This is a genomic window from Frankia tisae (assembly GCF_025403405.1).
GTDB lineage: Bacteria > Actinomycetota > Actinomycetes > Frankiales > Frankiaceae > Frankia > Frankia tisai.
On sequence record NZ_JANEZT010000008.1, the window covers coordinates 1 to 43,729 of the forward strand.

General features: G+C 73.2%; 32 protein-coding genes and 1 riboswitch. Of the genes, 7 read left to right on the forward strand and 25 right to left on the reverse strand.

Annotation, left to right across the window (positions count from 1 at the left end; translation table 11 throughout):
* A partial coding sequence (locus NBZ85_RS01610) for a TCP-1/cpn60 chaperonin family protein (RefSeq protein WP_308205156.1) occupies positions 1-439 on the reverse strand: 439 nt, incomplete at its 3' end.
* A 413-nt stretch (positions 440-852) separates the two neighbouring features.
* Positions 853-2,130 (reverse strand): threonine synthase, encoded by a 1,278-nt coding sequence (thrC, locus tag NBZ85_RS01615; protein WP_261559531.1) that lies wholly within the window; start codon positions 2,128-2,130, stop codon positions 853-855.
* A gap of 8 nt (positions 2,131-2,138) precedes the next feature.
* Positions 2,139-2,253, reverse strand: a riboswitch (SAM riboswitch).
* Between the two features lie 229 nt (positions 2,254-2,482).
* On the opposite strand from thrC, the gene NBZ85_RS01620 reads away from it, so the two are divergent.
* The gene (locus NBZ85_RS01620) at positions 2,483-3,277 is read left to right on the forward strand and encodes an HAD family hydrolase (RefSeq protein WP_261561403.1); all 795 of its coding nucleotides are present in this window, start codon (positions 2,483-2,485) and stop codon (positions 3,275-3,277) included.
* A 201-nt stretch (positions 3,278-3,478) separates the two neighbouring features.
* On the forward strand, positions 3,479-5,035 hold the full coding sequence (locus NBZ85_RS01625; RefSeq protein WP_261559529.1) for an alpha,alpha-trehalose-phosphate synthase (UDP-forming): 1,557 nt from the start codon (positions 3,479-3,481) through the stop codon (positions 5,033-5,035).
* On the opposite strand, the gene otsB is transcribed toward NBZ85_RS01625, so the two are convergent.
* The 3 genes from otsB to NBZ85_RS01640 all read right to left on the reverse strand — a co-directional run bounded on the left by otsB (position 5,013) and on the right by NBZ85_RS01640 (position 6,912).
* Positions 5,013-5,861 carry a trehalose-phosphatase gene (otsB, locus tag NBZ85_RS01630; protein WP_261561404.1) on the reverse strand — a complete coding sequence of 283 codons (849 nt, stop codon included), beginning with the start codon at positions 5,859-5,861 and terminating at the stop codon, positions 5,013-5,015. The two genes, NBZ85_RS01625 and otsB, sit on opposite strands and share 23 nt — an antisense overlap.
* A gap of 86 nt (positions 5,862-5,947) precedes the next feature.
* A complete protein-coding gene (locus NBZ85_RS01635) occupies positions 5,948-6,595 on the reverse strand; it encodes a LytR C-terminal domain-containing protein (protein WP_261559528.1) in 648 nt (215 codons plus the stop codon).
* Between the two features lie 8 nt (positions 6,596-6,603).
* Positions 6,604-6,912 (reverse strand): DUF3263 domain-containing protein, encoded by a 309-nt coding sequence (locus NBZ85_RS01640; RefSeq protein WP_261559527.1) that lies wholly within the window; start codon positions 6,910-6,912, stop codon positions 6,604-6,606.
* Between the two features lie 202 nt (positions 6,913-7,114).
* On the opposite strand from NBZ85_RS01640, the gene NBZ85_RS01645 reads away from it, so the two are divergent.
* Positions 7,115-7,480, forward strand: a complete 366-nt coding sequence (locus NBZ85_RS01645) for an RNHCP domain-containing protein (RefSeq protein WP_261561405.1) — start codon at positions 7,115-7,117, stop codon at positions 7,478-7,480.
* Between the two features lie 325 nt (positions 7,481-7,805).
* Here NBZ85_RS01645 and NBZ85_RS01650 read toward each other — a convergent pair whose 3' ends face one another.
* Positions 7,806-9,062 carry a Glu/Leu/Phe/Val family dehydrogenase gene (locus NBZ85_RS01650; protein WP_261554274.1) on the reverse strand — a complete coding sequence of 419 codons (1,257 nt, stop codon included), beginning with the start codon at positions 9,060-9,062 and terminating at the stop codon, positions 7,806-7,808.
* Between the two features lie 196 nt (positions 9,063-9,258).
* Here NBZ85_RS01650 and NBZ85_RS01655 point away from each other — a divergent pair, with 196 nt between their 5' ends.
* On the forward strand, positions 9,259-10,686 hold the full coding sequence (locus NBZ85_RS01655; protein ID WP_261561406.1) for a glycosyltransferase 87 family protein: 1,428 nt from the start codon (positions 9,259-9,261) through the stop codon (positions 10,684-10,686).
* On the opposite strand, the gene mptB is transcribed toward NBZ85_RS01655, so the two are convergent.
* The gene (mptB, locus tag NBZ85_RS01660) at positions 10,595-12,394 is read right to left on the reverse strand and encodes a polyprenol phosphomannose-dependent alpha 1,6 mannosyltransferase MptB (protein ID WP_261561407.1); all 1,800 of its coding nucleotides are present in this window, start codon (positions 12,392-12,394) and stop codon (positions 10,595-10,597) included. The two genes, NBZ85_RS01655 and mptB, sit on opposite strands and share 92 nt — an antisense overlap.
* A gap of 164 nt (positions 12,395-12,558) precedes the next feature.
* On the opposite strand from mptB, the gene NBZ85_RS01665 reads away from it, so the two are divergent.
* On the forward strand, positions 12,559-14,244 hold the full coding sequence (locus tag NBZ85_RS01665; protein WP_264761103.1) for a hypothetical protein: 1,686 nt from the start codon (positions 12,559-12,561) through the stop codon (positions 14,242-14,244).
* A 30-nt stretch (positions 14,245-14,274) separates the two neighbouring features.
* Here the strand turns inward: NBZ85_RS01665 and NBZ85_RS01670 are convergent, their stop codons facing one another.
* The 5 genes from NBZ85_RS01670 to NBZ85_RS01690 form a co-directional block, all read right to left on the reverse strand.
* Complete coding sequence (locus tag NBZ85_RS01670) at positions 14,275-16,176, reverse strand: NAD-binding protein (protein ID WP_261554269.1); 1,902 nt, start codon at positions 16,174-16,176, stop codon at positions 14,275-14,277.
* 81 nt (positions 16,177-16,257) lie between these two features.
* The gene (locus tag NBZ85_RS01675; protein WP_261554268.1) at positions 16,258-17,601 is read right to left on the reverse strand and encodes a PP2C family protein-serine/threonine phosphatase; all 1,344 of its coding nucleotides are present in this window, start codon (positions 17,599-17,601) and stop codon (positions 16,258-16,260) included.
* Between the two features lie 382 nt (positions 17,602-17,983).
* Positions 17,984-21,481 carry a hypothetical protein gene (locus tag NBZ85_RS01680; protein WP_261561408.1) on the reverse strand — a complete coding sequence of 1,166 codons (3,498 nt, stop codon included), beginning with the start codon at positions 21,479-21,481 and terminating at the stop codon, positions 17,984-17,986.
* The gene (locus NBZ85_RS01685; protein ID WP_261554266.1) at positions 21,478-21,987 is read right to left on the reverse strand and encodes a hypothetical protein; all 510 of its coding nucleotides are present in this window, start codon (positions 21,985-21,987) and stop codon (positions 21,478-21,480) included. Before NBZ85_RS01685 ends, NBZ85_RS01680 begins: the two co-directional genes overlap by 4 nt.
* Before the next feature lie 665 nt (positions 21,988-22,652).
* On the reverse strand, positions 22,653-24,200 hold the full coding sequence (locus NBZ85_RS01690; RefSeq protein WP_264761096.1) for a purple acid phosphatase family protein: 1,548 nt from the start codon (positions 24,198-24,200) through the stop codon (positions 22,653-22,655).
* Between the two features lie 155 nt (positions 24,201-24,355).
* Between NBZ85_RS01690 and NBZ85_RS01695 the strand changes: the two genes are divergently transcribed.
* Positions 24,356-25,108, forward strand: coding sequence for a sulfite exporter TauE/SafE family protein (locus tag NBZ85_RS01695; protein WP_261554264.1), 753 nt, complete (start codon positions 24,356-24,358; stop codon positions 25,106-25,108).
* Between the two features lie 97 nt (positions 25,109-25,205).
* On the opposite strand, the gene NBZ85_RS01700 is transcribed toward NBZ85_RS01695, so the two are convergent.
* The 10 genes from NBZ85_RS01700 to NBZ85_RS01745 form a co-directional block, all read right to left on the reverse strand.
* The gene (locus tag NBZ85_RS01700; protein WP_261554263.1) at positions 25,206-27,710 is read right to left on the reverse strand and encodes an ATP-dependent Clp protease ATP-binding subunit; all 2,505 of its coding nucleotides are present in this window, start codon (positions 27,708-27,710) and stop codon (positions 25,206-25,208) included.
* A 502-nt stretch (positions 27,711-28,212) separates the two neighbouring features.
* Positions 28,213-29,172, reverse strand: coding sequence for a (2Fe-2S)-binding protein (locus NBZ85_RS01705; protein WP_261554262.1), 960 nt, complete (start codon positions 29,170-29,172; stop codon positions 28,213-28,215).
* Positions 29,173-29,476: 304 nt separating this feature from the next.
* Positions 29,477-30,391 carry an SGNH/GDSL hydrolase family protein gene (locus NBZ85_RS01710; protein ID WP_261554261.1) on the reverse strand — a complete coding sequence of 305 codons (915 nt, stop codon included), beginning with the start codon at positions 30,389-30,391 and terminating at the stop codon, positions 29,477-29,479.
* Positions 30,392-30,515: 124 nt separating this feature from the next.
* Positions 30,516-31,268: a type III pantothenate kinase gene (locus NBZ85_RS01715; RefSeq protein WP_261554260.1), complete on the reverse strand. Its 753-nt coding sequence runs from the start codon at positions 31,266-31,268 to the stop codon at positions 30,516-30,518.
* Positions 31,268-32,251, reverse strand: a complete 984-nt coding sequence (gene nadC, locus NBZ85_RS01720) for a carboxylating nicotinate-nucleotide diphosphorylase (RefSeq protein WP_261561414.1) — start codon at positions 32,249-32,251, stop codon at positions 31,268-31,270. The genes NBZ85_RS01715 and nadC overlap by 1 nt, the downstream gene beginning before the upstream one ends.
* A 116-nt stretch (positions 32,252-32,367) precedes the next feature.
* Positions 32,368-34,068 (reverse strand): L-aspartate oxidase, encoded by a 1,701-nt coding sequence (locus NBZ85_RS01725; RefSeq protein ID WP_261561410.1) that lies wholly within the window; start codon positions 34,066-34,068, stop codon positions 32,368-32,370.
* Entirely contained in the window at positions 34,065-34,499 is a 435-nt protein-coding gene (panD, locus tag NBZ85_RS01730) for an aspartate 1-decarboxylase (protein WP_261561411.1), read from the reverse strand. Before panD ends, NBZ85_RS01725 begins: the two co-directional genes overlap by 4 nt.
* 2 nt (positions 34,500-34,501) lie before the next feature.
* Positions 34,502-35,635 (reverse strand): pantoate--beta-alanine ligase, encoded by a 1,134-nt coding sequence (panC, locus tag NBZ85_RS01735; RefSeq protein ID WP_261561412.1) that lies wholly within the window; start codon positions 35,633-35,635, stop codon positions 34,502-34,504.
* Between the two features lie 267 nt (positions 35,636-35,902).
* Positions 35,903-38,605, reverse strand: a complete 2,703-nt coding sequence (locus NBZ85_RS01740; RefSeq protein WP_261561413.1) for an MMPL family transporter — start codon at positions 38,603-38,605, stop codon at positions 35,903-35,905.
* A 167-nt stretch (positions 38,606-38,772) separates the two neighbouring features.
* Complete coding sequence (locus NBZ85_RS01745; protein ID WP_261554255.1) at positions 38,773-39,684, reverse strand: phosphoribosylaminoimidazolesuccinocarboxamide synthase; 912 nt, start codon at positions 39,682-39,684, stop codon at positions 38,773-38,775.
* A gap of 201 nt (positions 39,685-39,885) precedes the next feature.
* Between NBZ85_RS01745 and NBZ85_RS01750 the strand changes: the two genes are divergently transcribed.
* Positions 39,886-40,413 carry a hypothetical protein gene (locus NBZ85_RS01750; RefSeq protein WP_261554254.1) on the forward strand — a complete coding sequence of 176 codons (528 nt, stop codon included), beginning with the start codon at positions 39,886-39,888 and terminating at the stop codon, positions 40,411-40,413.
* 172 nt (positions 40,414-40,585) lie between these two features.
* Here the strand turns inward: NBZ85_RS01750 and purB are convergent, their stop codons facing one another.
* From purB to purD, 3 genes are read right to left on the reverse strand one after another with little or no spacing between them, the layout of a single operon-like run.
* Positions 40,586-41,893 (reverse strand): adenylosuccinate lyase, encoded by a 1,308-nt coding sequence (gene purB, locus NBZ85_RS01755; protein ID WP_261554253.1) that lies wholly within the window; start codon positions 41,891-41,893, stop codon positions 40,586-40,588.
* Entirely contained in the window at positions 41,890-42,414 is a 525-nt protein-coding gene (gene purE, locus NBZ85_RS01760) for a 5-(carboxyamino)imidazole ribonucleotide mutase (protein ID WP_261554252.1), read from the reverse strand. Before purE ends, purB begins: the two co-directional genes overlap by 4 nt.
* A gap of 3 nt (positions 42,415-42,417) precedes the next feature.
* On the reverse strand, positions 42,418-43,728 hold the full coding sequence (gene purD, locus NBZ85_RS01765) for a phosphoribosylamine--glycine ligase (RefSeq protein WP_261554275.1): 1,311 nt from the start codon (positions 43,726-43,728) through the stop codon (positions 42,418-42,420).
* Between the last annotated feature and the right edge of the window lies 1 nt (position 43,729).

A 43,729-nucleotide genomic window follows, 5' to 3' on the forward strand; every position in this document is an offset into this window, starting at 1 on the left:
CGGTGGAGGCGATCTGCTCCTTGGTCTCGACTTCCTTGGCCTGCTTGGAGAGCTCCTCGGAGACGCGTTCGACCGCGACCTCGATGCCCTTCTTCAGGCCCAGCGGGTTCGCGCCGGCGGCCACGTTCCGCAGGCCCTCCCGCACCAGGGCCTGAGCCAGGATCGTCGCGGTCGTGGTGCCGTCACCCGCGACGTCGTTGGTCTTCTTCGCGACTTCCTTGACGAGCTCCGCACCGATCTTCTCGAACGGGTCCTCGAGCTCGATCTCCTTCGCGATGCTCACACCGTCGTTGGTGATCGTGGGAACGCCCCACTTCTTCTCCAGAACGACGTTGCGACCCTTCGGGCCGAGCGTGACCTTGACCGCATCGGCCAGCTGGTTCATGCCGCGCTCCAGGCCGCGCCGTGCCTCCTCGTCGAAGGCAATGATCTTCGGCATGGTTTCTGGGTCCTCCCAGTGGGATGGCAGGTTCGATGGCCTGGCCACAACGACGCCCGCGACGGACGGCTCCCGCCGGCTCCGGCCCCGGTGCAACCACCGTGGATGCCGGGCGGATCGGGCAGCCTCGCCGTTTCAGCCTTTGGCACTCCCTAGGCGAGAGTGCTAAGTCTTGTTTAGCACTCGGCATGGGTGAGTGCAAGCTCGCCGCCGCTTCTCCGCGTCGCGCACCGCCGCCTCCCCGGCCCGTTGCCGGGTAGGTGACACAGGCCGCCGTCCGGTATCGGCCTGCCCTGGCCTGCCTCGTAGGCGCCACCTCGCGCCGCCGGGCGCACGGGGCCGTCCGGGGTCCCCCCTCCGAAGCGCGGGGCGGTGCTGCGGGTCCCAGGGACCGAGGGACGACCGCTGGTCGGTCAGTCGTCGCCGAGGCCGGCGGCCTCGAAGGCGCGCAGCGACGGCTTGATGGTGGCCGTCGGCCCGCCGGTCTCGACCAGCGGGTCGAGGGTCTTCAGCCCATCGCCGGTGTTGTAGATGACGGTCTCGGCGGCCGGGTCGAGCAGGCCCTCGCGCAGCAGGCGGCGCAGGTTCGCGACCGTGACGCCGCCGGCGGTCTCGCCGAAGATGCCCTCGGTGCGGGCGAGCAGCCGCATGCCCTCGAGGATCTCGTCGTCGCTGACGTCCGTGATCGCGCCTCCGGTGCGGCGGGCGACGTCGAGGGCGTACGGTCCGTCGGCCGGGTTACCGATGGACAGCGACTTCGCGATCGTCGACGGCCGCACCGGGGCGACGGTGTCGACCCCGCGGGCGAACGCCGCGGCCACCGGATTGCAACCGGCTGCCTGCGCGCCGAAGACCCGGTAGGGCGTCGGCTCCACCAGGCCCAGCTTGCCGAGCTCGCCGAACGCCTTGTCGACCTTGGTGAGTAGCGAGCCGGACGCGATCGGCACGACGACCTGCTCGGGCAGCCGCCAGCCGAGCTGCTCGGCGACCTCGTAGCCCAGCGTCTTGGAGCCCTCGGCGTAGAACGGCCGGACGTTGACGTTGACGAACGCCCACTCGTACTCGCCGGCCAGCTCGCTACACAGCCGGTTGACGTCGTCGTAGTTGCCCTGGATCGCGACGAGGGTCCCGCCGTACACGCCGGTGGAGACGGTCTTGCCGGCCTCCAAATCATGCGGCACCAGCACCACCGAGCGCAGGCCGGCCCCGGCGGCGTGCGCGGCCACGGACTGGGCGAGATTGCCGGTCGAGGCGCAGGCCACCGTGGTGAACCCGAGCTCGCGGGCGGCACTGAGGGCCACCGAGACGACGCGGTCCTTGAACGAATGCGTCGGGTTGGCGCTGTCGTCCTTGACGTAGAGCGTCTTCATCCCCAGCTCGGCGGCCAGGCGCGGGGCCGGGCGCAGCGGCGTCCAGCCGGCGCCGAGGGACACCCGGCGCGCCGGGTCGTGCCCCGCGGGCAGCAGGCCCACATAACGCCACAGGTTGGCCGGCCCGCGTTCGATGGATTCCCGGGTGACCCGACCCAGCAGGTCGGGGTCGTAGGAGATCTCCAGCGGGGCGAAGCACTCCACGCAGACGTGGGCCGGGGAGAGCGGGTAGGTGGCGCCGCAGTGGCGACAAGATAGCCCGACTGCGGGGTTCGCGACGTCGAGGGTGGGAGTGTCGGCACGCTCGGGCGCGAGAGTCATGAAGAAGCTCCTCATCTTTCCCGGGCAACCTGCCACGGGTCGGAATTAGCACCTGCCGCGCATCGGATGCGGGAGGTTGCCGGGGCTTCACAGGGCCGTTCCCTCTGCCCCTCTGGATGAGCCAGATGAAGTTGTCTGTCCGTACTGTAGACCGTGGGCCGGAGATCGTGCACCGGTGTTTCGTGGTTCACGGTCATGAGATCGTGTTTCGCCGGGTGCGGTCCGTCCTGGCCCCCACAATGTTCACCGGCGCGGGGCAGGCCGGGCCCGCGCCGGGCGACCGCCGTCCCCGCCCGGTGCCCGGGCAGCGGCGGCGGGCCGACCCACCTCGCAGATCAGGGAGTCCGTGACAGTGAGTATTCGCGTCGTCTACACCGATCTCGACGGCACGATGGTCGGCCCGAAGGGCTGCTTCTTCCGCGCCGAGGGTGGGGCGATCACCCTGGACCCGGCGCAGGCGCTCACCGAGCTGCACGCGGCCGGCATCGCGCTGGTGCTGGTCAGCGGTCGCACCCGGCCGCAGCTGCTCGAGGCGGCGCAGATCTTCGGCGCGGACGGCTTCATCGGGGAGCTCGGGGCGATCGTCGGCTGGAACGACGGGCGAGACAGCGAGATCCTGCGCGGCGCCATGCCACCCGATTTCGACCAGGTCCCCGAGTCGCTGCTCGACCAGTTGATCGAGCGCTATCCCGGCCGCCTGGAGCTGCACACCCCGTGGCACACCGGCCGCGAGGTCGACGTCATGCTCCGCGGCCGCATCGACGTCGGCGAGGTCGACGGCTGGCTCGCCGAGACCGGCTTCGCCTGGCTGAGCATGCGTGACAACGGCCTGATCTCGCCGGCCCACATGCCCGAGCTGGGGGTGGCGCCGCACGTGTACCACCTCGTTCCCGGTGGGGTGGGCAAGGGCGACGCGGTGGCCTACGACCTCAAGCGCCGCGGCGTGTACCCGGCCGAGGCGATCGCGATCGGCGACTCCGCCAGCGACCTGGCGATGGCCCCGCACGTCGGCCGGATGCACCTGGTCGCGAACGCGATGCGCCATCCCGACATCACCGCCCTGCTCGCCCGTTACGACAACGTGACGGTCGAGGCGGGCACGGTCGGCGCCGGCTGGGCGAGCGCGGTGCGGTCAGCCACCGTCTGATCCGCTGGGGCTCGGTTCACTGGCGGTTCACTGGCGGTTCGCTGGCGGTTTCCCCGCTGTTGGCGAACCGGACGGCGGCCGGACACCGGACGGACGATAGCCGGTCGTTTCCGACGGAACCTGCGCCGGATGGCCGTGGTGTGGCCGGCGGTCCGGCCTGCGCGGCCGTCCGGATGGCCTACCCTCCGCAGTGTGCAGCGGATGCGGGAAGCCGAGCAGGGCACGTCGGCGAGTCCTCTGGCGCGGGGGACAGCGCGGGTGCTGGTTGCCTCCAACCGGGGCCCGGTGGCGTTCGTCACCGGTGACGACGGTGAGCTGGTGCTGCGGCGGGGGGCCGGCGGCCTGGTCAGCGGCCTGAGCCAGGCTGCTGCCGATGCCCCGCCCGACGCCCTGCCGATGGTCTGGGTGTGCGCCGCGCTCGGTGACGCCGACCGGCGCGCGGTTCGCGCCGCACCGGCCGGCCGGCTCGACCTTGCCGGCCACGACACCGGCGGCACGGCCGTGCGGATGCTCGACGTCGACCGGGTCGTGTTCGACCGGGCCTACAACGCGGTCGCGAACCGCATTCTGTGGTTCGTCCAGCACCTGCTCTACGCCCCGGCCTCGCAGCCCGTGTTCGACCCGTCGTTTCGCCGCGACTGGGCGGCCTACGAGGCGTACAACGCGATGTTCGCCGAGGCGTTGGCGCACGAGGCCGCCCCGGGCGCCTCGGTGCTCGTCCAGGACTACCACCTGACCCTCGTCGCCGGGCAGCTCCGCCGACTGCGCCCGGACCTGCGCATCGCCCACTTCAGCCACACTCCGTGGGCGCCGCCGGAGTACTTCCGGATGCTGCCCGACGATGTCGGCGAACAGATCCTGCGCGGCATGCTCGGCGCTGACCGGCTGGGGTTCCTCACCGACGCCTGGGCCGACGCCTTCACCGAGTGCGCCCGCGGTCTGGCCGGCGTGCGGGTCGAGCGGCGCGCGATCACGGTGGCACCGCCCGCCGGGGCGGTGGGGGCTGGCCGCACGGTGCGGATCGGGGTGCACCCGCTCGGCGTCGACGCCGACGAGCTGCGCGGCCGGGCCGACGCGTCCGACGTCGCCGCCCGGGCGGCGGAACTCGTCGAGCTGGCCGAGGGCAGGCGCCTGATCGTCCGGGTGGACCGCACCGAGCTGTCCAAGAACATCGTGCGTGGCCTCGCCGCCTACCGCGAGCTGCTGCGGACCCACCCGGAATGGCGCGGCAAGGTGATGCACCTGGTCTGCGCCTACCCGTCGCGACACGATCTGCCGGAGTACCGCGAGTACACGGCGGCGGTGCAGCGGCTCGCCGCGGAGATCGAGGACGAGTTCGCCACGGACACCTGGCTGCCGCTGCGGCTGGAGATCACCGACGACTATCCGCGGTCGATCGCCGCGCTCACGCTCGCCGAGGTGCTCGTCGTCAATCCGATCCGGGACGGGATGAACCTCGTCGCGAAGGAGGGGCCGGTCCTGTCGCGGCACGACGCTGTGCTGGTGCTGTCCCGGGAGGCGGGGGCCTGCGCGGAGATGGGCCGGGCGGCGCTGGTGATCAATCCCTTCGACATCCAGGCGACCGCGCAGGCCCTACACACGGCACTGACGATGCCCGCGGCCGACCGCCGGCGCCGCGCCGGCGAACTCGCCGCCGTGGCCGGCCGGCTGCCGCCGCGGGTCTGGTTCACCGACCAGCTCGCCGCCCTCGCCGCGGATCGCGCCGACACGCCAGTCAGCCACCGAGGCGCTCGATGAGCACCTCCAGCAGCGCGACCATGCCGGCGGGGCCGCCGACGACCAGGTCGGCGCGTTCCCGCAACACGGCGGGGACCTCGGGACTGTCGCTGCACACGGTGATGCCGGGCAGCCCGCCTGCCCGCATCTCGTCGACGGCGGAGAAGGCGGGCAGGTCGCCGTAGTCGTCCCCGGCGACGAGCACCGAGCGTGCCCCACGGGCGGCGACGAGCTCGCGCAGCGCGCCCCCCTTGTCGTGCCCGGGCGGGCGCAGTTCCAGCACCTTCTTGCCCGGGGCGGCCTCCAGCCCGTGCTCCTCGGCGAGGGTCGTCAGGGCCGGGGCGAGCGCGGCCAGCGCCGCGTCCGGGTCGGCGGTGCGGCGCACGTGCACGACGAGCGCCTGGTGCTTGTCCTCGACGACCGTGCCGGCGGGGGCGTCGCGCAGCAGCTCGGGCAGTGCTCCGCGGACGGCGGCGACGCCCGCCAGCGGCTCGGGGCTGGTGATCGTGCGCGACTGCGAGTCCCATCGCTGCAGTCCGTACTGACCGAGGATGACCAACTCGCCGAGGCCGGGGAGCTTCGCCACCCCGGTCAGCTCCAGCAGCGCGTCGACCGGCCGCCCGGTGATGATCGCCAACGTGCCCACCGCGTGGGAGATCCGGCGCAGCGCCTCGAGCGCCCCGGCGGCGGGAACGGCGTCGGCCGGGCGGGCGACGATCGGAGCGAGGGTGCCGTCGTAGTCGAGGGCGATCAGGGCGCGGTCGGGCGCGGTGAGCAGGGCGGCGAGCCCGGCCCCGCCGGCGGGGGTGCGGGGCGCGGGCGGGCTGTGCTGGGCGGAATCGCTCACGGAGCCTTCCCGGGGTCGCTGTCGTCTATGGTCGAGGGCCGGCGGACATGCCCACCGGGGAATGTCTCAGGCGGAACGATCCCTGATTATTTTTCCGGGTCGGCGGGAAAGTCGCGAGTGATGACGAGGATCAGGGCGCCGGTGGAGACGATCCTCGTCTGGGCACGGGGGACGATCTTTTCGATGCCCGGAATGGCGTCCTTGAGCGCCTGGGCGGCCGCGGCGTCGGAGTCGTCGTAAAACACCGTCGAGACCGGCACGTCGTAGATCGACTGGAAGTTCCCGGTCCGCTCGACGGGGAACCCGGCGGCCTCGACCTGCCCGGCTGCCTTCTCGGCCAGTCCGGAGATCCGGGAGTTGTTCAGCACGACCACCGGCGCTGTCACGGGGGGCCGCCGGCCCGGCTGCGCCGGTGGCGGCACCGGTGTCGCCGATGCCGGCCGTTCGGCGGGTGGCGTCGTCGTGGCCGGGCTCGGGCGATGGGTCGGCGAGGCCGCGGGCGTCGTGCGATGCACGGAGGGCGACGGGCTTGGGCTGCCGCCGTCCGGAGTGCGGGAGGGCGCCGCGACCGGGTTCGGCGGCTCGGGGCCGGACTTGCCGTTGAGGAGGTTGACCAACAGGATGCCGACGAGCACGGCGATGACGGCGATGGCTCCCGCCACCACGGCGTGCAGCCGGTCCGCGGGCCGGCCCGGAGGTCGGCGCTGCGGCGGCGCGCTCGTGCCATGCGTCATAGGTTGCTTTACTCCTCGCCCCGGTCCCGGCGGCCGGACCTGGCGGCCCGGCGCTGCTCGCGCAGTCGGCGCAGCCGCCGGACGAGCATCGGATCCGTGATCAGCGCCGCGTCCGAGTCGATCAGCCGGTTGAGGATCTGGTAGTAGCGCGTCGAGGACAGACCGAACTCGGCGCGGATCGCCTCCTCCTTCGCCCCCGGATGGCGCCACCAGCCCTGCTCGAAGCGAAGGACGCGCCGGTCGCGGTCGGACAGCTCCGCGGCCGGTGTGCTCGTCCGCCCGGGTTCCTCGGGCGGCAGGGGTTGAGCTGCCTGCACAGCGGGACCTCCTCGGGACGCGGCCGGGACGATGAGCACGGTCGGACGCAGCCACGCCACGCCCGGTATGGTTCGCCGCCCACTATTTCACCCCGAGGGTCCGACATCCCCGGTCGTCTCCGGGAACACACATTCCGGGCGGCCATCGCACCGGCGGTCCCGCAGACGAGGCAGACGAAGTCCTCCGTGGTGCGGGACCGCCGTGCGCGGCGACGGGTACACCAACCACTGCCCATCATGCCTGTGCTCGCGCCACGTCGACGTCCATCCCGGCGACCGCACGGCCGGCTGCGGTGGGGTGATGCGTCCGGTGGCCGTCGAGACCCGGACGCACGACGTGATCCTCACTCATGCCTGCGAGCGCTGCGGCCACCGCCGGCGAAACCGCACCGCGCCGGCCGACGACCGTGACGCCCTGCTCGCCGTCGCCGCCGCAGCGGCACAGGCGGCGGTGTTCTCCACCACCGAAGTGGCGTTCCCCGCGATGGGATCTCTGCTGGGGCCGGACTCCGCCGGCGCCCGGCCACGGCGCCGCACCGCCCGCGCCCGCACTGGCCGCGGCCGCTGAGCGGCCCGCGTCCCGGTCGGGTGCGTCCCGGTCGGGTGCGTCCCGGTCGGGTGTGCCAGGTCGGGTGTGCCTGGTTGGGCAGCCGCACGAGTTGCCGAGAGCTCGCACGATCGGTGGCCTTGACCGTGGTCACCCTCGGCAACTCGGCGACCGGCACCGTCCGGTGGCAGCCCTGGGCCCGAGGGCCCGGGATGCCGCCCGGCGCGGCCCGTTCGGGGCCGGCGCGGGTCACCTCGCGCCGGCGAGTACCCCGTCGGTCGGGGTGGCGACCCGTGGGGGAAGGGACGCCTGGTTCAGGCTGAACTGTGGAGCGGCAGGCGGGCCCTCAGGGATACAGGCCGCGCGTCTGGTGGGCCTCGGCGACCCGGCTCACCCCGATGATGTGCGCCGCGGCGCGCATGCTGACGCCCTGCGTGGTGGCGAGCATCGCCACCTCGCCGTAGGCCCGCTCCATCAGGGTCCGCAGCCGGTCGTTGACCTCGTCCTCGGACCAGAAGTAGGCCTGCATGTCCTGCACCCACTCGAAGTACGAGACCGCGACGCCGCCGCCGTTGGCGAGGATGTCCGGCACGACCATCACGCCCCGGTCCTCCAGGATCCGGTCGGCCTCGGCTGTCACCGGGCCGTTGGCCCCCTCGACGATGATCCGGGCCTTGACCCGGTCGGCGTTCTCGACGGTGATCACGCCTTCGAGGGCCGCGGGGAGCAGGACGTCCACATCGAGCTCGAGCAGGTCGTCGTTGGTGAGCGTGTCCGTGCCGGGGAATCCGACGACGGTCTCCGCCCCCTCGGCGAGGTGGCGGATCAGAGCCGCCGGGTTGAGGCCCTGCGGGTTGTAGATGCCGCCCTTGACGTCCGAGACCGCAACGACCTTGCAGCCGGCGTCGTGCAGGTACTGGGCGGCGAGCGCCCCGACCTTGCCGAAGCCCTGAATGGCGACGGTGGTGTCGTACGGGTCCCGCCCGGTCTGGCGCAGCGCGGCGAACAGCGCGAGCTGCACGCCGCGGCTGGTCGCCCCGGCTCGCCCGGCGGAGCCGCCGATCGACAGCGGCTTGCCGGTCACGACGCCGGTGGCGATGTGGCCGGTGTGGGCGGAGTAGGTGTCCATGATCCAGGCCATGGTCTGCTCGTCGGTGCCCACGTCGGGGGCCGGGATGTCCTTCTCCGGCCCGATCAGGGGAACAAGCTCGGCGGCGTAGCGCCGGGTCATGCGCTCGCGTTCCTGGCGGGACAGCAGCGCCGGCTCCACAGCGATGCCGCCCTTCGCCCCGCCGTAGGGGATCCCCATCAGCGCGCACTTCCAGGTCATCCACATCGCCAGCGCCTTGACCTCGTCGAGGTCGGTGTCGGGGTGGTAGCGGATGCCGCCCTTGCCGGGGCCGCGGGCGAGGTTGTGCTGGACGCGGTAGCCGGTCAGCACCATCAGCGAACCGTCGTCACGCAGCAGTGGCACGCTGACGGTGATCGCCCGGCGGGGCATGCGGAGCAGGTCGTGCAGTCCATCGTCGAGGCCCAGATGACGGGCCGCGTTCGCCAGTTGAACGCAGGCCGTGTCCCATGCTGAGCCGGATCCGAGGATCACAGGCACCTCCGCGGCGCATTTCGAGTCACCCTCCGCCGCCGAACGCGCCGCCGGGTTCGTCGGCCACGGCGCGCTCCGTTGCGTGCCGTGGCAGTGACTCGATATGGCGCAAACAATAGGTGACGGCAGAGGCCCTCTGCCCGGCGCGTCGAGGGCGCGCCTCGGGCTGCCCGAACGGGCGGGTACGGTCGCGGTCGTGCGCGCGGATCAGTCGGCCCCGTCCGCCGGGCCGCCCCGCCCGCCGGCCCCGGAGCCGGCCGCCGTCGGCGGCCCGGTGGCCACATCCCGGACCGGTCCGGGTGCCCCCCGTCTGACCGCCGGTCGGTTGTGGGGTGCCTGGCTGCTCAGCCGGGCGCTGCTCGTCGTCGGGGTCCTGGCCGGCCAGACGTTCGGTGCTCAGCAGAGTGTCCTGGGCGATCTTCGAATCTACGCCGGCTGGGCGCACGATCTCGGCCACGGCGGCGGCCTGCCCGTCGGTGATGATCGCTGGCAGTACCCGCCTGCAGCGGCGGTCGCGCTCGTGCTACCGGAGCTGGCTCACACCCTTTCGGCGGTGCCCTATCGAGTGGCGTTCCTCGTGCTGACCCTTCTCGCCGACCTCGCGGTGACCGCCGCGCTGGCGCGGCGCGACCGAGGCGCGGCGCTGTTCTGGGTGGTCGGGATCACCGCGCTGGGTCCGGTGGCACTGGCCCGGTTCGACCTGCTACCGGCGGCGGCGGCGGTCGCCACGGTGCTCGCCGTGTCGCGCGCCCGGTTCGGCCGCGCCGGATTCCACCTCGGCGTCGGGGCGCTGCTCAAAGTGTGGCCGTTGTTGCTGCTGGTCGCGGTGCCGGTCCCGGCGGGCTCGCCGGCACGGTGGCCGGCCTGGCTGCGAGCGGGGGCGGCCCGCCTGGTCGGCGGGTTGCTGGGCGCCGTGGTGCTGCTCGCCGCCGTCGGAGCGCTGACCGGATGGTGGCGCGACGCCCTCGGCTTCCTCGGCGCGCAGCAGGCCCGCGGGCTGCAGGTCGAGGCGGTGGCCGCGACGCCGTTCGTCGTCGCCCACATGCTCGGCGGGCCGGCGCCGGACTACTCCTACGGTTCCCTGCAGTTCGGTGGCTCGGTGGCGCGCGCCGTCGCCACGGCGTGCAGTCTGCTCGAGGTCGTCGCCATCGTCGTCGCGGCGGTGTGGTGGTGGACGCGGGGCCGGCTGCCGGCGGGTGACGGGGCAGCCCGGGCGGTGGCCGGGACGCTCGCCGGGCGAGCCCTCGCGCTCGTCGTCGTGGTCGTCGTCACCGCCCGGGTGCTCAGCCCGCAGTACCTCGTGTGGATCCTCGCGCTGGTGGCCGTGGGGCTCGCAGTGGACCCGGCGGCCACGAGCGGCACCGACGGCACCGGTACCGGCGGCCGGCCGCGGGGGCCGCGGGGGCGGTTGCCGGTGGCGCTGCTGGCCTGCGTCGCGCTGACCCAGCTCATCTACCCGTGGCGGTACAACGACGTCATCCAGGGCCGGATCGTCCTGAGCCTGCTGCTGGTCGGGCGCAACCTCGGTCTGATCATGGTGTGTTGGTGGGCGGTGCGGGCCGCCGCCGCGGCGCCAGCAGTGCGGTTGCGGCCCCGGCCGCGAGGGCCAGCGCGGCGACGGTGACGAGGGCGGCCACGCCGGTGGTGCCGAGCAGCCGCCAGGTGGCCGCGAGCGGGGGGAGGGTCGCGACGCACAACAAGGTGGAGGCCAGGACCAGCACGGCCGCGGTGCGCCCCGCGGCCGTGCCCGCCAGCGCCCCCCCTCGCCGTCCGGCCGGGGCGCCGCGTGCCGCGAGGACGGCGAGCGGCGCCAGGCACAGCGCGAGGTACCAGGGGTAGACCACCGGATTGCCGAGCGCCACTGCCAGACCACCGAACCCGACGACGACCAGGTCGGGCCGATGGTCGGCGAGGGCCCGAAACGCCCGGTCGCCGCCCGCCGGCGGCGTCCCGGCGGACGATGTTTCGGCGGAAGATGCCCCGACGGGTGGCGTTCCGACGGGTGGTGTCTCGGCGGGTGGTGTCCGGCGCCAGGCGCGCAGGGCGAGCGCGAGGACGACGGCCGCCGCGGCCGCGAGGCACAGCGCCCGGGTCACCCGCTGCGACGTGCCGTCCGCGGGATGTACGCCGACCAGCGCGAGCACGCCGTCGGCCGCCGTGGCGAGGATCGAGGCGGGAGCGATTCCGGTGGTCACGGCGCCCGATGTCGACAGCGCCCGGATCCAGGTCGGGCCGAAACCCGCGGCGGCGATGCTCAGGCCCGAGGCGACGGCGACGGCGACGACGTCCGCGGTGAGGCGCACGGCGCCCGCCCGCAGCGGCCGGGGCGCCCGCCGCGCGGCCAGCAGGTGGGCCAGCACCAGCCAACCGACGCAGAGCAGGGCGGTCGCCTTGACGTTGCCCGCGAGGCACGCCAGTCCAGTCGCGGCCGCGCCCGCAACGATCCCACCCACCTCGGCCCGCCCCGAGTTCGCCGCCTGCGAGTTCGCCGCCTGCGAGTTCCCCGCCTGCGGGTGCGGCCCCGTCGCGCGGCGGGTGGCGCGGTCCACTACGAGGGCGGCGACGACGAGCATGGCGGCGATCGCGTCGAGGTGCGCGCTGCCGACGAGGTGGATGACGACCACGGGGTTCGCCGCGACCAGGACCGCAACCGCTTGGCGCCGGGTCGGCTCGGACCCGGCGAGGCGCAGCGACAGGCCGATCATGGCGATCGTGGCGAGGACGGCGACCACTCGGAGCACCACGACGGTGCCGGCGGGCCCGCCGCCGATCGCCGCCGCGGCCTTCTCGACCGCGACCGCGGCGCCGCCGTAGGGGGTGTGGGTGTGCCACCAGCGCGGGTCGACCGCCCGCACGAACGCCCGGCCCGAACCGTCCGGCGCCCCGGCCGTCAGCAGGGTGGCCACGCCGTGGGTCGCCGGGTCCAGGCCGAGCCGGGCCAGCTCGCCCTGGGCGGCGTAGGCGTATACGTCCCGGCTGAACAGCGGCGGCCCGACGGCGAAGGGCAGGCTCCATGCGACGGCCGCTGCGAGCCCGGCGCGGGTGGACACCCGCCCGGCGGCCATCGCGCCTACCAGGAGAGCCCAGCACAGACACAGCGTGATGACGCTGAGCGCGGACATCCCGGCCAGAACGCCCCTTGCCGTCTCCGTCGTTGGGGTCGATGGGAGAATTCCCAGCCAGGATGAGGGATCGGTGACGTACGGATCGCGTGGGCCGAGCCGCCCCTCGGCCAGCATGGCCGCGACCGCGGCGCCGGTTCCGCCGATGATCAGCCAGATGGCGCTGGTCGAGGCCCTGTTGGCGGACGGTCCGCGGCCGCCGCGCGCCACCGAAGAGGAGGTGGTCGCGGCCGGCCGGTCGCCTGCCGGTGGGCCGGCGGGAGATGATCGGTGGGATGCGGCGGACGGACCGTCGTCGACGCCTTGGGAGGTCGCGGGTGACAGCGCTCGCGGCGCCCGGCTCCCCGGTCGACGCCACGCCCGGTAGTCGGCCGATGGCATCGCTTGTGGCGCTGCCGGCCGGCGAGACCGAGTCTCGCGTGGCTCCACTGCCTCAGACCCCCTTCATCGCCCTCGAGCCGCCGCGGCACCACGGGCCGGTTGTGCGGGGCCTGCTCGTTGTCGTCGCGGCCGTGCGCCGGTGGCCCTGGACGCTGACCGCGGCACTGTGCCTGCTGTGCGTCGGGCTCGGCGTGACCGGCCCCGACACCCCCGCCCAGGAGTACCGGGTGTGGCTGTTCCGCCACGGCGGGGCGGTCCTCTGGGACGATCAATGGTACGGCGGCCACACCATACCCGGGTACAGCGTGCTGTTCCCGCCGCTCGGTGCGCTGTTGGGGGTCCAGCTCCTGGGCGCGATCTCCTGCGTCGCCTCCACGGTGATCGTGACCCGGCTGCTGCGTGGGCCGGGTCGGCGGTCGGGGCAGGACCTCGTCCTCGTCTGGTTCGCCGTGGCGACGGTGTCGAACCTCGTCGTCGGGCGGATGCCGTTTGCCCTCGGCATGGCGTTCGGTGCGCTGGCGCTGCTCGGGGCCCGTGAACGCCGGGCGAAGCTGACCTGGGCCGGCGCCATGCTGTCATCGCTGGCCTCGCCCCTGGCCGCCGGTTTCGTGCTGCTCGTCGGCGCCGCGCTGCTGCTGACCATCGGCTGGCGGCGCGTGCTGCCGTTCGCCGGAGCCGGGGCCGGCATCGTCGTCGCGCTCGCCTTCCCCGAGGACGGCTACCAACCGTTCCCGGCGCTGACCTTCCTGTCGTTGCTGGCGCTCATCGCGGTGGGACTGCTGGTGGTCCCGAAGGGCGCCCGGGCGATCCGGCACGGCCTGCTGTTGTGGGCGGCTGCGGCGGCGCTGTTCTTCTTCATCCCCTCCCAGGTCGGGGGGAACATCACCCGGCCGGCGACGCTGCTGGCCGGCCCCGCGGCGGCACTGCTGCTCGCCGACCGTCGCCGGGTGCTCGCGATCGTGGCGATCCCGCTGATCGGCTGGCAGATCGGCCCGATCCACGGCGCGCTGCTCACCCAGGGCGATCGGTCCTCGTCCGCCGGGTACTACACCGAGCTGCTCGACTACCTCGACCGCGGCGCTCCGGTGCCGGCCGGCCGGGTCGAGGTTCCGTTCACCCGGGCCCACTGGGAGGCGCGCTTCGTGGCGCCGAGCGTGCCGATGGCCCGGGGCTGGCTGCGCCAGCTCGACAGCAAGTACAACGCGCTGTTCTACGACGGCAGCCTCAACGCCGAGACCTACCACGAGTGGCTGCTCGCCCGGGGCATCCGCTACGTCGCCCTGCCCGACGTGGAGCTCGACCCGTCCGCCGTCGCGGAGGCGAAACTGCTGCGGGCGGGCCTGCCCTACCTCGAGCTCGCCTGGCAGAACCCGCACTGGAAGGTCTGGCTCGTCACCGATTCCCCCGGCCTGGTGCAGGGGCCGGCGAGCCTCACCGAGCTCGGGGTGAGCTCGGTGGCCGTGCGCTTCCGCACGCCGGGGGTCGCCACCGTGCTCGTCCACTACACGCCCTACTGGCGGCTGTCGGAGGGCAGGGCGTGCGTGTTCCGCGCCGCCGGCGGCTGGACGGGCATCCTCACCGAGGCGGCCGGGCCGGTGCGCCTGTCCGCCCGGCTCTCGGTCGACGGCCTGACCCGGGCCAGCGCCCTGGACTGTCCGGTGGACCAGCGCATCTCCTGACGGCGGCTCCGCTCGGGGCCAGCCGGGAAGTCAGGCGGGGTCGTCGAGGCGGACGATGCGCAGCCCCACATGGGCGAGGATCGCCGGCAGGCTGCGGATGACATCGCGGGCGCGTTCCCGGTCGGTCTCGGGCAATGCCGACCAGTCGACGATCGCGGGGTGGCGGCGGTCGGGACCGTTCTGCTGGGTCGGGCCCAGGGCGTAGCCGTGGACCTCCCGCTCCCGGCGCCACCGCTGGTGTTCCTGCTGGGCGAGCTCGTCGATCTCGTCCGCGGCGAACGCGAAGTCGGTGTCGGCCTCCCCGGCCGGCATCAGCATCAGCGTCTGTGCCGCCTGCAGGATCTCCCCGAACTGGGCGGCCTGCGCCCGGTTGGAGTCCCGCAGGTCATCCGGGAGCTCCTCCCACCCCACCATCGCCGGCCTGGACCCCATCGCGATGCCCCGGCGGCGTTCCGCCGCCAGATAGCGCTCGTGGCTCGCCCGGGCGAAGCGTTCGATCAGGTCGGTGTCGCCGAGGTCGAGCGGGAGCGCCTCGTCGTTGACGGCGAAGAAGCGCACGCCGCCCAGGAGGTCCTCCAGCAGTGGCCCCGGCAGCGGGGTCGATGGGCGGGGGAACGTCGGGCGGCCGAAGACGTCCTGCAGGCTGCGCTGCCGGCCGGTGCACACGATGACCGTGGTCCGCGCGACCCCGAATCGGCCGTTGAGCACCTGCGCCGCGTCCAGCCCGCACAGCAGCGCCCGTTCCTCGTCGCTCTGACAGACGTAGACGAACTCGGGGGGCCCGTTGGGACCATCCGCTTCCATGACGGCCGGCGGCAGCTCGCTGTTCGGGGTGTTGTGACCGGTGAGCGCGACCCGGGTGAGCGCGGGTTCTCGGACGCGCAACGCGGCGAGTATCTCATCGGCCGCCGGATCGGCCACGGCGATGGGCAGCAGCGGGCCGGCCGCCCCGACCAGGGCCACCCAGCGGCGGGCCAGCTCCATCACCAGGGCGCGGCCGAGGCCTGACAGCCCGAGGACGGCCAGGGGCGCTGGTACGACGGGCGGTTCCTCCTCGTGATCCGGGGCGGCCCAGCTCGGCGGGTAGCGGTTGAGCAGGGCGCGCGCGCCGAGTACCTCGACGGCGAAGAAGTCCAGCCGGAATCCGCTGTCGTCGTTGAACCCGATCCGTCGGGCACGCAGGTGCGGGATCAGGGAGAGGTCGCCTACCTGGGCCACGCAGCGCAGCGGCTGCTCCGCCCGGTCGGCGGCCAGACGCCGGGCGGCAAGGGCGATGGCCAGGTTCGACGAGGTGTCCGGCAGGCAGCCGTAGACCACGTCCGCGCGGGCGACCCCGGCCTTCGCCAGCACCAGCGGCTCCATCGGGTCGCCGACGACCCGCAGCAGGCCGGGCGGGAGTTCGGCGTCCGGATACTCCCGCTCCGCGTCCTCGGCGACCAGCACCACCCGTTTGGACCGGGAGAGCTTGTCGACGAGCGCGGACGCCGTGGGACCGGTACCGCACACGATGACGTGATGGCGGGCGTGGCGGGCCCGGAAGCGTTCGAAGCGCTGGGCGAAGATCGTGCTTACGCCGTCGGCGACTCCGACGGCCGTCGCCACCGGCGCGAGGAACCGCGCTATCTCCAGCGCCAGCGGGTACCGCCCGCCGTTCTGGAAGACCGTCCCGTCGGCGAGGAAGAGAGTCGCGGTGAAGAACACGATGTTGGGCCAGTTGAACATCGCCGGCTCACTGCGGAACTGCCGGTACATCCCGATCAGGCCGAGGCTGAACGCGATCACCCCGAGGACGGCGAACGTCCCCAGCAGATGACGGCGCAGCCAGCGGGCCAGCCGGCCGGCGACAGGCTGCGGGCGGGCCACCCAGCGTTCGAGCCGATGCCCGACGCCGCCGCGCCCGCCCCGGCCGCCGGGTGCGCCGCGGCTGATCACCGTGGCCGTCCCGGCGGGATTGCCGAGGGCGGGATCGAGACCGCCGACGCCGGGTTCGCCGCGCCGGCCGTCCGATCGGCCTCACCGCGCGGAGGGCTCGGATACCAGGTCGGCGACGACGATGGTGGTGTCATCGCGGGCTCCGGCGAGCAGGGCGGCTTCGACGAGGGCATCCGCGGCCCGCTCGGGCGGCTCGGAGCCCAGCTCGCCGAGCAGGCCGTCGAGCTGCTCGGGTGTCATCACCTTTGTGATGCCGTCGCTGGCGAGGACGACCCGGTCGCCAGCCCGGACCGGCTCGCTGAAGATGTCGGCCTCGATCTCGTCGGCGAGACCGACGGCATTCAGCAGCGGGCCGTTGCGAATCGCGTGCGGGGTGGTCAGCGCCCGCGGGCGCCCCCGGTTCGGCTGCAGCCACACCGAGCTGTCGCCGACATGGGCGACGGTGAGGTACTCGCCGGTGTTGTGCTGCCGGCCGAGGATGACGACGTCCAGCGTGCAGGCCATGCCCAGCCAGGTCGGTTCCTCCCGGGCCCGGGTACGGACCACCCGATTCGCCCGCTCCACCGCCTTGCGCAGACCCTCCAGGGGATCCTCGGCGTACTGAGGACGGAAGCCGGCCACGGTGGTGACGGTCAGCGTGGAGGCGATCTGGCCGGCGGCCTCGCCCCCGACGCCGTCCGAAACCGCCAGTAGGCCGTCCACGACGACGAACGCGTCCTCGTTGGGACCGCCGCGCTTGCCTCGGCGGGTCCGGCCGGCGGCGGCCAGCCGCAGCGGGGCGGCCGTGGTCTGCTCGGGCTCGGTGGCCATCAGATCGGTCGACTGCTCCCGCGGTGAGGCGGCGGCGGTGTTGGGATACGTGGTCGCCGTCGAGGTGCTCTCCCACCGTGGGTCGCCCGCGGCCGCTCGCCTGCCCGGCGGCTCGGCGCCCGGCGCGGCCGACTGCGCCACGAAGGTCGTCGTGGGCGGCGCGATCGGGTGGTCACCGGTCTGCGGGTCGTAGTAGCGGGTGGCGTCCTCCCGCTCGTCCTCGAAGGACTGGTGCTGATACGGCGGAGCGGCGGGGGGTGGAGTCCAGCCGGTCGCGTCGGGATCGCGACTGTTCTCCTCACCGACTGGAACCTGCGCGGTCACATCCCCTCCCCACGACTCGCCCGCTTCCGGGCCGTCGCCTGCGTCGTCGGCCGCCTGTGCGGCGGGGGGGACCGGCGCCGGCTCGGTGAAGCCCGGCACGATCCCATCCGGCGCGGCGGCGTCGGAGCTGTCTCGCAGCGGCACCGCACCGGAGCGATGCCGCTGATGGTCCAGTCCGCGGCCGCGGCGCTGGCTTCCCTGCCGAACCGGCCGGTTGTTCAGGGCGAAGAAGATCACCAGGGCTACCAGCAGCACCACGATGAGCATGATCGGCACCAGCGAGCTACCCATGGCCTCCGTCCTCGCCGAACCATTCATGATCACGCTGTCGGACGTGTCGCCAGCCGTCCTTCTCCTACCCAAGGGCATCGGCGCACCGCTAACCCCTGGTGTGTCGCGACACCGACACAGGTGCTGGTCATTGTTCCAGACTCCAACGACCCCGAGTAGAGCGAACGGGACAGCCACGGTGGTCGTTTCACCGGTCGGGCGCGGCGGCGGGACCGCGGCACCCCGGAGGCACCCGCCCGCCCGGCCGCCGTCGACGTGCCGCCGCCGGGCGGGTGCCTGCCGGTGCCTGCTGCCCGCCGGACCCCGTGCCGGGCACGACGTGCCGTGGGAGCGCGCCGGGCGGGCTCGCGGTCGTCACCCGCCGGCCCGACGAACGGTGGTGTCACCGGACCAGCGCGAACAGGGCGAGCACGGCGGCGGCCAAGGTGAAAGCGAACACGGGGAGCCCGAAGGAGCGCCGCCGGGGCCGGATCGCGCCGCGTTCGGCGATCCCGGCGATGACCCGGGACTCGACGAAGCCGGGTAGTTCGTGCTCCGCCCGCAGGCGCGGGTCGTCCGGCAGGTAGAGCGCGACCAGCCGGCGCACGACGCGTTCCAGGTCGGCGGGATGCGGCCCGCCATCGCGACGGAAGTACTCCTCCGCGGCCACCTGCAAGCCCGCCCCCGAGGTCGCCCCCGAGGTTGGCTCCGAGGTTGGCTCCTTGCCGGCCCGCTGGGGCGCGCCCCGGCTCCGGATCGCCTCGTGCAGATCCCAGGCATCGTCCCAGCTCGGCACGTGCCGGACCAGCAGGCCGAAAACCCGGGCCGGGTCGAGCTGCCCCGGCCCGCAGGCGTCGAGGAACGCGACCGCCGGACTCCGCCCGTCCGCCGAGTTCGGCGGGATGCGCACGGTGAGCTCGGCGCCCAGGTCATGCAGCTCCGCCGGGGACGACGCGGGGCGACGCGGGCCGACGGCCGCGCAGGCGGTCTGATCATCGCCGTCCACGCCACGGGCGTAGAGGCCCAGCACGCGAGCAACGGTGTCGACCACCTGGCTTCCGCCCTGGCGGGCCGCAGCCAGTGCCTCGAGGAAGGGCCGGGCGCCGGCGGCGAGGAGCTCAGGTCCGTCGTCGTCGCGTCCGGGCGGTGACGCCGAGCCGGCCGGGACAGCAAAAGCCGCCGCGGCGGCGATCGCGTCCCGGAGGTCCTCGGCTCCGTACCAGCCCGGGGCGTACAGGACGAGTACCCGGAAGGCGTCGGCTCCCCAGGAACGGGTCTCCCGCAGCAGCCGCACGACCGCCGCCGCCGGCGACTCGGCGGGTGCCCCCGCGGCCGGTGCGGTCGCGGGGAGCGCCGCGCCGGCGGCGAGCCAGGCCAGCTCGTCGGCGAGAGCGTCGGCGAACATGTACCCCTCGGTGAGCCCGAACCGGTCGAACACAGTCCGCAGGGCCGGGCTGAGCAGGTCCCGGACGCGTGCGGCCCGGTGGCGGTCGTCCCGACGGCCCGGGTCGGCGGCGGGTGCGACCGCCAGCGCGCCGAGGTCCGCGACCAGCCCGGCCAGTAGCTGCACGATCTGCCGATGCATCGTCATGACGGCGGTGTGGACCGCGGTGACGTATGCCGCCCGGTCGAACTCGGTCGGATCGCCGGCCGGTGCCAGCCGGGTGATTGCCTGGGTGACGTCGCTGGCGGCGCGGGCCAGAACGTCGGCGCGCTGCCCCGGTGGGCGGTGAGGCTTCGGCCGGAACCGGGCGCCCGGCGCGCCCGGCGGGCGGAACAGGCCGCGCAGCGAGGCGAGCTCGTGCAGCTCGGTGGGCGATTCCAGCGGATCTGCCAACGGATCGTGCCCCGAGTACGTCAGCGAGACCCCCAGCGGCACCCCGAAAGCGGCCAGCAGCCGGTCGACGGGGTGCAGTCGGCCGTCCCAGTACGACCACTCCATCCGGTAGGCCGCCGCCACATGCCGGGTGACCGCGACCTGAGCGGCCCGCTCCAGCTCAAGCCACTCCGTGGTGGCGGCCGCCGCGGGAGAGGCCGCTGCTGGCAGGACGGCTGTCACCGTCACCTCGAAGCCGGTCTCCGGTTCGTCCGGGGGGAACTGGTCGGTGGTGCCGGGCTGGCCCGTGGCGGACGGGGGTCTTCCCGGACGGACGGTGCGCAGCGCGTCGAGGGTCTCGGTGGCGAGCCGCAGCGCGCTGCCGCTGGCCGACGGAAGCCGGTACGACGAGAGGATCGATTCCAGGCCGGCGGCGAGGGGCGGGATCGCCTGGCGCAGCGGCTCCTCGGCCCCGCGGGTGGGCGACGGACCGCGCAGCGCGGCGAGATCGTCAGCCAGCGCAGTCAGAGCCCCCTCGACCTGCCGTTGCTCCTCGACGACGGCGGCCTCGACGTCCGCGGCAACCCGGGCACGATCGGCCGGATCGACCTCCCCCAGCCGGTCGAGCACGCCGGCCACGACCATGGCACGGCCCTGCTCCCGCGACGTCGGCTCGGTCCGTTCCCCCCATTCCGCCGGCGATCTCAACCGCCGGTTGGACGCGCCGGCAGGCGGTCCCGTCAGCTGGCCCGCGATGCGGCGCAACTGCCCGCGCAGCCGTTCGGCGCTCGGCAGGTGGATGGGCAGACCGACCGGGCGGGTCAGGATCGCGATCAGCCGACCTGCCGGGTCGGTGCCGTCCTCGTCGGCGGGTCCCGGCGCCAGCAGCAACTCGTAGGCGTCGTGCAGGTGCTCGACGACCGCGCGCGCATGCCCGGCGGCCGGCGGCGCCGCGGTGGACGATCGCGCATCCGCCGGCAAGGCCATGGCCTGGGCGGGGGACGGTTGACCCGCTGCGGTCTCCGGGCTCGGGGGCTGCTCGCCTGGTCGGTCCACTGCCGTGTCCCGTGCGCTTCTCGCCACCAGCCGGCGGCACCAGTGCCCGGGATCGTGCGGCTGGAACGCCTCCTCGCCGACCAGGGCCAGCAGGCCGCTGACGCCGCGGATCCCGCTACGCCCGTAGACATCGACGAGCAGGCGGGCCGCCTCGGAGACGGCCGGGGGGACCGGCGGCGCGACACGTGGATCCACCTGAATTGCCGCCGGGTCGGCACCGGCCACGAGCTCGGGCGGCACCGGGACGAACAGGAACCGGGGTGCGGAGGGGCCCGAACCGGGGGCGGGCGAAGCGGCGTGGATGGCGAAGGTGAGCCGGTAGGGGAGCACCCCTTCGAGCATCTCGACGAGTGCCCACATCAGCGTGACGGCCTCGTCCGGGCCGGTGTGCGACACCATGAACGGTCGCTCCGTCCACGACCAGGTGAGCACCGTCGAGACCAGGGCGGTCAGCCGGTTGCGCCGGGCGGGGACCCGCGCGGCCTGGCGCAGGGTCCGCTCGCCGGTCCGTCGCTGCGCGGTGAGGTCGTCGAGGCGCAGGGGGGGCAGCCGCGGCGTGGTCCGGGCGTCGCCGGCCGTGGCCCCGCCGGCCGCGTACAACGCCAGCGCGACCCGTTCGGTCAGGTAGTCGGCCCGCCCGATCAGGACGTGCGCCCGCAGCCGACCGCGGCCGGCGCCGTTTCGGCCGGCGCTGTTTCGGCCGGCGCTGTTTCGGCCGGCGACCTGGACGCGGTGGACGAGCGCGGCGTCCGGCACGTCGGACTGGTCGTCCCGGACGGGCCGATCGGGCGTGCCGACGACGTAGGCGAGGGCGGTCGGCGGGTGGTCGGCGGGACTGTCGCCCGCCTTGACCTGGGCGGCGAGCAGGCCGTTCCACGAGCGGGTTATCGCGGAACTCAGCGAACTCGCGATGGGAAAGTAACCCTCGGTGTCGGCCCGTGTCCGCCTGGACCAGGCATAGACGATCTGGTCGATGCGGGTCACCGCGGAGGTGGCGCTGTCCGTGGCCGCGGGGCCCACGCGATTCATGGTCGCAGGTCCGAGAACTGGACCTCCAGCACCCCGGCGCCTCGGACGGGGGCCAGCCGCAGTACGCCGGCGCCCCGCGTCGCCGCGGTCCAGACGATCTCGATGCTGGACTCGACCGGCTCCGCGGGATCGGCTCGGTTCGTTTCCCACGGCGCAGGGTCCGGTCGGGCCGCCCGAGGCGCGAAGCCGATTACGCCAGGAATGGCCGGCACCGTGCGGGTGAGTTGATCGAACACCTCGGGGCTGCGCAACGCGTCGAGCAGGGCCCGCAGCGCCGGCCCGTCATCGCCGGCATCGTCGGCGACGGCCCGGGGTTCGTCCTCGAGCCACTCGAGCCACTCGGGTCCGGCTGCCGCGGACTTGCCTGCGGCGCCAGCGCTCACGTCGAACCTCACGTGCCGGTGAAGCAGGGTTGGCACAGTGCCGGGGGTGAAGCGGCCCAGCACGCACTCCCGGCTACAGAAGCGCAGGTCCAGGGTGGCGGCCAGACCGGCCGCGGCACTCACCGACGGCTCCGGGCGACGGTCGTCCCACGGCGCGCCCGAGCATTCCACCGGGCCCGACGATGTTCATTCCTCCGCGCCCGGTTTGCCGGTGCGTGATTGGTCTCCGAGAGGGGGCGGGACTGGCGTTGTTTTCCTGCCGGGTAATGCTGCCGGGCAATGGATGCCCGGGTTTTGGCGCATGGGCGGGATGGGCTGCCCCCACCCGGCGTCCTCTGCTTCCTTGACAATGGACGTCCCCCCCGGTTCGCCGCCAGCGGACAATGATCGTGTAGTCGGCCAATTACTGCCTACTGGCGAAAAGTTATTCCTCGAACCTCGGTCAGTCCAGCGGAAGACCAAAAAATCATCCCGGTCCGGGTGATCCGAACTCCCGGTGCGGGCGCCGGAGTCGGGAGCGCCGGCGTCGGCGACGGCTTTTCGCCGGCTGCATGCGTCGACGCGGCGTGCAGCAGCATGTGCGGCGGACCGTTCTGGTTTCGCGGCGTGCCGTCGAGTGGACACCGATGATAGGCCCGAAGCTCGCCGTTATACGTCTGCGCCGAACGCCGTGCCGGGATTTCCGGCAAAGATGGACGAGCGTTGCAGAGCTGATGTCAGCTCGGTGTTCCACGGGAGGTTCCACGGGAGGTTCGGTGGGCGCCTGCCGCCGGGTGGAGGAGCCTCCTTCACCGGGCGTGACGTTTATCCGGGTCGGCGGCGCGGGCGGAGCGCTTTTCGCCAGGGAAGGCGGTCGGTGCCGCGGCGGTTCTGGGCCGGACCAGCGTCACCTGGTCGAATGGCACCGGGTCGGGGGAACTCGAGTCGTATGCGGTCACCCGGATGCTGGTCAGCCCGCCCGGCCCGCCGGGATCCACCTCGAACCCGGCGAACGCATAGGGGTGATCGGGTGCTCGGAAGGCCAACCAGGACGCGTCCTCGAGCTCGCGCACGGCGGGCCGGTGCCGGCGACCCGGTTCGCGGTCGCGGACCCCGACCACGATCCGTCCGGCGGGCGGATCCAGCAGCGTGTCCGCGGACGGCGACGACGAGCCCCCGGTGCCCACCATCAGATGGACCGTTCCCGCTGACGTGTCGACGACGGCGGCGCCGCCGGGCTCGTCCGGACCCCCCGACCCGGCCGCCCCCGCAACCGGCCGGGGAACGAGGGTCCTGCTGCCGGGGACGGTGCCCCGCACCGGGTGGCTGCGTTCGTAGTGGTGCTCGTGCCCGTAGAGCACGAGGTCCACTCCGTGACGGTCGAACAGCGGCAGCCAGGCCTCCCGGATGCCCAGGTCGGCGCCGTTGTGATCGGCCGAGGTGGACAGGGCCGTATGGTGCATGGCGACCACGATCCAGTCGATGCCCGGGTCGGCGCGGGCCTGCTTCAGCGTCCGTGCGAGCCAGGCGGTCTGCCGGCCGGCGCTGAACCCGCGCAGGTAGATCGGGCCGCTGTTCTGGTAGCAGACGTCGTCGGCGCTGAGCAGCACGAAGCGGACCGCGCCGACGGTGAAGGCGTACCACAGGCCCTCAAGGTGGTTTTCTTCCCCGTTCGGTGGCAGCTCGAAGTAGGTCTGGTAGGCCGCGAGCCCCAGTGCCCCGTTCCCCCGCTCGATCTCGTGGTTCCCGACGCACGGCAGCCAGGGCCGTAGCCGCGCGGACGTGCTGATCATCGTGAACCAGTCAGACCAGGTCCGCACGGGGTCCTCACGCTGGTTGGCGTAGGACAGATCCCCGCCTGCCAGCGCGAACAGGGGCGCGCACCGCTCGACGCCGGCCACGGCGTACCCGGAGGCGGGCGAGCCGAACGGGTCGTACGGCCGATCGGTGCCCTGATCGCCGAAGAAGGTGAAGCTGAAGGCGGCCCGCGACCCCGGCGCCGTGCGGAACGAGCCGTCCGCCGCCTGCGGGCGGCCGCCGTGCTCGATCGTGAAGGTGTACTCCGTGGCCGGCTCGAGCCCGGACAGGGGTGCGTGATGGGCGAAGACGGCCTCGCCGGTGTGGGCATCCCGATAGGAGCGGGTGTTCGCCGGGATCGCCTCGCCGGGCGTGCCAGGCTCGGCCTGGCAGCGCACCGCGGGCCGGGTGACGGGGCCGCGGGTCAGCCAGGAGACGACCATGGCCGTCGCCGGGTCGGGACCGAAGGCCAGATGGACGCCGTAGGCTTCCTTGGCACCGCCAGTCACTCCACCCGATCCCGCCTGATGTCTGCTGCCGTGGGCCTGCTTGCCAGGCATCAAGCATGGTGTCATGGGCCACGGCCGCCCATCGACCGAACATGGTGTGGGTTAGCCGACGTTCAGGCGCCGCCGGCGCCCGACCCGTGGACCCTTACTGTCCTGGGACGGCGCATCCGCCCGCCGTCCCAGGGACGGGTGACCGGGGAGCGACCATGACTGCCGCCGACGCCGCCCTGCTGCTCGGCGCCGGCGTACTGGCCGGCATCACCAGCACCGTTGCCGGGCTGGCGTCGCTCGTCTCCTACCCGGCGCTGCTCGCCACCGGGCTGCCGCCGCTGGCGGCGAACGTCACCAACACGACGGCGCTGCTGTTCGTGGCGGTGGGCGCGGCCGCCGGGTCGCGGCCCGAGCTCGCGGGCCAGGCCGACCGGGTCGCCCGGTTCGCGGTGATGACCCTCGCCGGCGGAGCGGTGGGTGCCGTCCTGCTTCTGACGCTGCCGGAGCGAACGTTCGAACGCGCGGTGCCGGTGCTGATCGCCGGGGCGGCCGTGCTGCTGTGGGCGCAACCCCGGATCCTCGCCCGGCGGGCCGAAGCGCCGGCCGAGGGCGGCGCGGCGGTGCTCGCCGCGGTCTTCGGAACCGGGATCTACCTGGGCTACTTCGGCGCTGGTGGCGGCGTGGCGCTGCTCGCCGTGCTGGCGGTGGCGATTCCCGAGCCGCTGGCTCGGGTCAACGCGATCAAAAACGTGTCGTCGGGCTTCGCGAACCTGGTCGCGGCGGCGGGGTTCGCGGTCTTCGGGCCGGTGCACTGGGCGGCGGTGGCGCCGCTGGCCGTCGGCCTGCTGATCGGCGGCGCGGCCGGGCCGCCGATCGTGCGCCGGCTGCCGGGCGACGCCCTACGGGTACTCATCGGGCTGGCCGCGCTCGGTCTCGCGGCGAGCCTCGCCTGGGATGCCTACACCTGATCCGGACCCGTACCTGATCCGACAGGTGAGCCCCGGAACCTGGTGGGATTCCGGGGCTCACCTGCGGGCCGACTGCGCTGGTTGCGCGCCGGTGGTGTTACTCGCTGGACTTGGCGAGGTCGATCGGCGGTGCGTCCGGAACCTGGTTCGGCTTGGTCTCGCCGCGGAAGACGAACTTGGCGTCGTCCCCCTCGCCTTCGACGTCGCCGACGACGATCTCGCCCGGCTTGAGCGTGCCGTACAGGATCTTCTCGGACAGGACGTCCTCGATCTCGCGCTGGATCGTCCGGCGCAGCGGCCGGGCGCCGAGCACGGGGTCGTAGCCCTTCTTCGCCAGCAGCACCTTGGCGGCCGACGTCAGCTCCAGGGCCATGTCCTTGTTCTTGAGCTGGATGTCCACCCGGGCCAGCATGAGATCGACGATCTGGATGATCTCGGCCTCGGAGAGCTGGTGGAAGACGATGATGTCGTCGATCCGGTTGAGGAACTCCGGCCGGAAGTGCTGCTTGAGCTCGTCCTGGACCTTCGCCTTCATCCGCTCGTAGTCGACGGCGCCCTGACCGGTGGCGAAGCCGATGCCGGGGCCCTTGGAGATGTCCCGGGTGCCCAGGTTCGACGTCATGATCAGGACGGTGTTCTTGAAGTCGACCAGCCGGCCCTGGGAGTCGGTCAGGCGACCGTCCTCCAGGATCTGCAGGAGCGTGTTGAAGACGTCGGGGTGGGCCTTCTCGACCTCGTCGAACAGGACGACCGAGAACGGCTTGCGCCGCACCCGCTCGGTGAGCTGGCCGCCCTCCTCGTAGCCGACGTATCCGGGCGGGGAGCCCACCAGCCGCGAGACGGTGTGCTTCTCCATGTACTCGGACATGTCGAGCTGGATGAGCGCGTCCTCGTCACCGAAGAGGAACTCGGCGAGCGTCTTGGACAGCTCGGTCTTACCGACACCGGACGGGCCGGCGAAGATGAACGACCCGCCGGGACGCTTGGGGTCCTTCAGCCCGGCACGGGTGCGCCGGATCGCCTGGGAGACGGCCTTGATGGCCTGCTGCTGGCCGATGACCCGCCTGTGCAGCTCGTCCTCCATGCGGAGCAGACGAGCCGTCTCCTCCTCGGTGAGCTTGAAGACCGGGATGCCGGTCCAGATGGCGAGGACCTCGGCGATCTCCTCGTCGCCCACCTCGGCGACGACGTCCATGTCGCCGGCCTTCCACTCCTTCTCCCGCTTCGCCTTCTCGGACAGGAGGGTCTTCTCCTTGTCCCGCAGGGAGGCGGCCTTCTCGAAGTCCTGCGCGTCGATCGCGGACTCCTTGTCCCGGCGGACGCCCGCGATGCGCTCGTCGAACTCACGCAGGTCCGGCGGCGCGGTCATCCGGCGGATGCGCATCCGTGAACCGGCCTCGTCGATCAGGTCGATCGCCTTGTCCGGCAGGAAACGGTCCGAGATGTACCGGTCGGCCAGGGAGGCGGCGGCGACCAGGGCGGCGTCGGTGATCGACACGCGGTGGTGCGCCTCGTACCGGTCGCGCAGGCCCTTGAGGATCTCGATGGTGTGCGCCACCGACGGCTCCGCGACCTGGATCGGCTGGAAGCGGCGCTCGAGCGCGGCATCCTTCTCCAGGTGCTTGCGGTACTCGTCGAGAGTGGTGGCACCGATCGTCTGCAGCTCACCGCGGGCGAGCATCGGCTTGAGGATCGACGCGGCGTCGATTGCGCCCTCAGCGGCGCCCGCGCCGACCAGCGTGTGCAGCTCGTCGATGAACAGGATGATGTCGCCGCGGGTGCGGATCTCCTTGAGGACCTTCTTCAGCCGCTCCTCGAAGTCACCGCGGTAGCGGGAGCCGGCGACCAGGGCGCCGAGGTCGAGGGTGTAGAGCTGCTTGTCCTTCAGGGTCTCGGGCACCTCGCCCTTGACGATCGCCTGCGCCAGGCCCTCGACGACGGCGGTCTTGCCGACGCCGGGCTCGCCGATCAGGACTGGGTTGTTCTTGGTCCGGCGCGACAGCACCTGCATGACGCGCTCGATCTCCTTCTCGCGCCCGATGACCGGGTCGAGCTTGGACTCGCGCGCCGCTGCGGTGAGGTTGCGGCCGAACTGGTCGAGCACCAGCGAGGTGGACGGGGTGCCCTCGGCCGGAGCGCCGGAGGTGGCTGTCTCGCCCTTGCCCTGGTAACCAGACAGGAGCTGGATGACCTGCTGGCGCACGCGGTTGAGGTCCGCGCCCAGCTTCACGAGCACCTGGGCGGCGACGCCCTCGCCCTCGCGGATCAGGCCGAGCAGGATGTGTTCGGTCCCGATGTAGTTGTGGCCGAGCTGGAGGGCCTCCCGGAGCGACAGCTCCAGGACCTTCTTCGCACGCGGGGTGAACGGGATGTGCCCGCTCGGTGCCTGCTGGCCCTGGCCGATGATCTCCTCGACCTGGGACCGCACACCCTCAAGGGAGATGCCGAGGGACTCGAGGGCCTTGGCGGCGACGCCCTCGCCCTCGTGGATCAGGCCGAGCAGGATGTGCTCGGTCCCGATGTAGTTGTGGTTGAGCATCCTGGCCTCTTCTTGGGCCAGGACGACGACCCGACGTGCCCGGTCGGTGAATCTCTCGAACATGTGCGCTCCTTCGAGCTGCGACCGACCACACGACAGCCGGTATCCGCATGCTAGCTCCGCCGAGGCATGTCCTCACGCATCGAACAGAAACCTACCCGCCGGCTCCGCCCTCTTCGTCGAGGACGGAGGACCGACTCAACTGCCGGCCCGACCAGCGGAGACGCTTAGGGCAACCGTGGCCGACCAGCCATGATTCCGTCACGTCGTTCCGCCAAGAGCAGAACGACTCGAACCGCGCGGCGCCGTCGCCGCCCGCCCGCTCGGGGCGGCGAGGGCCGCCCGCGAGGCGGTCTCCCGCCCCGACAGGCTCTCCCTCGTCGCTACCGACGGTAGTCGATGACAGGGTGCCTTCTGTTGTGATTGGCGCCACATGCATATCACTTTGCTATTTTGATGTTACGTATCGTCGTCGATGCTCGAGGGGTCTCGTGCATTGTCAGACTGAGTGTATTCGGTTAACCACTTTACGTCTGTCGCTGCCGGACTGTGTGCCAGGTGTTGATCATACTGCAAGTGCCCCGTGACCCTGCGTGTCTATCCAGGCGCGCATGCGTCGCTCCCGCTCGATGTCGTCGGTGAAGGGACAGGTCGTGCAGTACTCGTCGCCGAGCCGGTGGGCGAGGCAGCAGGATCCGCAGCGCATCCCCGTGTAGGGCCGGCCGCGATGGACGAATTCGTGCCAGCGCGGGCGGGCGCGCATGGTCGGGGCCGCCCGTTCGAAGAAGGCGTCGGCCTCGTCCCGTCCCGCGTCGGGGTCGCCGGTGGCCCGCTCGGTCAGCAGGAAGGCGCGTGCGCACTGGGCGGCCACCGCCCCCCAGAGGGCCGGATAGCCGAGTCGGACCCGCCCCCGCAGCTCCCGGACGAAGGGACCCAGATGGGTGAGGATCTCGTCCACGAGAACTCCTCGTAGCGCGACGAGATCACCGACCACCCGGTCCGCCCCCTCGCCGGGCGCGCTCGCGGGCTCATCGGGCGGGCTCGCGGGGTGGCCGCCTGCGGCCGCCCGGGCGTCGGCCAGCACCGTCCCGGCGGGTCCATGCAGCGCCGTCCGGTCGTACCAGCCGCTGTCGAGCTCTCGCAGTGACATCCTCGTCGGGTCCAGGTCCGGGACTCGTTGCAGCAGCATGTAGGAGGCGACGGCCGGCGCTACGACGGCGGCGGAGTACCAGTTGGCCAGGTAGCTGGCGGCGACCTCGGGGCTGGCACCGGGATGGGACCGAGCGATCCGGGCCAGCGACCGCGCCACTCCCCCCGGCCCGGTGAGGAAGGCGCAGTCCGCCCAGCCGGGGCCGGCCGGCACGCCGTAACACAGGCTGCGGGGCTCCAGCGCGCCGGCAAGATCATGCGGGACGATTCCCTGCGCGGCGGTCGCGCTGGAATCCCGCGGGGAGCGGCGGGTCGAGGCGCCGCCTTCGGTGGCCGACTCCCGCGGCGTTGCAGGAGTCGGCAGAGGCACGAGCATGAGCTTAGGTAAAGCTAACTTCATCGCGCTGTCAAATGACTGTGACCACACCGGCATGCACACCCGACATAGGCCCGGCTTGAGGCACATATCCCGCTCTGCCCCTCAAGGCGCCATGCGACGGACTCTTCGCGGGAGGTAGTCGGACCGGACCCCTCGTCCCGCGGCGTACGCGTCGGAGATGGCCGTCTGCCCAGGCTCGACTCCGCGCTGTGCCCGATTGTCCTCCTCTCCTTCGCATCGCGCTCCCGGCGGTCCTTGTGCGTATCTGGGCGGGGATCGCGCATCTGGCGGTGGGGTGGGGTCAGCGGCGGTCGGTGGTGAGGCGGCGGTCGACCGCCGTGGCGATGGCCTGCTGGCCGCGGGCGGTCGGGTGCGCGCTGAGGTCGCGGGCCGGCGGGAACATGCCGATCGGGGCCACCCAGGAGTCCTTGGTGCAGATCTCGTGGCCGCGCAGCGCCCGGTCGGTCGCGACGTACTCCACGTCCGCGTCGGCCGCCGCCCGCCGGATCACCCGGTTCAGCTGGCTGTTCAGACTGGTGAGCTGGCGTCGTTCGGTATTACTCAGCCATTTACAGGTGTTCTTGCGCTGACTGCTCGGGAATATGTCGGGATATCCGACCACGACGATCCTGGATTTTGGTGCTGCCGCCTTCACCGCCGCGTAGTTCGCGCTCAGGACATCCGGGAGTTCCTTGGTGATGCGATCCCGCTCGCGCTTGTCCTTGCCATCCCAGAAACATTTCCAGGCGAAGCAGCTCAGGATTACGTTGCTAAAACCGATGTCATTGCCGCCGATGGTGATGGTGACGATGTCCGGGGCGGTGCGCAGCCCTCGCAACTGGGTCAGCTGTGGCTTCTCGCCCTTGAACGACTCGTTGAGGGCGTCCGTGGTCGCCCCGGAGCATGCCGCGAACAGCGCCACGGTGGTCGACGGCTCCATGGCGGCCAGTCGCCGCGGCCACGCCTGGTTGCTACGCCGGCAGCGGGGAGTGAGTACGTCGAAAGGGGGGCTGCCCTCGCCCGAGGAGTAGGAGTCGCCCAGCGCCGCCAGGGTGCGCTGCCGCGGCGCCGTGGCAGCCGACGCATTCCCCCCGGACGACACCGTCACGGCGGTATAGAGGAATACCGTCGACAGAACGAGGAGGAAGGGCCGGGTGAGGCGCCCGGACCGGCCGGCCCCACGACCCGCCCGTGCTCCCGGAGATCGGTCCCGCATAGCAGGAATCTTAACCGGCGGAACCGGCCTCGCATCCAGGATCCGGCAAGATGTCGGTTACCTGACCGGCCACCGGGCGGGAATTCGCCCGCCAGTCGCCGGACGAATCACGCCGCGGCCGAAATCAGATGTTCTTCTCGAAGACCAGGCGTAGACCGATGAGCGTCAGATGCGGCTCGTGCCGATCGAGCGTCTCGCTTTCCTTGATGACGAGCGAGGCGAGTCCGCCGGTGGCGATCGCGGTCGCGTGCGCGCCGAGCTCGGTGCGGATCCGCCGGACCAACCCGTCCACCTGGCCCGCGACCCCGAAGATCATCCCAGACTGGAGCGCCTCGACGGTGCTCTTGCCGATCACCGACCGCGGCGGGGCGAGCTCGACCTTGCGCAGCTGCGCCGCGCGGGACGCCAGCGCGTCCAGGGCGATCTCGATGCCGGGTGCGAGGACCCCGCCGATGAACTCGCCCCGCGCCGAGACCACGTCCAGGTTCGTCGAGGTCCCGAAGTCGACGACGATCGCCGGGCCGCCGTACAGGTGGTGCGCGGCGAGCGTGTTCATGATCCGGTCCGCGCCGGCTTCCTTCGGGTTGTCGATCAGGATCGGCACCCCCGTCCGGGTGCCCGGTTCGACGATGACGACCGGAGTGTCGCGGAAGGCCCGGACCACCATCCGGCGCAGCTCCCGCAGCGCCGCGGGGACCGTCGAGCAGATCGACACGCCCGTGATCCGATGCTCGCCGAGCAGGCCGCGATAGAGCAGCACCAGCTCGTCGGCGGTGGAGTGCGGGTCGGTGCGGACCCGCCAGGAGTCGGCGAGCTCGTCGCCGTCGAAGACGCCGACGACGGTGTTGGTGTTGCCGACGTCGATGGCGAGCAGCATCAGGACTCCTCCACGGTCGGGCCCGCCCAGTCCGGCCCCGAGGGACGGCCGGGATCGAGATCGAGGCCGAGATCGAGAGCGGGCGCGGAGTGGGTGAGGGCGCCGACCGCAAGATAGTCCACCCCGGTGGCCGCGACGTCCGGGGCCACCCGCAGGGTCAGTCCGCCGCTGGCCTCCAGCCGTACCCCCGCCGGCCTGGCGATTGCCACCGAGGCCCGCAGGTCGGCCGAGGTCATGTTGTCGCAGAGGATGAGGTCCGCCCCCGCGGCGACGGCCTCGGCGACCTGGTCGACCGTGTCGCACTCGACCTCGACGGGCAGCCCCGGGAAGCGGGCCCGCACCGCCACGAAGGCCGCCGCCACCCCGCCCGCGGCGACCACATGGTTGTCCTTGATCAGTGCCGCGTCGGTCAGCGACATCCGATGGTTGCGGCCCCCACCGCAGCGCACGGCGTACTTCTCCAGGGCGCGCAGCCCGGGCAGCGTCTTGCGGGTGTCGCGGATCGCCGCGCCCGTCCCGGCGATGGCGTCGACCCAGGCGCGGGTCAGCGTGGCGATCCCGGACAGGTGGCACAGCAGGTTCAGCGCGGTGCGCTCGGCGGTGAGCAGGCCGCGGACCGGGCCGTTGACCCGGGCCACCGTCGTGCCGGGGGAGACGGCGTCGCCGTCGTGGGCGGTCAGGGTGACGGTCACGGACCGGCCGAGCAGGCTCTCGAACACCGCCGCGGCTACCGGCAGCCCGGCGACCGTGCCGGCCGCGCGGCTGACCAGGGCTCCGTGCCCGACCAGGGCGGCGTCGACGGTTGCCTCGGAGGTGGCGTCGACCGCGCCGATCCGGCTGGCGTCGACCGCGCCGATCCGGCTGCTCTGCCCGTCCGACTCCGAGCCCGGGAGGTCCTCGGCGACGGCCCGGCCGATCACCGCGACGACACCTTCGGGGTCGAGGCCGGCCGCCGCCAGCGCGCTGCGGGTGGCGGGGGACAGCCGACCGCTGTGGACCTCGGCCCAGTGGTGGTCCGCCGAGGCCTGGTCGGCGGCCGCGGCTGCGGCTGCGGCGGTGTCCGCTTCGCCGGCCACGGCCTGAGGGGTGCGCGGATCGCTCACGGCGCCGGCCGCATGGGTTCGACGTCGATGATCAGTTCCCCCTCCGGGTCGAGCCGGGTCAGGATCCGGCCGAGCCAGTGCGCGTCGTCGCGTTCGCCGAAGTCCTCCCGCCAGTGGGAGCCCCGGGTCTCCGTGCGGGTCGCGGCGGCGGCGACGAGGGCGGTCGCGACGGTCCGCAGGTTGGTCATCTCCCAGGCCGGCGGGCCGGCGGTCACCGTCGCACCGCTGACCCGAAGGTCGCCGAGGCCGGCCAGGACCTTCGCCGTCGCCCGCAGGCTGTCGGCGCTGCGCAGCACCCCGGCGCCGTCGGTCATCGCCCGGGTCAGCTCGGCGCGTTCGGCCGGATCGGTCAGCCCGCTGCCCCGGCCGACGACCGGGGCGGCGGGCACGGCGTCGCCGCGCCGGCCCGCGCGCTCGGTGCCCGCGATGGCATGGGCGATGCGGGCCGCGAAGACCAGGCCCTCCAGCAGGCTGTTCGACGCCAGCCGGTTGGCGCCGTGCACCCCGGTGCAGGCCACCTCCCCGCAGGCGTACAGGCCGGGGACCGTGGTGCGGCCCCACAGATCGGTGCGCACCCCGCCGGAGGCGTAGTGGGCGGCCGGCGCGACCGGGATCGGCATGGTCACCGGGTCGACGCCGACCGAGCGGCAGCGGGCGGTGATCGACGGGAAGCGTCGCTCGATCGTCTGCGCACCGAGCCCCCGGGCGTCGAGATACAGGTGGTCGACGCCGTGGGCCGCCATCACCCGCGACATCTGCTTGGCGACGACGTCGCGGGGGGCGAGGTCGGCCAGCGGATGGGCACCGGCCATCACCCGCTCGCCGGCGGCGTCGACGAGGACGGCACCCTCGCCGCGCATCGCCTCGCTGACCAGCGGTTGCTGGCCCCCGGGTTGGGCGCCCACCTGGGCCGAGGCCGCCGGTGGCAGCCACAGCGCGGTCGGGTGGAACTGGACGAACTCCAGGTCGGCGACGACGGCGCCGGCCCGCAGGGCCAGGGCCACGCCATCCCCGGTGGACACGCCCGGATTGGTGGTCGAGGCGAAGATCTGCCCCATCCCGCCGGTCGCGAGCACGATCGCGGGCGCGGTGACCGCCCCGACGCCGTCCCGGCTGCCCTCGCCGAGCACGTGCAGGGTCGCGCCGGCCGTGCGGCCGTCGGCGTCCCGCAGCAGGTCCAGGACGAGGGCGTTCTCGATCACCTCGATCTCGGGATCGGCCCGCACCGCGGCGATCAGGGCCCGCTCGACCTCCAGCCCGGTGGCGTCGCCGCCGGCATGGACGATCCGGTTGCGCAGGTGACCGCCCTCGCGGGTGAGGGCGAACGAGCCGTCGTCGGCCCGGTCGAAGCGCGCGCCGAGCTCGGCGAGCTCCCGAACCCTGGCCGGTCCCTCGTCGACCAGCACCTGCGCGGCGCCCGGATCGCACAGGCCGACGCCGGCGACGAGAGTGTCGGCGAGATGGTCGGCGGGGGAGTCCTCGGCGGCAAGCGCCGCGGCGATCCCACCCTGGGCCCACCGGGTGGAGCCCGCGTCGAGATGCGCCTTCGTGACCAGCAGGACCCGGGCCGAAGGCAGCTCCCGGCGCAGGTGCAGGACCGCGGTGAGACCGGCGATCCCCGATCCGATGACGACGATGTCCGCGGCGCGGGTCCACCCTGGGCGAGGTGCGCCGAGCCGGCACGGCAGCATGATCACCGGGGTGCCACGACCGTTCGGCTGACGTCGCCGCGCAGGCTCTCCGGATCGCCGGGAAGCGCCTCGGCCGGGTCGTGCCCGCGGCCGATGATGCGGTTCTCGGCATCGACGAACAGCACGCGGGGGACGTGCCGGCGCGCCTCGGCGTCCTCCATCACCCCGTAGGCGATGATGATGACCAGGTCGCCGGGCTGGACCAGCCGGGCCGCCGCGCCGTTGATGCCGATCACGCCGCTGCCGGCCGGGCCCGCGATCGTGTACGTCTCCAGGCGGGCGCCGTTGTTGATGTCGACGATCGTCACCTGCTCGCCGGGGAGCAGGTCGGCGGCCTCGAGCAGGTCGGCGTCGATCGTCACCGAGCCCACGTAGTGCAGGTCGGCCTGGGTGACCGTGGCCCGGTGGATCTTGGCGGTGAGCATGGTGCGCAACACGGTCAGGCCCCCTGGGCGTTGGTGGGGAGGATGAGCGAGATGTTGTCGATCAGGCGGGTCGTGCCCACGCGGGCGGCGACGAGCAGCAGCGCGGGGCCGCTGCGGACCGGCCCCAGATCCTCGGGGCTGGCCAGTTCGAGGTAGTCGACGGCGACGCCGTCCGCCGCGGCGAGCACGGCACCCGCGGCCGCGAGCACCGCCGGCGCCCCCGCGCCGCTGGCCGCCACGCCGGCGGCGAGCGCCCGGGACAGCGCGAGCGCGTCGGTCCGCTGCACGGGGGTGAGGTAGACGTTGCGGCTCGACCTCGCCAGACCGTCGGGCTCGCGGGCCGTCTCCACCCCGATGACGGTGACGTCGAAGGCGAGGTCGGCGACCATCCGACGGATGCAGACGAGCTGCTGGGCGTCCTTGCGGCCGAAGAACGCCAGGTCCGGGTGGACCAGGTGCAGCATGGTCCCGACGAGGGTGAGCATCCCGTCGAAGTGACCCGGGCGGGACGCGCCCTCCAGCACCGCGCCGAGCGGTCCGGCGCTGAGCTGGACCAGCGGCGGCGGATCGTGGATCACCGTGGGGGCGAACACCACGTCAACCCCCTCCCGGGCACACACCGCGAGGTCCGCGGCGAGCGTGCGCGGGTAGCGGTCGAGGTCCTCGCCCGCCCCGAACTGCAGCGGGTTGACGAAGATCGTGGCGACCACCTGATCGGCCTGGGTGCGGGCCGCCCGCAGCAGGCTCGCGTGCCCCTCGTGCAGCGCCCCCATGGTCATGACCACGGCGCGGACCGGGCGGTCGTGCCGCGAGGACGCGCGGGCGGGCCCCGCTTCGTCCTCGGCGGCCGATCGTGGGTGCGCGCCCGACCGCTGGTCCAGCGCGACGAGGGCGGCTCGCAGCTCGGCCCGGTCGCGGGCGACCACGGGCTGAGCTGGCCCGGCCGGCGCCGGCGCCGGGCGGGGAATGGTCGCCGGCCGCGGCACCGCTACTGGCTCGGCGGCTGCTGCAGGCTCGGTGGCCGCTGCAGGGTCGACGGCCGCTGCAGGGTCGGCGGTCGCCGTGGGCTCGGCGGCGGCGGATTCGGAACCGGCGGGCCGACCGGGGCGCGGGGCGCGGTCGGGCGCGGTGGAAAGGTCGATGCTCATCGTTTCCGTTCCAGTCCTCAGGGAGGGGTACCGGACGTCGAGCGCCACTGTAACTCGCCTGCAATGCCTGCCGCGACTCCCTGTGATCCGGGCATCGTCGGCTCGGTCCACGCGCCGTTTCCCAGCCCCGCGCCGGTGCGGGTGCAGCGCCTCGGAAGTCCCCCTTCCCGTCCTAGAGTCCGTCACCGAACACCGAACACCGAACACCGGAACGGAACCGGCGAACCGCTGCCCTAGCTCCAGGGACGGGATGGTACGGACGCCTCGTCAAGGCGGCGGCATCGCCCAGCGGGGCGTCGGGTAGCCCGGCCGAGGCCGCCGTGGCGGATCCAGCGGACCGCTCCCGTTCCCGTTCCCGGTGCCGCTCCCGTTCCCGTTCCTGGTGCCGGTGCCGGTGCCGGTGCCGATGTGGTCCGGGGTGGCTTCCTGCACCGGCTCGGGCTGGGCCGCCCTGGCGAGCTGGCCGATCTGGTCCGGGCGGGCCCGGTGCCCGGTCGCGCTGATTGGCTGGGTCGGCAGGTCGGGACCGCTCGCGTTGTCCGGCCTCGGCCCTGGCCCTGATTCCGGCGCCGCGTCCCGCCACACGCGCTCGCCCAGCAGGGTGAGCACCGCCGGCATGAGGATCACCCGGATGACGGTGGCGTCGATGAGGATCGCGGCACCGAGGCCCACCCCGAGCTGCTTCATGCTGACCTGGGACAGTGTCGCGAAGATCGAGAAGACCGCGACCATGATGACCGCCGCGCTCGTCACCACCCCGGCGCTGCGCCGCACCCCCACCGCCACGGCGTCGCGCATGGACAACCCGGCCGCCCGGGCCTCCCGGACCCGGCTGAGCACGAAGACCTGGTAGTCCATGGACAGCCCGAACAGCACCACGAACAGCATCAGGGGCAGCCAGTTGGTGACGGCCCCGGTGGAGGTGTAGCCGAGCAGCCCGTCGGCCCAGTGATGCTGGAAGACGGCGACCAGCAGGCCGTAGGCGGCGCCCACCGACAGCAGGTTCAGCCCGACGGCCACCGCCGCGACGACGGCGCTGCGGAACGCGGCCAGCAGCAGCCCGAAGGCAAGCACCATCACGAAGCCGATGACCAGCGGGGTCCGGCTGTTGAGGCGGGCGTTGAAGTCCGCGGAGCCGGCCGTCGTGCCGGTGACGTCGGCGCGCAGGCCCGGCGTGGCGCCGATGGTCGCCGGGATCACCGTGGACCGCAGCGTGTGCAGGGCCCGCACGGACTCCCCGTCCGTGCCGCTGCCCGCGATCGGAATCTTTACCCGGGCGACGCGATGGTCGGCGGTGACCGTGACGACCACCGGCTCGAACATCCGGCCGCTGGCGATCGCCCGGGTGCGCAGCGCGTCGATGGCCGCCCGCACCTGCGGGGTGGTGACGTCGGTGCTGCCTGTGCTGCCGTTGCCGGAGACGACCACCGCGGCGGCCACCTCGCCGCCGGGGAAGGCCGTGGAGAGCCGGTCGTAGGTCTTCATGATCGGCAGGTTCTTCGGGATGTCGTCGAGGCCAGGTTCGGCGGTGTGCATCCCGAGCGCGGGCAGGGCCAGCAGCACCAGCAGGCCGGCCGCGACCGCGGCGACCGGCCCGGGCCGGTGCAGCAGCCGACCCATGATCCCTGGCCTGGCCAGCTGCGCCTGGTAGGCGCGTCGCCGCGCGAGCAGCTCGTCCCCGGGGCCGTGGACGGCGGGATCCAGCGGTTCGACCGGCCCGGTGCCGGCCCGGTCCCGCCGCCTCGCGCGGCGACGACGCCGGGCGGGCCCGCCCGCACGGCGGTGCCACGGCAGGCGCAGCAGCTCCACCCGGTCGCCGAGCAGCGACAGCAGCGCGGGCAGCACGGTGAGCGACCCGAGCACGGCCACCAGGACCACGATGATCGTGCCGACCGCGACCCCGGTGAACACGGACAGCCCGGTGATGAACAGGCCCGCCATCGACGCCGCGACCGTCAGACCGGAGACCAGCACCGCGTGCCCGGACGTCTCGGCGGCGATCTCCAGGGCGCGCTGCGGACCGTGGCCGGCGCCTCGCTCCTCGCGTTCCCGGCGGATGTAGAACAGGGCGTAGTCGACGCCGACCGCGAGCCCGATGAGCAGCATCACCGAGGTCGCCGTGTCGTCGGTCGGGAACAGCCGGCTGGCGAAGGCGACCAGGCCGAGCGCCCCGACGAAGGCGGTCAGCGCCAACCCCATCGGGATCACCGCGGCGACCACCGCGCCGAACACGGCCAGCAGGATGCCGAGGGTGAGCGGGATGGCGAGCAGCTCGGCGTGGTGGAAGTCATTGCCGACGGTGGCGTCCAGGGCCTTGTCGGCGCTGGCGTCCCCGAACTGTTCGACCGACACGCCAGGATGCGCCGCGCGGACGGCGGCGACGGCGTCCAGCGTCGGTTCGACCGGCGCCGGATCGTCCTCGGTGCCCTTCAGATCGAAGGCCAGCAGCACCGAGCGCAGGTCGTGGGAGACCAGGCCGGTGTCGGTGCTCACCCCGGGCAGGGCCAGCGGGCTGCGAAGCGCGGTGGCCACCCCGCTCGCCCGGACCCGCGCGGCGACGTCGGTCAGCGCCGAACGGATCTGCGGGTCGGCCAGCAGCGCCTGCGGGCTCGCCGCGGGGGTGGTGCGCTGGATCAGGACGTTCTCGTCGGCCGGGTTGACGTAGCCGTGCTCGGCGAGAATGCGCTGGGCCCGGGCGTCCTGCCCGGTGCTGTAGTCGGTGTCGGCCAGGGTGCGGGTGCCGATCATGCTGCCGAGGGCGATCGCCAGGACGACGCCCAGCAGCCAGCCGCCGACGGCCAGCCGCCGATGCCGGACACTCCACCGTGCCGCCCGCGCGGCGAGGTGCGTCGGCCGGTCCCCGCCGGCCGTCGGGCCGTCGGGCCGGCCGGCCTCGGGAAGATCGGGCGGCCGGCCCGGACCGGCTGTCGGACCTGGGGAAACGGCTGGCGGATGGGGCGGCGTCTGCATGGAACGACGATCTCGTTCCCGCCGTTCATGGTCACTGCGGCGAGCTACCGACTTCCCGCTGTGGCCATCCGCCGGCCCAGGGTGGGGCTGTCCCCACCGTTGCCTCCCCCGCCAGCAGGTCCGTGCCGCGGCGCGGCGGGCTCGGCTCGGCTGGCGGCGGGCTCGGCTCAGCTGGTGGCGAGATAGTCCTTGAAGGAGATGCCGGTCAGCCGCTCGTACGCCTCGACGTAGCGGGCCCGTGTCGCCTCGACGACGTCGTCCGGCAGCTCCGGCCCCGGCTCGGTCTTGTCCCAGCCGGTGCCCGTCAGGTAGTCGCGGATGTACTGCTTGTCGAACGACGGCTGGGAGACACCCGGCGACCAGGTGTCCTCCGGCCAGAAGCGCGACGAGTCGGGGGTGAGCACCTCGTCGGCGAGCCGCAGGGTGCCCTCGGCGTCGTGGCCGAACTCGAACTTCGTGTCCGCGAGCAGGATGCCCCGCTCGGCCGCGAGGTCGCTGGCCCGGCCGAAGATCTGCAGGGTGAGCCGCTCCAGCTCGGCGGCGAGCTCGTTGCCGACCCGGCCGGCCGCGTCGGCGCGGCTGATGTTCTCGTCGTGCTGGCCGATCGGGGCCTTCGTCGACGGGGTGTAGATCGTCGACGGCAGCCGGCTGCCGTCGACCAGCCCGGCCGGCAGCGGGTGCCCGCTGACCGCGCCGGTGCGCTGGTAGTCCTTCAGGCCGCTGCCGGTCAGGTAGCCGCGGGCCACGCACTCGATCAGCACCATGTCCAGCCGGCGGCACAGCATCGACCGGCCGCGCAGCTGCTCGGTGTACGGCGCGAGCTCGGCCGGGTACTCGTCCACGTTCGAGCTGATGACGTGGGACGGGACGAGGTCGGAGAGCTGGTCGAACCACCACAGCGACAGCCCGGTCAGCACTGCGCCCTTGTCGGGAATCTCGGTCGGCAGGACCACGTCGAACGCCGATATGCGGTCGCTGGCGACCAGGAGCACGGCGTCGTCCCCGACCGCGAACAGCTCCCGTACCTTGCCCGAACCCAGGTGGGTGAGTCCGGCGAACTCCTCATGTGTCAGCGGCATGCCCCCGACCGTACCGACCCCGGCCACCACCCGTGGCCTGGTGCGTCCCGCGCCATGTTCGCGTACCGATTTGTCCGTTCGAGTCGCTCGGTGCAGTTCGGACGGCCCGTTCTCCGACCTGCGGTACCAGCAGCCACCCCCCAGCATGGACCGGGGTCGGCCGGATCCGGCGGCCGGCGCCCGGAAACCGGCGGAGGGCGAATGGCGGGACCATGGGACGCGGGGCGCCCCGAGCACGGGATCTACGGCACGGTCCTCACCGCGGGCCTGCTCGCCGCGCAGGATCCGCGAGACTACCCGCTGACCGACATCGTCGTCGATGTCCTCGTCACGGTCACGGTGTTCTGGCTGGCCCACGGCTACGCCCACGCGATTGGCCACCGTCTGAGCGCCGGTCGCGGCCCCGACAACGGTCTGACCCCGGCCGATGCGTACGCGGATCCCGAGATTCGGGGCCCGCGGTTGGCCTGGGTGGCGCTGGTGGAGAGCTGGCCGCTGGTCCGGGCCTCGATCATCCCGCTGGGTGTGCTGGTCCTCGCGCGGCTGGTCGGCGCCTCCGTTGACGACGCGCAGGAGGCGGCACTGTGGACGTGCGTCGCCCTGCTGGCCCTCTGGGGCCTGCGCGCCGGCCGGGCCGCGGGCCTCGACGGCTGGCGGCTCGCCCGCTACGCGACCGGCAGCTCCCTGCTCGGCCTGATCCTCGTCGCCCTGGAGGTCCTCATCCACTGACCGTCGTCGACTGATCCCGCTGACCGGCTGCCGCTGACCGGCTACCGGGCTCGGGTCGTTGGGCGGGGAGCTGGGTTGCCTTGCCGTTTGGGGGGGGCGAAACAGGCGCCGAGGCCCCCAAAACGGCAAGGAAGTCCGGGGCCCGGCCGGCCGGGCCCCGGGACTTGCCGGCTCAGGTGAGGGCGGCGAGGGCGTCGAAGACGGGGCCGAGGCGCTCGGTGTAGCGCTCGGGGCGGCTGACCTCGTCGAGGCGGGCCTCGTCGAGCGGGAGGCCGCGGTCGCCGGCGTGCTTGCGCAGGGTTTCGCGGAACGGCACGCCGGTCTGCCAGGTCTCCATCGCCGCCGCCTGGGTGATGGCGTAGGCGTCCTCGCGGGACAGGCCCGTCTCGACCAGCTCCAGCAGCACCGCCGAGGTGTAGACCAGCCCGCCGGTGGCGTCGAGGTTCGCCCGCATCCGCGCTGTGTCGACGACCAGGCCGGTGACCAGCCGGGTGGTCAGGTGCAGCAGGTAGTCGACGCCGGCGGCGGCGTCCGGCAGGGCGATCCGCTCGGTCGAGGAGTGGGAGATGTCGCGCTCGTGCCAGAGCGGCACGCCCTCCAGCACCGGGACGTACTGGGCCCGCACGATCCGGGCGAGGCCGGCGATCCGCTCCGACATGATCGGGTTCTTCTTGTGCGGCATCGCCGAGGAGCCCTTCTGCCCGGAGCCGAACGGCTCGGACAGCTCCCGGACCTCCGTGCGCTGGCCGTGGCGCACCTCCAGTGCGACCGCCTCGCAGACGGTCGCCAGCCCCGCCAGCGCCGCCACCCAGTTGGCGATGCCGTCGCGCAGCACCACCTGGGTCGCCACCGGCGTCGGGCGCAGGCCCAGCTTGCCGGCGACGTACGCCTCGACGTCCGGGGTGATGTTCGAGTACGTCCCCACCGCGCCGGAGATCTTGGCGACGGCGACGTCGGCGCGGGCCGCGCGCAGCCGGTCGCGGCAGCGGGCGAGGCCGAACGCGAGGTCGGCGACCCGGTGGCCGAAGACGGTCGGCTCGCCGTGGATGCCGTGGGTGCGCCCGACCCGCAGGGTGCCCCGGTGGGCCAGGCCCAGGTCGCGCAGGGCCGCCACCAGCGTGTCCGCGCGGGCCAGCAGCAGATCGGTCGACTCGACGAGCTGCAGGGCCAGCGCCGTGTCCAGCAGGTCCGACGACGTCATCCCGAAGTGGACGTAGGCGGCGGCCGAGCGGGGCTCGGTGCGGTCCGCCCAGGCCGACAGGAAGGCGATCACGTCGTGCTGGGTGACGGCCTCGATCTCCGCGACCGCTTCGGGCGTGGGAGCGGGGGCCGCCCGGACCGGTGCGACGGAGTCGGCGGGAATCCGGCCGGCGGCGGCGTGCGCCTCCATGACCAGCACCTCGACCTGGCACCACAGCTCGTACTTGCGTGCCTCGGACCACACCCGGCCCATGTCGGGCAGGGTGTACCGGCCGATCACGGCTGGGCGGCGGCGGTGGCCACCGTGCTCAGGGCGTCCGCCGCGGCCTGCTCGAAGTCGTCCTTGAACGCGGCGAGCCTGAGGCTCAGGTCGGGGTCGGACAATGCCAGGATCTGAACGGCGAGGATCGCCGCGTTCGTCGAGTTGTTCAGCCCGACGGTGGCGACCGGCACGCCGGGGGGCATCTGGGCGATGGCGAGCATCGAGTCCATCCCGTCCAACGCTCCACCGGAGATCGGCACCCCGATCACCGGCAGCGTGGTCAGCGCCGCGACGGCCCCGGGCAGCGCCGCGGCCAGGCCTGCCCCGGCGATGACCACCGAGATGTTCCGAGCCCGCAGCTGGCCGACGTACTCGGCGAGGGTGCGGGGGGCCCGGTGCGCCGACAGCGACACCTGCTCGTACGGCACGCCGAAACGCTCCAGGGTGGCGCCGGCCTTGCTCATCGTCTGGGTGTCCGACGGCGACCCGAAGACGACGGCCACCCGGGGACGGTCGGGTCCGGTGCTGCTCTGCGACACGCTCTACTCCTTCTTTCTTGGCCGCGTCGGGTCCTCGCCCGGCGCGGTGCCCGCGCGATGTACGTCAGCCGCATGACGCATCCGGGACGGATCCCCGATATCGGTTCGGTAATGAGCGCCGGCCAGCGAGATCCGGCTGACGGCCTCGTAGGCAGATCCTCGCGCGGACTCCAGGTTGGAGCCGATCGCCGTGACGGACAGCACGCGCCCGCCGGACGAGACGACCTGCCCGTCGGTGTCCCGGCGGGTCCCGGCGTGCAGGACGTCGACGCCCATCAGCGCGCCTGCGGCGGCGAGCCCGCGGATCGGGTCGCCCAGGCGCGGCGCCGCCGGGTAGCCCGGCGCGGCCACGACGACACTGATGGCGGCGCCCGAACGCCACACCGGCGCGCGGCGCCCCGACAGCACGTCGGTCAGCGGCGTGCTGAGCAGGGCGAGGATGGCCTGCACCTCGGGATCGCCGAAGCGGACGTTGAACTCCACCACCCGCGGGCCGCGGGTGGTCAGCGCGAGCCCGGCGTAGAGCAGGCCGGTGAACGGGGTGCCGCGCCGCGCCATCTCGTCCACGGTCGGGCGGATCACCGTCGCCACGATCTCCGCGGACAGCCCGTGCGACGCCCAGGGCAGCGGGGTGTACGCGCCCATCCCGCCGGTGTTCGGCCCGGTGTCGCCGTCGCCGACCCGCTTGTGATCCTGAGCGGGTAGCAGCGGCAAAATCGCGCCGGACTCGGTCACGACCGCGAACAGCGAGACCTCCGGGCCGTCGAGATACTCCTCCAGGACGACCCGGTCATCCGGGTCACGTAGGCTGGCGCGCACGGCGGCGACGGCGACGTCGCGGTCCTCCGTCACGGTGACACCCTTGCCGGCGGCCAGCCCGTCGTACTTCACCACGTACGGCGGACCGAACTCGTCGAGGTCGGCCAGTGCGGGCTCAACCTCGGTGTGGTCGCGGGCGGCGGCTGTGGGAACGCCCGCGGCGGTCATGACCCCCTTGGCGAACGCCTTGCTGCCCTCCAGCCGGGCCGCGGCGGCGCTCGGCCCGAACACCGGCAGGCCGCGGGCGCGCAGCTCGTCGACGGCCCCGGCGACCAGCGGCACCTCCGGACCGATCACGGTGAGATCGGCGCCGACCCGCTCGGCGAGCTCCGCGACCGCGTCCGGGTCGGCGACGTCGAGTGGGCGGGGTTCGGCGAGCTCCGCCGTGCCGGCGTTGCCCGGCGCGCACACCAGCGCGTCGACCCTCGGGTCGCGAGCGAGCGCCCGGCAGAGGGCGTGCTCGCGCCCGCCGGAGCCGACGACCAGGACCTTCATC

Excerpts from the sequence above, each read along its gene's own strand:
- thrC (WP_261559531.1), bottom strand. The coding sequence starts at position 2,130 with ATGACTCTCGCGCCCGAGCGTGCCGACACTCCCACCCTCGACGTCGCG.
- NBZ85_RS01625 (WP_261559529.1), top strand. The coding sequence starts at position 3,479 with ATGCGGGAAGCCGAGCAGGGCACGTCGGCGAGTCCTCTGGCGCGGGGG.
- NBZ85_RS01635 (WP_261559528.1), bottom strand. The coding sequence starts at position 6,595 with ATGACGCATGGCACGAGCGCGCCGCCGCAGCGCCGACCTCCGGGCCGG.
- NBZ85_RS01665 (WP_264761103.1), top strand. The coding sequence starts at position 12,559 with ATGGCATCGCTTGTGGCGCTGCCGGCCGGCGAGACCGAGTCTCGCGTG.
- NBZ85_RS01675 (WP_261554268.1), bottom strand. The coding sequence starts at position 17,601 with ATGGGTAGCTCGCTGGTGCCGATCATGCTCATCGTGGTGCTGCTGGTA.
- NBZ85_RS01680 (WP_261561408.1), bottom strand. The coding sequence starts at position 21,481 with ATGAATCGCGTGGGCCCCGCGGCCACGGACAGCGCCACCTCCGCGGTG.
- NBZ85_RS01690 (WP_264761096.1), bottom strand. The coding sequence starts at position 24,200 with ATGCCTGGCAAGCAGGCCCACGGCAGCAGACATCAGGCGGGATCGGGT.
- NBZ85_RS01695 (WP_261554264.1), top strand. The coding sequence starts at position 24,356 with ATGACTGCCGCCGACGCCGCCCTGCTGCTCGGCGCCGGCGTACTGGCC.
- NBZ85_RS01700 (WP_261554263.1), bottom strand. The coding sequence starts at position 27,710 with ATGTTCGAGAGATTCACCGACCGGGCACGTCGGGTCGTCGTCCTGGCC.
- NBZ85_RS01705 (WP_261554262.1), bottom strand. The coding sequence starts at position 29,172 with ATGCTCGTGCCTCTGCCGACTCCTGCAACGCCGCGGGAGTCGGCCACC.
- NBZ85_RS01710 (WP_261554261.1), bottom strand. The coding sequence starts at position 30,391 with ATGCGGGACCGATCTCCGGGAGCACGGGCGGGTCGTGGGGCCGGCCGG.
- NBZ85_RS01715 (WP_261554260.1), bottom strand. The coding sequence starts at position 31,268 with ATGCTGCTCGCCATCGACGTCGGCAACACCAACACCGTCGTCGGCGTC.
- panC (WP_261561412.1), bottom strand. The coding sequence starts at position 35,635 with ATGAGCATCGACCTTTCCACCGCGCCCGACCGCGCCCCGCGCCCCGGT.
- NBZ85_RS01740 (WP_261561413.1), bottom strand. The coding sequence starts at position 38,605 with ATGCAGACGCCGCCCCATCCGCCAGCCGTTTCCCCAGGTCCGACAGCC.
- NBZ85_RS01745 (WP_261554255.1), bottom strand. The coding sequence starts at position 39,684 with ATGCCGCTGACACATGAGGAGTTCGCCGGACTCACCCACCTGGGTTCG.
- NBZ85_RS01750 (WP_261554254.1), top strand. The coding sequence starts at position 39,886 with ATGGCGGGACCATGGGACGCGGGGCGCCCCGAGCACGGGATCTACGGC.
- purD (WP_261554275.1), bottom strand. The coding sequence starts at position 43,728 with ATGAAGGTCCTGGTCGTCGGCTCCGGCGGGCGCGAGCACGCCCTCTGC.